Annotated in this window: 55 protein-coding genes and 1 tRNA gene (1 of these 56 running past the window's edge); 29 read left to right on the top strand and 27 right to left on the bottom strand. The window is 48.8% G+C overall.

What is annotated here, in order from left to right; translation table 11 throughout:
* On the top strand, positions 1–281 hold a 281-nt coding region (locus tag Q394_RS21975), incomplete at its 5' end, for a zinc ribbon domain-containing protein (protein ID WP_156946862.1).
* Positions 282–321: 40 nt separating this feature from the next.
* On the opposite strand, the gene Q394_RS0112275 is transcribed toward Q394_RS21975, so the two are convergent.
* Positions 322–1,155 carry an FAD/NAD(P)-binding protein gene (locus Q394_RS0112275; RefSeq protein WP_028489538.1) on the bottom strand — a complete coding sequence of 278 codons (834 nt, stop codon included), beginning with the start codon at positions 1,153–1,155 and terminating at the stop codon, positions 322–324.
* Positions 1,152–2,228, bottom strand: coding sequence for a 4Fe-4S dicluster domain-containing protein (locus tag Q394_RS0112280; RefSeq protein WP_028489539.1), 1,077 nt, complete (start codon positions 2,226–2,228; stop codon positions 1,152–1,154). Before Q394_RS0112280 ends, Q394_RS0112275 begins: the two co-directional genes overlap by 4 nt.
* Before the next feature lie 215 nt (positions 2,229–2,443).
* Here Q394_RS0112280 and Q394_RS21535 point away from each other — a divergent pair, with 215 nt between their 5' ends.
* The 3 genes from Q394_RS21535 to gorA all read left to right on the top strand — a co-directional run bounded on the left by Q394_RS21535 (position 2,444) and on the right by gorA (position 7,762).
* Entirely contained in the window at positions 2,444–5,455 is a 3,012-nt protein-coding gene (locus Q394_RS21535; RefSeq protein WP_051543382.1) for a PAS domain-containing hybrid sensor histidine kinase/response regulator, read from the top strand.
* Between the two features lie 129 nt (positions 5,456–5,584).
* Positions 5,585–6,319, top strand: a complete 735-nt coding sequence (locus Q394_RS0112290; protein WP_028489540.1) for a glutathione peroxidase — start codon at positions 5,585–5,587, stop codon at positions 6,317–6,319.
* Between the two features lie 78 nt (positions 6,320–6,397).
* A complete protein-coding gene (gene gorA, locus Q394_RS0112295; RefSeq protein WP_028489541.1) occupies positions 6,398–7,762 on the top strand; it encodes a glutathione-disulfide reductase in 1,365 nt (454 codons plus the stop codon).
* 88 nt (positions 7,763–7,850) lie between these two features.
* On the opposite strand, the gene Q394_RS0112300 is transcribed toward gorA, so the two are convergent.
* Together Q394_RS0112300 and Q394_RS0112305 are read right to left on the bottom strand one after the other, a co-directional pair.
* Positions 7,851–8,720, bottom strand: a complete 870-nt coding sequence (locus Q394_RS0112300) for a DMT family transporter (protein WP_051543384.1) — start codon at positions 8,718–8,720, stop codon at positions 7,851–7,853.
* A gap of 30 nt (positions 8,721–8,750) precedes the next feature.
* Positions 8,751–10,625, bottom strand: a complete 1,875-nt coding sequence (locus Q394_RS0112305) for a M48 family metallopeptidase (RefSeq protein ID WP_028489543.1) — start codon at positions 10,623–10,625, stop codon at positions 8,751–8,753.
* A 156-nt stretch (positions 10,626–10,781) separates the two neighbouring features.
* Here Q394_RS0112305 and Q394_RS0112310 point away from each other — a divergent pair, with 156 nt between their 5' ends.
* Entirely contained in the window at positions 10,782–11,630 is an 849-nt protein-coding gene (locus Q394_RS0112310) for a transglycosylase SLT domain-containing protein (RefSeq protein WP_051543386.1), read from the top strand.
* An 11-nt stretch (positions 11,631–11,641) separates the two neighbouring features.
* Here Q394_RS0112310 and Q394_RS0112315 read toward each other — a convergent pair whose 3' ends face one another.
* The 3 genes from Q394_RS0112315 to Q394_RS21540 are packed head-to-tail and all read right to left on the bottom strand — an operon-like array spanning position 11,642 to position 13,797.
* Positions 11,642–12,844 (bottom strand): exo-beta-N-acetylmuramidase NamZ family protein, encoded by a 1,203-nt coding sequence (locus Q394_RS0112315; RefSeq protein WP_211248809.1) that lies wholly within the window; start codon positions 12,842–12,844, stop codon positions 11,642–11,644.
* The gene (locus Q394_RS0112320; RefSeq protein ID WP_028489546.1) at positions 12,828–13,352 is read right to left on the bottom strand and encodes a DOMON-like domain-containing protein; all 525 of its coding nucleotides are present in this window, start codon (positions 13,350–13,352) and stop codon (positions 12,828–12,830) included. Before Q394_RS0112320 ends, Q394_RS0112315 begins: the two co-directional genes overlap by 17 nt.
* A 4-nt stretch (positions 13,353–13,356) precedes the next feature.
* Positions 13,357–13,797: a bacteriohemerythrin gene (locus tag Q394_RS21540; RefSeq protein ID WP_156946863.1), complete on the bottom strand. Its 441-nt coding sequence runs from the start codon at positions 13,795–13,797 to the stop codon at positions 13,357–13,359.
* A gap of 261 nt (positions 13,798–14,058) precedes the next feature.
* Here Q394_RS21540 and Q394_RS0112330 point away from each other — a divergent pair, with 261 nt between their 5' ends.
* From Q394_RS0112330 to Q394_RS0112360, 8 genes are all read left to right on the top strand, one after another.
* Entirely contained in the window at positions 14,059–15,399 is a 1,341-nt protein-coding gene (locus tag Q394_RS0112330; RefSeq protein ID WP_028489547.1) for a Na(+)-translocating NADH-quinone reductase subunit A, read from the top strand.
* A gap of 2 nt (positions 15,400–15,401) precedes the next feature.
* The gene (locus Q394_RS0112335; protein WP_028489548.1) at positions 15,402–16,628 is read left to right on the top strand and encodes an NADH:ubiquinone reductase (Na(+)-transporting) subunit B; all 1,227 of its coding nucleotides are present in this window, start codon (positions 15,402–15,404) and stop codon (positions 16,626–16,628) included.
* Complete coding sequence (locus Q394_RS0112340; protein WP_084260456.1) at positions 16,625–17,437, top strand: Na(+)-translocating NADH-quinone reductase subunit C; 813 nt, start codon at positions 16,625–16,627, stop codon at positions 17,435–17,437. The genes Q394_RS0112335 and Q394_RS0112340 overlap by 4 nt, the downstream gene beginning before the upstream one ends.
* Positions 17,434–18,096: an NADH:ubiquinone reductase (Na(+)-transporting) subunit D gene (locus Q394_RS0112345; RefSeq protein WP_028489550.1), complete on the top strand. Its 663-nt coding sequence runs from the start codon at positions 17,434–17,436 to the stop codon at positions 18,094–18,096. Before Q394_RS0112340 ends, Q394_RS0112345 begins: the two co-directional genes overlap by 4 nt.
* A gap of 1 nt (position 18,097) precedes the next feature.
* Positions 18,098–18,694, top strand: coding sequence for an NADH:ubiquinone reductase (Na(+)-transporting) subunit E (gene nqrE / locus Q394_RS0112350; protein ID WP_028489551.1), 597 nt, complete (start codon positions 18,098–18,100; stop codon positions 18,692–18,694).
* A gap of 10 nt (positions 18,695–18,704) precedes the next feature.
* Entirely contained in the window at positions 18,705–19,925 is a 1,221-nt protein-coding gene (nqrF, locus tag Q394_RS0112355) for an NADH:ubiquinone reductase (Na(+)-transporting) subunit F (RefSeq protein WP_028489552.1), read from the top strand.
* Between the two features lie 189 nt (positions 19,926–20,114).
* Positions 20,115–20,306 (top strand): (Na+)-NQR maturation NqrM, encoded by a 192-nt coding sequence (gene nqrM, locus Q394_RS21980; protein WP_084260462.1) that lies wholly within the window; start codon positions 20,115–20,117, stop codon positions 20,304–20,306.
* A 29-nt stretch (positions 20,307–20,335) separates the two neighbouring features.
* Positions 20,336–20,752 (top strand): CBS domain-containing protein, encoded by a 417-nt coding sequence (locus tag Q394_RS0112360; protein WP_028489553.1) that lies wholly within the window; start codon positions 20,336–20,338, stop codon positions 20,750–20,752.
* Here the strand turns inward: Q394_RS0112360 and Q394_RS0112365 are convergent.
* Together Q394_RS0112365 and Q394_RS0112370 are read right to left on the bottom strand one after the other, a co-directional pair.
* The gene (locus Q394_RS0112365; protein WP_028489554.1) at positions 20,724–21,293 is read right to left on the bottom strand and encodes a rhomboid family intramembrane serine protease; all 570 of its coding nucleotides are present in this window, start codon (positions 21,291–21,293) and stop codon (positions 20,724–20,726) included. The genes Q394_RS0112360 and Q394_RS0112365 overlap by 29 nt on opposite strands.
* Positions 21,290–21,862 carry a DUF1415 domain-containing protein gene (locus Q394_RS0112370; protein WP_028489555.1) on the bottom strand — a complete coding sequence of 191 codons (573 nt, stop codon included), beginning with the start codon at positions 21,860–21,862 and terminating at the stop codon, positions 21,290–21,292. Before Q394_RS0112370 ends, Q394_RS0112365 begins: the two co-directional genes overlap by 4 nt.
* 280 nt (positions 21,863–22,142) lie before the next feature.
* Here Q394_RS0112370 and Q394_RS20200 point away from each other — a divergent pair, with 280 nt between their 5' ends.
* Positions 22,143–23,552 (top strand): cellulose binding domain-containing protein, encoded by a 1,410-nt coding sequence (locus tag Q394_RS20200; RefSeq protein ID WP_051543392.1) that lies wholly within the window; start codon positions 22,143–22,145, stop codon positions 23,550–23,552.
* Between the two features lie 88 nt (positions 23,553–23,640).
* Here Q394_RS20200 and Q394_RS0112380 read toward each other — a convergent pair whose 3' ends face one another.
* The 4 genes from Q394_RS0112380 to Q394_RS0112395 all read right to left on the bottom strand — a co-directional run bounded on the left by Q394_RS0112380 (position 23,641) and on the right by Q394_RS0112395 (position 26,484).
* The gene (locus tag Q394_RS0112380) at positions 23,641–24,435 is read right to left on the bottom strand and encodes a metallophosphoesterase family protein (RefSeq protein ID WP_028489556.1); all 795 of its coding nucleotides are present in this window, start codon (positions 24,433–24,435) and stop codon (positions 23,641–23,643) included.
* Positions 24,436–24,538: 103 nt separating this feature from the next.
* Entirely contained in the window at positions 24,539–25,576 is a 1,038-nt protein-coding gene (gene pyrC / locus Q394_RS0112385; RefSeq protein WP_028489557.1) for a dihydroorotase, read from the bottom strand.
* A 96-nt stretch (positions 25,577–25,672) separates the two neighbouring features.
* The gene (locus Q394_RS0112390; RefSeq protein ID WP_038141436.1) at positions 25,673–26,104 is read right to left on the bottom strand and encodes an FKBP-type peptidyl-prolyl cis-trans isomerase; all 432 of its coding nucleotides are present in this window, start codon (positions 26,102–26,104) and stop codon (positions 25,673–25,675) included.
* A 44-nt stretch (positions 26,105–26,148) separates the two neighbouring features.
* A complete protein-coding gene (locus Q394_RS0112395) occupies positions 26,149–26,484 on the bottom strand; it encodes a hypothetical protein (protein WP_028489559.1) in 336 nt (111 codons plus the stop codon).
* Between the two features lie 138 nt (positions 26,485–26,622).
* Between Q394_RS0112395 and purD the strand changes: the two genes are divergently transcribed.
* Positions 26,623–27,909, top strand: a complete 1,287-nt coding sequence (gene purD, locus Q394_RS0112400) for a phosphoribosylamine--glycine ligase (RefSeq protein WP_028489560.1) — start codon at positions 26,623–26,625, stop codon at positions 27,907–27,909.
* 99 nt (positions 27,910–28,008) lie between these two features.
* Here the strand turns inward: purD and Q394_RS0112405 are convergent, their stop codons facing one another.
* Positions 28,009–28,818, bottom strand: coding sequence for a hypothetical protein (locus tag Q394_RS0112405; protein WP_028489561.1), 810 nt, complete (start codon positions 28,816–28,818; stop codon positions 28,009–28,011).
* Positions 28,819–28,978: 160 nt separating this feature from the next.
* Here Q394_RS0112405 and Q394_RS21545 point away from each other — a divergent pair, with 160 nt between their 5' ends.
* Entirely contained in the window at positions 28,979–29,587 is a 609-nt protein-coding gene (locus Q394_RS21545) for an NBR1-Ig-like domain-containing protein (protein WP_028489562.1), read from the top strand.
* A 100-nt stretch (positions 29,588–29,687) separates the two neighbouring features.
* Entirely contained in the window at positions 29,688–29,972 is a 285-nt protein-coding gene (locus Q394_RS22460; RefSeq protein ID WP_156946865.1) for a helix-turn-helix domain-containing protein, read from the top strand.
* A gap of 101 nt (positions 29,973–30,073) precedes the next feature.
* Here the strand turns inward: Q394_RS22460 and Q394_RS0112415 are convergent.
* The 12 genes from Q394_RS0112415 to ruvB form a co-directional block, all read right to left on the bottom strand.
* A tRNA-Lys gene (locus tag Q394_RS0112415) sits at positions 30,074–30,149 on the bottom strand.
* A 59-nt stretch (positions 30,150–30,208) separates the two neighbouring features.
* Entirely contained in the window at positions 30,209–31,474 is a 1,266-nt protein-coding gene (locus Q394_RS0112420; protein ID WP_028489563.1) for a YeeE/YedE family protein, read from the bottom strand.
* A 64-nt stretch (positions 31,475–31,538) separates the two neighbouring features.
* Positions 31,539–33,395 carry an ATP-binding protein gene (locus Q394_RS0112425; RefSeq protein ID WP_028489564.1) on the bottom strand — a complete coding sequence of 619 codons (1,857 nt, stop codon included), beginning with the start codon at positions 33,393–33,395 and terminating at the stop codon, positions 31,539–31,541.
* A gap of 5 nt (positions 33,396–33,400) precedes the next feature.
* Positions 33,401–33,619, bottom strand: a complete 219-nt coding sequence (locus Q394_RS0112430; RefSeq protein ID WP_028489565.1) for a hypothetical protein — start codon at positions 33,617–33,619, stop codon at positions 33,401–33,403.
* A gap of 102 nt (positions 33,620–33,721) precedes the next feature.
* Positions 33,722–34,669 (bottom strand): tol-pal system protein YbgF, encoded by a 948-nt coding sequence (gene ybgF / locus Q394_RS21550; protein ID WP_051543394.1) that lies wholly within the window; start codon positions 34,667–34,669, stop codon positions 33,722–33,724.
* 4 nt (positions 34,670–34,673) lie between these two features.
* Positions 34,674–35,273, bottom strand: a complete 600-nt coding sequence (gene pal, locus Q394_RS0112440; protein WP_028489566.1) for a peptidoglycan-associated lipoprotein Pal — start codon at positions 35,271–35,273, stop codon at positions 34,674–34,676.
* Between the two features lie 20 nt (positions 35,274–35,293).
* Entirely contained in the window at positions 35,294–36,523 is a 1,230-nt protein-coding gene (tolB, locus tag Q394_RS0112445; protein WP_028489567.1) for a Tol-Pal system beta propeller repeat protein TolB, read from the bottom strand.
* Positions 36,524–36,564: 41 nt separating this feature from the next.
* Positions 36,565–37,875: a cell envelope integrity protein TolA gene (gene tolA, locus Q394_RS20215; protein WP_051543397.1), complete on the bottom strand. Its 1,311-nt coding sequence runs from the start codon at positions 37,873–37,875 to the stop codon at positions 36,565–36,567.
* A 27-nt stretch (positions 37,876–37,902) separates the two neighbouring features.
* Positions 37,903–38,328 carry a protein TolR gene (gene tolR, locus Q394_RS0112455; RefSeq protein ID WP_028489568.1) on the bottom strand — a complete coding sequence of 142 codons (426 nt, stop codon included), beginning with the start codon at positions 38,326–38,328 and terminating at the stop codon, positions 37,903–37,905.
* Entirely contained in the window at positions 38,325–39,011 is a 687-nt protein-coding gene (tolQ, locus tag Q394_RS0112460) for a protein TolQ (RefSeq protein WP_028489569.1), read from the bottom strand. Before tolQ ends, tolR begins: the two co-directional genes overlap by 4 nt.
* A complete protein-coding gene (ybgC, locus tag Q394_RS0112465) occupies positions 39,008–39,436 on the bottom strand; it encodes a tol-pal system-associated acyl-CoA thioesterase (RefSeq protein WP_028489570.1) in 429 nt (142 codons plus the stop codon). Before ybgC ends, tolQ begins: the two co-directional genes overlap by 4 nt.
* Positions 39,420–40,487, bottom strand: coding sequence for a Holliday junction branch migration DNA helicase RuvB (gene ruvB / locus Q394_RS0112470; RefSeq protein ID WP_028489571.1), 1,068 nt, complete (start codon positions 40,485–40,487; stop codon positions 39,420–39,422). Before ruvB ends, ybgC begins: the two co-directional genes overlap by 17 nt.
* Before the next feature lie 1,059 nt (positions 40,488–41,546).
* Here ruvB and wecA point away from each other — a divergent pair.
* From wecA to Q394_RS0112530, 12 genes are all read left to right on the top strand, one after another.
* Positions 41,547–42,659, top strand: coding sequence for a UDP-N-acetylglucosamine--undecaprenyl-phosphate N-acetylglucosaminephosphotransferase (gene wecA, locus Q394_RS20220; protein WP_084260459.1), 1,113 nt, complete (start codon positions 41,547–41,549; stop codon positions 42,657–42,659).
* Between the two features lie 29 nt (positions 42,660–42,688).
* Positions 42,689–43,813, top strand: a complete 1,125-nt coding sequence (locus Q394_RS0112480) for a DegT/DnrJ/EryC1/StrS family aminotransferase (protein ID WP_028489572.1) — start codon at positions 42,689–42,691, stop codon at positions 43,811–43,813.
* A gap of 67 nt (positions 43,814–43,880) precedes the next feature.
* On the top strand, positions 43,881–45,350 hold the full coding sequence (locus Q394_RS0112485; protein ID WP_028489573.1) for an oligosaccharide flippase family protein: 1,470 nt from the start codon (positions 43,881–43,883) through the stop codon (positions 45,348–45,350).
* A gap of 36 nt (positions 45,351–45,386) precedes the next feature.
* Positions 45,387–46,535, top strand: a complete 1,149-nt coding sequence (locus Q394_RS0112490; RefSeq protein WP_028489574.1) for a glycosyltransferase family 4 protein — start codon at positions 45,387–45,389, stop codon at positions 46,533–46,535.
* Between the two features lie 15 nt (positions 46,536–46,550).
* Complete coding sequence (locus Q394_RS0112495; protein ID WP_028489575.1) at positions 46,551–47,828, top strand: hypothetical protein; 1,278 nt, start codon at positions 46,551–46,553, stop codon at positions 47,826–47,828.
* Positions 47,782–48,267: a PssD/Cps14F family polysaccharide biosynthesis glycosyltransferase gene (gene pssD, locus Q394_RS0112500; RefSeq protein WP_028489576.1), complete on the top strand. Its 486-nt coding sequence runs from the start codon at positions 47,782–47,784 to the stop codon at positions 48,265–48,267. Before Q394_RS0112495 ends, pssD begins: the two co-directional genes overlap by 47 nt.
* Complete coding sequence (pssE, locus tag Q394_RS20225; protein ID WP_051543400.1) at positions 48,239–48,730, top strand: PssE/Cps14G family polysaccharide biosynthesis glycosyltransferase; 492 nt, start codon at positions 48,239–48,241, stop codon at positions 48,728–48,730. Before pssD ends, pssE begins: the two co-directional genes overlap by 29 nt.
* Entirely contained in the window at positions 48,723–49,532 is an 810-nt protein-coding gene (locus Q394_RS20230; protein ID WP_051543401.1) for a glycosyltransferase family 2 protein, read from the top strand. The genes pssE and Q394_RS20230 overlap by 8 nt, the downstream gene beginning before the upstream one ends.
* A gap of 13 nt (positions 49,533–49,545) precedes the next feature.
* Entirely contained in the window at positions 49,546–50,694 is a 1,149-nt protein-coding gene (gmd, locus tag Q394_RS0112515) for a GDP-mannose 4,6-dehydratase (RefSeq protein ID WP_028489577.1), read from the top strand.
* A gap of 5 nt (positions 50,695–50,699) precedes the next feature.
* Positions 50,700–51,668: a GDP-L-fucose synthase gene (fcl, locus tag Q394_RS0112520; protein WP_028489578.1), complete on the top strand. Its 969-nt coding sequence runs from the start codon at positions 50,700–50,702 to the stop codon at positions 51,666–51,668.
* A 19-nt stretch (positions 51,669–51,687) separates the two neighbouring features.
* Positions 51,688–53,124, top strand: coding sequence for a mannose-1-phosphate guanylyltransferase/mannose-6-phosphate isomerase (locus Q394_RS0112525; protein WP_028489579.1), 1,437 nt, complete (start codon positions 51,688–51,690; stop codon positions 53,122–53,124).
* A 123-nt stretch (positions 53,125–53,247) separates the two neighbouring features.
* Positions 53,248–55,506: a GumC family protein gene (locus tag Q394_RS0112530; protein ID WP_028489580.1), complete on the top strand. Its 2,259-nt coding sequence runs from the start codon at positions 53,248–53,250 to the stop codon at positions 55,504–55,506.
* Between the two features lie 20 nt (positions 55,507–55,526).
* Here Q394_RS0112530 and hrpA read toward each other — a convergent pair whose 3' ends face one another.
* Positions 55,527–57,671: the 3' portion of an ATP-dependent RNA helicase HrpA gene (gene hrpA, locus Q394_RS20235; RefSeq protein WP_245606789.1), read on the bottom strand. 1,596 nt of this gene lie beyond the right edge of the window; only the last 2,145 of its 3,741 coding nucleotides appear in the window; the start codon falls outside the window, past its right edge — the gene reads right to left on this strand; it ends in the stop codon at positions 55,527–55,529.

Consider the following 57,671-nt stretch of genomic DNA (forward strand, 5'->3'; position numbering starts at 1 on the left):
AGTTCACTCGCCAGCTTGCGTACAAAGCTGGCTGGTACGGGAGGACATACGTTGAGATAGGGAGATTCTTCCCGTCCACTAAACGCTGTTCCTGCTGTGGGTTCGTGAAAGAAAACATGCCGCTGGACGTGCGATCGTGGGAGTGCCCCGAATGCGGCACAACCCACGACCGTGACGTGAATGCAGCACGTAACATTTTAGCCGCCGGGCTGGCGGTGTTAGCCTTTGGAGAGAATGTTAGTGGCGATGGCATTTCGGTGTCGTCGTCCTGTTCTCGGTGAATTAGGAATCCCCCGGCTTTAGCCGTGGGGAGTAGTCAAGTTAAAACCCCTTCACCCCTAACAGGTGGCTGATGGCGGGCAGTGGAAACACCGGGCCATCTTTACAGATGAATTGCCCGCCGAACTGGCAATGCCCGCAGTGCCCGACGGCGCAGTGCATATTGCGTTCCATGCTCAGCCAGATGTCGTCTGCCGCCACGTGCTTTTCCAACAGGCGTTGGCTGGCGACTTGCATCATGATTTCAGGGCCGCACAGCATGGCGCTGGCATTGTCGGCCTCGAAGTTGGCCTTATCCAGCAGGTCGGTGACGAAACCGCTGTCGAATGCCCAGTGCGGGGTGGTTTCATTCGCCGCCAGCAGGATTTGGGTGTCGGGCAATTTGCTCCACGCGGCGTATTGTTCGCGCCAGATCAGGTCGTTGGAATGTTTCACGCCTTGCATAATGACCAGTCGCCCAAAACGTTCACGGCGTTGCAACACATAATTGATCACCGACACCACCGGCGCACAGCCCAAGCCGCCCGTGATCAGCACCACGTCGCGGCCTTCGGCTTCCGCCATTGGCCAGCCTCGCCCGTAGGGGCCACGCACACCAATGTAATCACCCTGTTGCAGTGCCGCCATCGCCTTGGTAACGCGCCCGACCACGCGGATGGTGTGGTCGTACAGGTTGGCGTTTTCCGGGTCGGACACGATCGAGATCGGCACTTCACCCACGCCATGCAGGTAAAGCATATTGAATTGCCCCGGCTCGAAGCTGTAATTGGCTTGCAGCTCCGGGTTAGTAAATTGCAGGCGCAGGGTGAAAATGTCCGGCGCTTCCTGAATGCGTGCGACGATTTCAGCCTCGTGTGGCAAGTAAGCGTTATTCATGCGGTTAAACTCCCCACTTCTGCCGTCAAATCAATCCCGACCGGACACCAAGTCATGCAACGCCCGCAACCCGTGCAGCCGCTGCGCCCGAACTGTTCGTGCCAGCCTGCCAGTTTGTGCGTCAGCCATTGGCGGTAATAATCCTTGTGGGTACGCCGCACTGCGCCGCCGTGAATATGGCTGTGGCTGGGGTCAAAGCAGGAATTCCACAAGCGTTCGTGGGTGCTGCTATTGCCATCCAGCGCTGGGCGTTCCACTTCCTGATGGCAGAAACAGGTGGGGCAAACGCTGGTGCAGTTGCCGCAAGCGATACAGCGAGCGCCGACATCTTCCCAGTGCGGGTGCTGGAGCAGGTCGTACAGCGGTGGCTTTTCCGGCAGGGTGCGGGATTGTTGGGTGGCAGCTTGCATCCGTTGTTGGGCGGTGGCCTGCTGTGTGGCGCTGGCTGCGTGCAGGGGGAGTTGTTTGGCGAGGTGTTCGCCGCGTTCCGAGCCGATTTCCAGCACAAAGCCGTCGTCAATTTCACTGAGGAGCAAGTCGTAACCGCTGCGGATGACCGGGCCGTCGCCAGTGGATACGCAGAAACAGGTGGCGGCGGCATGGGTGCAATTCACCCCGATCAGCAGCAGGTTGTCACGGCGTTGCTGGTAATACGGGTCGGGGTATTCACCGTGCAGGAAATGCTGATCTTGCAAGGCCAGTGCCGCCAAGTCACAGGCACGCACGCCAAGGATGGCGATTTTCTGCGGCTTGGGCAGAATGGTTTTGAAATGCAGCCTGCCGGATTCGTCGCGCACCACTTTCCACAGGTTTTCCTGCGGTGCGAAAGTGTGCGGCTTGATGGCGGCAGCACCGTTCGCCCAGTCGAACCAATAGGGCGAGCCGGTCTGGTGCAGGCGGTAATGACCGGGTTGCTGGGTATCTTGCCAGCCTGTGGGAAGTTGTGAAACCTGTTCCAGTGTATCAAAGACGATGGCACCGTGACGCACTTGTGGCGCGATGCAGTGGTGGCCTTCTGCTTGTAGCGAGGTCAGCAGATGAGGGAAATCTGCTCGAGTGAGGAAGTGTTGCATGGTCGTCTCTGCTTTCTTGCTGCGACCTTTATAGTCTAGCGCCTTTGGCGGGGGATAGGGCTGCCGAAAGTCAAATAGTTGCTGGTTTGTATTGGGACGTGTTCCTTTGTGTGGTTGTTAATGGCATTGGTCGGAATCGTATGGAGGCAGCGCATTTTATAGGGTATGCTGTACTAACCCATTAAAAAAACAATAAAACAGAGTCGAATCAATTAATGAACAGCTCTTCAGAAATCCTGTGTGCCTCGGCAAAAAATGCTGGCGAATCTTCGATATGTCATGATCTGCTGGCATTGCGAGAGCAAACTCAACAAGCACTGCGTAAAAGTGAAGAGCGTTACCAAATATTGCTTTCCGCGATGAGTGACCTGGTCTTGGTGCTGGATGAGGATGATCGGGTGCTGGATGTGCATTGTCGTTCTGCTCATATGCTATTGCTGCCGCCTGCTGAGCTTCTAGGGAAGTCTATTAGTGTCGTGTTGCCACCCGATATTAGCGAACGTTATCAACTTTGTGCCGCGCAGGTCAGGCAAACCGGTGAGAACCTGCGGTACGAATATGTGTTGGTAATGGCAGGTGAACAGCGTTGTTTCATTGCTTCTCTGAATCGGCACGAAGATGGGTGTAAAATTGTTGTCGATGTCAGGGATATCACTGAACGTAAGCAGGCAGAAAAAGCATCGCAAGAGCAAACCCGGCTGTTCAATCTCATCACCGAAAACATGCACGATTATATTGGCATTCTCGATCTTGACCTTAAGCCGTTGTATGCGACGCCTTCGCTCGCTCGGCGGATTGGGTATAGTGCCGAAGAAATGGCTAGTTTGCCGTTGTCTCATTTCATGACCCCTGATTCTTATGCGCACCTGACGCAGGTGGTGGCGGAAAATCTTGCGCCAGAACGCTTGGCAGACCCACAACTGGCCATTGCTTTTGATGTGACGTTGGAGGTTATTCGCAAGGATGGTAGTCGGTATTGGTGCAGCAGCGAGCATCGGCTGATTCGTGATGCGCAGGGGCGACCTGAATATATTCTGGAAACCGGGCGTGATATTACCGAACGTAAACATACTGAGCAGATGGTGTTGCGTAAGGATGCCTTGCTTCAGGCGGTTGCGACGGCAGTACAGGCATTATTATCAGAACCTTGTATTGATAATGCTGTACAGCAAGCATTAGCGGCTATAGGAGTTGCAACTAGACAAGATCGCGTATATTTGTTTGAAAGCCATGTTGCGCCGGTGACAGGTAAGCGGTTGATGAGTCAGCGCTATGAGTGGCGTTTGGGTTCGGCGCATTTTCAGATAAATAATGCAGCATTACAAAATATTCCCTTTGATAGGCATTTCTCGCGTTGGTTTGAGTTGTTATCACAGGGGAAGGTTGTTGTTGGGGCTGTCGCTGATTTTCCAGAACATGAGCGCTTGAGGCTGTTGCCACGTAATATTGTGTCCCTTATGGTCGTGCCTGTCTGTGTGGCTGGGCAATTCTGGGGCTTTATCGGTTTTGATAATTGCCAAGTGGATTATGCTTGGGGGGCAGAGGAGCAGGCTATTCTGACATCCATGGCGGCTTCGGTAGGATCGGCTATTATGCGTCATCGTTCGGAAGCGATTTTGCGGGAAACGAATGTCAAGTTGGAGCAGGCGACCGCTCACTCGTTTGCAATGGCCGCCAAAGCTGAGGACGCGAGTAAGGCGAAAAGCCTGTTTTTGGCCAATATGAGCCATGAAATCCGTACACCAATGAATGCCATTATCGGGATGAGTTACCTTGCTCTCAGTACGCCATTGGATCAGCGTCAACACGATTACATTTCTCAGATACAAAATGCAGCCCAGTCGTTGTTGCGTATCATCAACGATATTCTAGATTTCTCCAAGATCGAGGCGGGCAAGCTGGTGTTGGAAAAGACCTCTTTCCGACTAGAGGATGTGGTGAGTAGCGTGTTGACGCTGCAACGGCAACGCGCATTGGAAAAAGGTATCGAGTTGTTATTGGATTTGCGTAGCACCTGTTTGATGGGCGAACAGGGGACATTTTGGGGTGACCCTTTACGTTTGGAGCAGATTCTGACGAATCTTTTGACTAATGGCGTGAAATTTACGCACGATGGCTATGTGCTGCTGTGTATCGATGAGCTGGAACGTAGTGATACGGCTAGCCACTTGCGTTTTTGCATTGAGGATAATGGCATTGGTATGAATGCCGATGTGGTGAATAGCCTGTTTCAGGAGTTCTCTCAGGCTGATGATTCGACAACACGTCGTTATGGGGGAACAGGGTTAGGGCTAAGTATTGTGAAGCGACTCCTTGATCTGATGGGGGGGGAGGTTAGTGTTAGTAGTGAAGTGGGTCGAGGCTCCCGTTTTTCCTTTAACCTGACGTTGGAACATGACGGTCAATCGATCAAAAGTTTGCCTACTCGTTCGGCACCTAGACGCAGGGCTTTAGTGGTTGATGACCATAAGCCTGCCCGTTCTGTGCTTTGCCATTTGCTAAAACAGGGGGGGATGGATTGTGAAGATACTGAGTCAGGTGCTGTCGCACTCACGATGCTTCAGCAAGTGGGGGTGTCGTATGATATGGTGTTTATCGATTGGATGATGCCTGGCGTTAGTGGTGCGGAATTGATTAATGTAATCAAAGGTTTACGCCTTGAGAAGCCACCGTTAATTGTGGTGGTATCGGCTTATGACATTGCACAAATTCACCAGTTGTACGGGCAACAGAATATTGACCATTTCCTTCCTAAGCCAGTGTTACCCAAGGATTTGTATAAACTGCTGAATCAGTCGACTTCAGAGGAAAGCTTGCTAAGCACCGTTGCCGTTGATACGTCTCTCTGTTTGCGGGGCAAGCGGATTCTGGTGGTGGAAGATAACCCCATTAATCAGTTGATTGCCTCGGAAATTCTTAGCCAATACGGTGCTGTTGTCGATTGCGCCGATAATGGGCAAGAGGGTGTTGAGAAGATTCTGACGGCCGGTGAACCGTTGTATGACGTGGTGTTAATGGATATTCAGATGCCCGTTATGGATGGTTATGAAGCGACCCGCTTGATCCGCAGCCATGCGCGTTTTGTTCGCCTCCCCATCATCGCGTTGACCGCAAATGCCATGCTCGAAGAAAAAGAGCGTTGTTTGGCGGCAGGTATGAATACTCACATCTCGAAACCTTTTGAACCGGAAGCCCTCTTGCAAACATTGCTAGGCTTGATCGAATAAACCGAACATAACGTTAGAAACAATCTGCTGTTAAATGCATTAACATCTCCTTATACTGCGCCCATTCCAATCAGTTTTATAGATTGTTACGTAATTGTTAAATTGTTTTTTCTCAAAAGGAGATCAACCATGTTTGAAAATAAAGAAGGTCAACGTATTCCTAACGTTACATTCCGTACTCGCCAAAACAATGCGTGGGTTGATGTGCAAAGTGCCGACCTGTTTGCGGGCAAGACCGTGATCGTTTTCTCGCTGCCGGGCGCATTTACCCCGACTTGTTCGTCTACGCACGTACCGCGTTACAACCAGATGGCGGATACCTTCAAGAAGCTGGGTGTCGATGAAATCATCTGCATGTCGGTCAACGATACTTTCGTTATGAACGAGTGGAAAGTTGACCAGAAAGCCGACAAAATCACCTTCATCCCGGACGGTAACGGTGACTTCACCGACGGCATGGGTCTGTTGGTCGACAAGAACGACATCGGTTTCGGCAAGCGTTCATGGCGTTATTCCATGCTGGTGAAAGACGGCGTGGTTGAGAAAATGTTCATCGAACCTAATAAGCCGGGCGACCCGTTTGAAGTATCCGATGCGGATACTATGCTGGCTTACATTGCACCGAATGAACAAGCACCGCTGGATGTTACCGTATTCACCCGTCAAGGTTGCCCATTCTGCGCCCGTGCCAAAGGCATGTTGCATGATGCTCAAATTGATTTTGACGAAATGGAACTGAACCGCGATTATACCAACCGTAGCCTGCGTGCCATTGCGGGCGTGGACATGGTTCCACAAGTGTTCATCAACGGTGAGTTGATTGGCGGATCGGACAAACTGGAAGCGTGGTTGAAAGCACGTTAGGCTTCGGCTGCGCTCAGCCCACGGTGTTTCGTTCCCTGAGCGTAGTCGAAGGGAACATTCAGAATTACGGAGAATAGCATGAGCCAACATTACGATTTAATCGCCATTGGCGGCGGTAGCGGTGGCCTGTCGGTTGTCGAAAAGGCCGCAAAGCACGGCGCGAAATGTGCCGTGGTGGAAGTCAACGACGACCTCGGCGGTACGTGCGTCAACCGTGGCTGTGTACCGAAAAAGGTCATGTGGTTCGCGGCGAATCTGGCTCATGCCCAACACGATGCGCAGGATTATGGTTTCGCCACGGTTCCCGGCAAGCTCGATTGGGGCAAGCTGGTGATGAAGCGCGAAAACATGATCGGCGGCATCAACGACTGGTATCTGGATAGCTTCCTCAGCGAAGCGGGCATTGACCTGATCGAAGGTCAGGCACGGTTTGTCGATGCAAAAACGCTGCAAGTAAACGGCGAAACCTACACTGCTGACCACATCGTGATTGCCACGGGTGGTCGCCCGGTGGTGCCAACGGATATTCCCGGTGCGGAACACGGCATCAGCTCCGACGGCTTTTTCGCGCTGGATGAACAGCCTGAAAAAGTGGCGGTAGTTGGTGGCGGTTACATCGCACTGGAACTGGCGGGCGTGTTGAATGCGCTAGGTTCAGAAACCCACATGCTGCACCAGGGTTTCCCGGTGTTGATCGGTTTTGACAGCCTGATGCAGAAAACCTTGCGTGCGCAAATGGAAGCCGATGGCGTGCATTTCAATGACCACGGCAAGATTGCTAGCGTCGACAAGCAGGCTGACGGCAAACTGAGCATTCAGTACGTCGATGGCAGCACGCTGGGCGATGTTGACCAGTTATTGTGGGCGATTGGCCGTAAGAACAACACCGATGACCTCGGTCTGGAAAACATTGGCTTGGCACTTGCGCCCGGTGGTTTCATCGACGTAAATGACTATCAGGAAACCAGCGTTCCCGGTGTTTACGCGATTGGTGACATCATCAATAAGCGCGGTGTGCAACTGACCCCGGTGGCAATTGCCGCAGGGCGTCGTCTCGGCGACCGTTTGTTTGGTGGCATGAAAGACCGTAAGCTCGATTACAGCCTGATCCCCACGGTGATGTTTACGCATCCACCGATTGGCACGATTGGTCTGTCGGAAGAAGCCGCGCGGGAAAAATACGGCGACGCGGTGAAGGTGTACAGCACCGAATTCACCCCCATGTATTATTCCTTCGTCAAACACAAAGCCAAGACGGCAATGAAGCTAGTGGTGGTGGGTGAAGACGAAAAAATCGTCGGCTGCCACGCCATTGGTTTGGGTGTGGATGAAATGATGCAAGGTTTCGCCGTTGCTATCCGTATGGGTGCAACCAAGCAAGACTTTGACGACACCATCGCCATTCACCCTGTCAGTGCCGAAGAACTGGTCACGATGAAATAACCTTTTGGAAGAGGGCGTATGCAATACGCCCCTACCGGGAACAATATTCGTAGGGGCGTATTGCATACGCCCTCTTCATTCTCCCCGATTATTTCCGCAATAAACTTACTCCGTACATCACCAATACCATCCCCGCCAAATGGAACCAGCCAAACGGTTCACCCAACAGCCACACCGCCAGTAAGATCGTAAACACGGGTCCCACTGTACCCACTATGCTGGTTTTCGCCGCACCAATCCGCGCAATGGCTTCACTGATCATAAAGCTCGGCAATACCGTGCTGAATACTGATAACAACACCGCATAACCCCATACCGGCAGGGGCACTGCCAAATCCGCGAGGGCGTGCGTCGCCAGAAAGTGCACAAAGATGAATAACGTCGACGCCAACATGGCAATGCTAGTGAATAACAGGCTACCCAGCTTGCCAATCAGGCGTTTGCTGAAGACCACGTAACACGCAAAGGTAAGCGCTGCCATTGTCACCAACATCACGCCTAGCCGCGCATTGCCGTCGTTCCATTGCGCTTCGTGTGCATACAGCAACACAATGCCGCTGTAAGTCAGTACCAGCGCCAATACAATCCGCCAAGTGATTTTTTCCTGCAAAAATACCCAGCCTAGCAAGGTAGTCATGATCGGGTAGGTATACAGCGTCAGGCGTTCGAGTTGCGCGGAAATGTGCTGCAAGCCTTCCATATCCAGCCACGAGGCGAGGTAATAGCCCATGAAACCCAGCCCCAACAAGGTGAGTAATTCCAGTGGCACGGGTTTCAGTGTTTGCGGTTTGCGCAGCAGCCAGCCGAGGATGACCGCGTAAAACGGTAGCGCCAGCAACATGCGCAGGGTTAGCAGGGTGGTGGTATCCACCCCGTGTGCGTAAGCCAGTTTGATGAAAATGGACTTCAGTGCAAACAAGGCCGTGCCGCCAATTGCTAGCCATAGGCCAAATTGCATGGTATTTCCCGGTGTGATCGAGGGCGTAATCTAATACAACTGTTTACCCACGGCCATGACTTTTTTTACCAGTTTTTTGTGAGTCACGCTGTTGACCACAAACACGTTATGCGAGGTTTTTTGCAAGGTTTCGAGCAGGGCTTGCTGCAAGCGCTCTTCATTCAGGATAAAGCCTTTGATTTTTACCGCTAGCACGAATACTGGCTCATGGGGGAAATTGCGCACCTGTTTTTGCGCTACCCAGACTTCGCTGACGTGTTGATGGCGGTTGAGTGTGCCGAGCAGTTCGCGCTCGAAGTCATAACCACCTTTTTCTACCACTTCTGGGGCAATCAAGATGTCTACATCGTCAAGTTGAGCGCGTTCCTGTTGGGCTTCGTGCATCATGTCGTTGGCGGCTTCCAGCTTCACCAGCCATGCGTTGGCTTGTTGAGGTTGTTGATGGAGGGTGTAATAACGTGAGCATTCATGAGCGGCGTAAACGCGCAAGGCCGGGTTTTTCATGGCTTTTTCAAGATAACGGATACCATCAGCATCATTTTGTGCCAGCAACAAACGCCCGATCGCAAGGTCAGCCGCATTGTCATCGGGTTGGTCGGCTGAGTATTGCAAATACAAAGAAAGCGCATCCTTATCCGGTTGGTATTGTTCGGTTAGGCTGGCGAGTTGCCAACGCTCCTCAGCTGTCAGGGTATGGTCATCACGTTGGGATAGGCTGGCAATGGTTTGTTGGGCAGCTTGAGCACGCTGGTAAAATTCCTCCCATTCGACACTGTTATCGTGGCTCCATTGCTGGTCAAAATGTTGGATGACACGTTTGGCTTCACTACCCAGCCATAGGAGGGCTTTGCGGTCATCGGCTTCTTCTTGTAGCCCGGTGGCTTTGAGTGCTTTGAGCCGCTCTATCAGGGCAGGGTGGGTATCTGACGGGTTGGTTTTATGCGTCAACACCGTGCGTAGGTGGTGCTTGAACGCCTCATGCTGTGGTTGTGGCTGCTGGTAAAATTGTTGTAATTGGCTATACGTCGCTTGATCGGCCTGCGCTTGTGTGTGAGCTTTACGGTAAAGTGGTTGCCAGAACTGTTCTTGAGTAAACGCCGCGTAGACATGGGTGGCGATCAAGGCGGAAGCCGTGGTGTGACAGGATGTTAGTTTGCCTGCTACTGCATCGGCTTCATATTCATTGTTGCGTGCCAATACATAGGAGTAGCCTGCAAAATAGGGGGTATACCACTCCGTAAAGTAGCGTATTGGCGCAGTTCCCCACGCATTGGTTTGCTGAATAGCATGGCTAATTTGAGCCCAGCTTTGCCGTACTCGATAGATCCAGCCCGCAAATTTGCTGTGATTGCCGGACAAGTGCGCAAGTTCATGTGCTAGAACGGCTCGCGCTTGTGAGGGGGAAAGTGCCATCAACAATTCTAACCCGACCAGCAGCGTATTGTGGTGGGGGCCAATGATGCCCAGTCGTGGGGTCTGAGCAATGGCGGCGTTCATGTCTGGCGTGAGAATGATGGTGTGGATTGGGGGTGTTGCCAATTGTTTGCTTAATGCATTGACTTCCGACCAAAGTTGCGGGAATTCTGTTGGTTTTAACGCATAGCCTGTCGGTGAGGGAATACGTACCAAGAGTGAGCGCCCGACCACCCAAAGTAGCCCTCCCAACACGATAATTAGTTTGTTTTTTAAGAGTAGCAATAAGACGGCGGAGCTGGTGAAGGCTAGCCAAACCGTTCCGCCTGTCAGTAGTAGCAATAGTGCTAACAGCCCGCCGATAACGCTATATCCAAGTAAAGCCAGCCCTTGCAGACGCCGCTTGTACGTGGTGGGGTGCTGTGCAATATCCTGTTCAGCGCGATGTACCAATTCTTCAAATTGTTGGCGGTATTCGGTTGAGGTTTTCATGCGTGTACGATTATGTTATTGGGGTTATTAATGGGAAAGTTTAGCAAAGACTAATTTACATTCGGCAGTTTTTCGGATTGAAGGCGCTAAATAGCACGAGCATCCCACGCAGATACAACTAGAATAACGCTATCCTGAAATACTGAAAGATACGTTATGTTGCACCAAGCCTTTATTTACTTTTCTTCTGTCGCTGTTTGGCGGCGTTTGCTGCTGATGTTATGGGCTGTTGTCATGGGGATGGGAGGGGCAAGTGCGGCTGAACCTGCTTGGCAGAAGGTTGCTTACCGGGTTCCCGTGGCAGAATCACCGTTGACGCATTTGGCGCAAAAACATGAGAAGTTATTTACGTTCTTTGTAGAAAATGCTTTGCACGGCAAGGGTAAAAAGGATTTTGACGTTGTTACCAAGCGCGTTAAAAATAAGATTATGTGGCGTAATGGTAGCGGTACAAATATTTACCATGATGCATTTGTGCGTTCTTACCCGTTCGTTTCCAAGTTAGATTTACAGGGAATGCCCGACAGCATCCTGTTGATCGCGTATCTTGAATCACAGTGGCATGGTAAAAAAGGTAAAAAATCCGCTGATTACGGCTACTGGCAATTCACGCCGGAAGTCTTAAAAGAAATCCAATCGTTGGATTATGTGCCTGATGGACTGAAAACCACCAATATCAACAAATTGCGTGCCGATGCCACTCTCAGCACGCAGGCCGCGCAAGTGCATTTACACCGCTACCATTTCTATTTTGCCAATGTCGCCAAGTTTTCGGAAAGTGATGCGTGGTTACTGACCTTTACAGCATTCAACTGGGGGGCAGGCAATGTGAAACGCATGATCGCTGATATGGAAAGCGAAGGTATTGAAGCCAATTTCGCCAATTTCTACCACCGTTTGTACGCTGCTCATAAAGCTAACCCTAGTGATATATCACTACGGGCAGCGACGGAGTACGTGCCGAGCTTGTGGAATCTCGCGCAGTTGATTGGGGCTGACAAATAGCAATAGTTTGCTCAGTACAGCAGGAAAGGCTGGCGGGTGACTTCCCATGCTTGTTCATCTGGCACGGTCAGCGCATCCAGGTCGGCGGGAACAGCTTGCGGATCATCCACCCATTCACGCAGTAGCGGCGAGCCGTTGATAACGTCGATGGGTAGCTTGCCGAAAGCGTATTCGTAAGGGAAATCGCGCCAAAGTGCGTAGTCGGGGTAGAGCTGGCGAATCGCTTTGAACGCCAGCGCTTGCACCCGCCACGGGCGGAAGGCGGCGTGGTTGTAATGCGGCGCTTCCACATGGATTTGCACCCCGGCACACAGTTTGCCCGCGTGCTTGTGGAAGGTCGGCTCGAACCAGCATTCGCGCAGGATACAGCCTTGCAACCAGTGTGGGGCGAGTGTTTGCATGGTGCTGATCACGGCGCGGGCATCAATGTCGGGTGCGCCGAACAGTTCCAGCGGTCGAGTAGTGCCGCGCCCTTCGGAGAGGGTTGCACCTTCCAGCATCACGGTTCCGGCGTAACAGCGTGCCATCGACAGGTTGGGGGCGTTGGGGCTGGGGTTGACCCATTCGCGCCTACCGAGCGGCCAGCCGTAGCCGGGGGCTTTGTCCGGCCGCCAACCTTCCATGCCAATCACACGGTATTCGAGATGGAGCTTGAGTTCCTGGATGAACCACAGGCCGAGTTCACCCATCGTCAAGCCGTGGCGCATGGGCATGGCTCCCGCGCCGACGAAACTTTCCCAGCCCGCCCGCAAGGTTAAACCTTCCACCGGGCGGCCTGCTGGGTTGGGGCGATCCAGCACCCACACTGCTTTGCCGTGTTGTGTGGCGGCTTCCAGCACGTAGCGCAGGGTGGTGATGAAGGTGTAAATGCGGCAGCCCAAATCCTGTAAGTCCACCAGCAGCACGTCAAAGGTGTCCATCATCGCATCGGTGGGTCGGCGCACTTCGCCATACAAGCTAAAAATCGGGATACCGTGCTGCGGGTCGATGAAGTCGGGCGATTCCATCATATTGTCCTGTTTGTCGCCTTTGATGCCGTGTTGAGGGCCAAAAGCAGCGCTCAGGGTGATGTCAGGCAAGGCTGCGATAGCATCCAGTGCGTGCGTCAGGTCGGGTGTGACCGAGGCAGGGTGTGCAAGCAGGGCAATACGCTTGCCCGCGAGTGGGGTACGTAAAGTGGCGTCTGTGAGAAAGCGGTCAAGGCCAAATTTCATGTATAAATCCATCACGGTGGTGAAAATCCGGGTGTTCAGTCGGATGATACAACGACCAGTAGGATTTTTCGCCTGTTGTGGTTTCGATGACAGCGCTCAAGGCTAGCTGTAACGGTTTACTTTGCGGGTTAGGGGGGAAAGCGGTGGCAGGGATAGTGGCTTGAAGATCAGTGTGTGGCGTAACGTGCACTGTGCATCCCGTCCACTCCAGCTTTTCCCGGTAGCCACTGAAGGCATACGCAGCCCATTGGCTCGACGGCGAAAAATTGAATTCGTGATAGCGGCTGTCACCCTGTACACCGATGAATGCTTCAAAGCAGGTGTGTTGCCATAAGTTATCGGTCGCGGTGGGGGTTTGCAGTGCGGGAATGCGGATGTGCGCAAGATCACCGCGTAAGCTGTATTGCAGGTGCAAACTGCCATCCACCCTGCGTTCTAGCGTTACGCACAAGTCTTGTACCACTGTACAAGGTGTCGCCGGGTGGCAATGTAGGGTAAGCAACGTCATTGATTTAGGCGAAGTCGAGTGCGCCGCCTTTGTCCTGATACATTTTCAGGAAGCGAGCGGTGATCATGTCCATCGTAGCAATGTGTTGTTTCAGCCAGACGGTCAGGTTTGTTTCGAGATATTGGCGCAATGCGGGCATATCGCGACTGGTTTTCCAGTGGTCGAATGCGGCCTTCATATCCGCCAGCGCAATATCGTGTTCATCCTTGTGTACCGGGTAAGGGCGGAAATCAATGATCAGCATATTGCGATTTTCTTGCTCAAAATGCGCGGTAGTGTGCTGGAGTAATGCATCCAGGCGAGTGTCGATCAGTGTGATGTCGGTTGGCGCTTGGGTTAGCAGTGTGTGGAGCTCGTTGAGCATAACGCGCTCTTCTTCGTGTAGTTGGGTGATAGCGGGGATTTCCATCGACAGGAAGGCGTTAGCATCGATTTGCGTAGGCATAGGTGACAGCACCGTGAATTTCAAAAATAAAGTATGCAAAGTGTGTAATAGGCTGAGGGTAATTGCAATTATCCTTGCAGCCCTGCTTTGTACAGCGTCTGTTGGTGTGAAGTGCTGACACTTACTGATACTTAAATGCTGAATGTGGCATTATTTCGCATGTTTGCTTGCAACATTGTCGACATTTCATGATAATTTGCAATCTTCAGCACCTGCCAACGACGGCAGGTGCATTTCTCCTCAAGAGCGTTGTTGCAGCACATGAAAATCAGTAAAGGTCTGGATTTGCCTATCACAGGTAAGCCGGAACAAGCGGTTTATGCACATCCTGCCCCCCAGACGGTTGCCGTATTGGGGCGAGACTTCCACGACTTGCGCCCCGCGTTGCAGGTTCAGGAAGGGGATCGGGTAAAACGTGGACAAGTCCTGTTCACTGACCGCAAGAGTCCGGGCGTGAATTTCACCTCACCGGGCGGCGGTGTGGTCAAGAAGATTAACAGGGGCGCGAAACGGGTGTTGAACTCGGTCGTCATCGAGCTGGATGATGATGAAGAAGACATTACCTTCCCTGCTTATACCCCTGCACAATTGTCGACTCTCGATGCCGCTACTATTCGACAGCAATTGCTGGATTCTGGGCAGTGGATTGCTTTCCGCACACGGCCTTACAGCAAAGTTCCCAAAGCTGATGCTACCCCTGCTTCGATCTTCGTGACCGCGATAGATACCTACGCGATGGCGGCTGATCCACTGCTTATTATCAATGCAGAAAGTGAAGCGTTTCAGCACGGTTTGCAGTTACTATCCAAGCTTGCGCCAAAAGTGTTCGTTAACCATAAAGATGGTGCAGAGCTTCCTCTGTTTGTGGCGAGTAATATCACTTACACCGGCTTTTCTGGGCCGCATCCAGCGGGTTTACCAGGCACGCATATTCACTTTCTTGACCCAGTAAGCGAACACAAAACTGTGTGGCATATCGGTTATCAGGACGTAATTGCCATTGGCAAGCTGTTTACCACCGGCAAGTTGTACGTGGATCGTGTTATTTCTTTGGCCGGACCAACAGTGTTGAAGCCGCGTTTGCTGCGTACCCGTTTGTGCGCGAGTACGGATGACATCGTGGATGGGCAATTGGATTGCCAAGCTTGTCGCGTCATTGCCGGTTCTTTGCTGTCGGGGTTCCGTGCAGCGGGCTGGAGTGCGTATCTGGGGCGTTACACCGTGCAAGTGGCAGTAGTGGCAGAAGGTCAGCCGCGTGTGTTTATGCACTGGTTGAACCCGATGCTGAAACAGTTTTCCTTCTTGAATGTGTTCCTGAGTCCTGGTGTGCGCGGGCAACAATTCGCGATGACAACCTCGCAAAATGGTAGCCATCGGGCAATGGTGCCGCTGGGCAATTACGAGGAAGTGATGCCGCTGGATATTTTGCCGACACAATTGCTGCGTTCCTTGCTGGTACGTGACACGGTGATGGCGCAACAGCTCGGTGCGTTGGAATTGGATGAGGACGACCTCGCGCTGTGTACTTTTGTGTGCCACAGCAAATACGAATACGGCCCCGCCTTGCGCGAATGCCTGCGAATGCTGGAAAAGGGGGAGTAACCATGTCAGATAAACTGCGCCGCTTACTGGATAAGGTCGAACCTAAGTTCACCCGTGGCGGTAAATATCATAAATACTACGGCCTGTTTGAGATGGTCGATACTCTGCTGTACAGCCCACCCAACCGTACTATCGGTGCGCCGCATGTACGCGACGCACTCGACCTGAAACGGGTGATGGGGTATGTGTGGCTGGCCACTTTTCCGGTGATGTTCATGGCTTGTTTCAATACAGGCTATCAAGCGAATCTGGCAATGCAAGGCATGGGGCTGGAACACGCGGAAGGCTGGCGTGGGGTGATCATGGACATGATCGGCTACGACCCGAAGAGCTTTTTCGATAACGTCTTCCATGGACTGCTGTATTTCCTGCCGGTGTACATGACCACCTTCATTGTGGGTGGGATCGCGGAAGTGGTGTTTGCGCTGGTGCGTGGGCATGAAGTTAACGAAGGTTTCTTTGTCACCTCCATCCTGTATTCCTTGATCCTGCCGCCGGACATTCCGTTGTGGATGGTGGGGATGGGTATCCTCTTCGGGGTTATTCTTGGTAAGGAAGTGTTCGGGGGTACGGGTAAAAACTTCATTAACCCGGCACTGGCAGGGCGTGCGTTCCTGTTCTTTGCTTACCCGGCCTTCATGTCCGGTGATTCGGTATGGGTCGCAGTGGATGGCTATTCCGGTGCCACCACCCTGGCAACCGCCGCGACCGGCGGTATGCAGGCCGTGGCAAACAGCGGGCTGAGCTGGTGGGATGCTTTCATCGGTATCGAACCCGGTTCTTTGGGTGAAACCTCGGCGCTGGCGATCTTTATTGGTGGTGCGTTCCTGTTGTTCACCAAAATTGCCAACTGGCGAATTGTGTCCGGGGTTATGTTCGGCATGATCATGACAGCGATTATGTTCAATACCATTGGCAGTGACACCAACCCGATGTTTGCGATGCCGTGGTACTGGCATTTGGTCACGGGTGGGTTTGCATTCGGCATGATGTTCATGGCGACTGACCCGGTAACAGCGGCGCATACCGATAGCGGGCGCTGGTGGTACGGGGTGCTGATCGGCGTGATGGTTGTCCTGATTCGTGTGGTCAACCCCGCGTTCCCGGAAGGCATGATGCTCGCCATCCTGTTTGCCAATATGTTCGCGCCGTTGATGGATTACACGGTGATGAAAGCCAATATCAAGCGCCGCCTCAAGCGTCAGGCTGCTGGGGAGGCTAAATCATGAATAAGGTTCAGCAATTTTTGGCATTGCCCAACGACAGCAAGGTGAAAACCATTGGGGTTGCCCTGGTGTTGTGTTTGGTGTGTTCCATTGCGGTATCTACGGCGGCAGTGGCTTTGAAGCCAGTACAGGATGTGAACAAGCTGCTGTACAAAAAACGCAATATCCTGCAAATCGCAGGCTTGGAGAAGCCCGGTCAATCGGTGGAAGAGGCTTTCAAACAAGTGGAAGCTAAAGTGGTTGATTTGCAAACCGGGCAATACGTGGAGGGTGTTGATCCCAATACCTTCGATGCGCGTGCTGCTTCGGTAGACCCCAAGCAAAACGTGGTGCTGACCAAGGAACAGGACATTGCCTCGATCAAGCGCCGCGCCAAATACGCCACGGTGTATCTGGTGAAAGACCCACAAGGCAAGGTAGAAAAAGTCATCCTGCCGATCCACGGTTACGGTTTGTGGTCAACCTTGTACGGTTTCCTCGCACTGCAAGCGGATGCGAATACCGTCGTGGGTATGGGGTTCTATGAACATGCTGAAACCCCCGGTCTGGGCGGTGAAGTCGATAATCCGGCATGGAAAGCCAAATGGCCGGGCAAGCAGGTTTTCAATGCTGACGGGCAAGTGGCCATTCGCGTCATGAAAGGTGCTGCTCCCGATGGCGACCCGAAAGCGTTACATGAAGTGGATGCGCTCTCCGGGGCGACCCTGACCAGTACTGGAGTGGATAACCTGATCCATTTCTGGTTGGGTGAAAACGGTTTTGGCCCTTACCTGCAACAATTCCGCACAAGTCTTCCGGGAGGTGCTTCATGAACAGTGCAGTCCGTAATGTGATTGCTAGCCCTTTGGTGGCGAATAATCCGATTACCTTGCAAATTCTGGGTATCTGTTCAGCACTGGCTGTCACCAGTTCCCTGAAAACCGCCTTGTTGATGGCGGCAGCATTGACCACGGTCACGGCATTCTCGAATGCTTCCATCAGTGCCATTCGCCACCACATTCCTGGCAGTATCCGCATTATTGTACAGATGACCATCATTGCCTCGCTGGTGATTGTGGTTGACCAGTTGATGAAAGCTTATGCCTTTGATACGGCGAAACAGTTGTCGGTTTTCGTCGGCCTGATCATCACCAACTGTATCGTCATGGGGCGGGCTGAAGCTTATGCCATGCAGAACCCGGTGGGGATGAGTTTCCTCGATGGTATTGGCAATGGCTTGGGTTATAGCCTGATCCTGATCGTGGTGGCGGTGATTCGTGAGTTATCTGGTTCTGGTTCTTTGCTGGGCTATGAAATCCTTACCCTGACCAAGAACGGTGGCTGGTATGTGCCGAATGGCCTGATGCTGTTACCACCCAGCGCTTTCTTTATCATCGGAATGTTGATTTGGATTATTCGTACCAAATACCCAGAACAGCGTGAAGTTCACGACTTTAAGATTCACGAGAAACATGGCTTGGGGAATCGTTGATATGGAAGCGTTATTAAGTCTATTCATCAAGTCCGTGTTCATTGAGAACATGGCACTGACCTTCTTTTTGGGGATGTGTACGTTCATCGCCATCTCCAAAAAGATCGAAACAGCGGTGGGTTTGGGTATTGCCGTGGTGATTGTGCAGGCGATTACTGTACCCGCCAATAACCTGATCCTGAACGTATTTTTGAAAGATAGCGTCTTGTTGCAAGGGGTGGATCTACGTTTCCTCGGCCTGATCAGTTACATCGCCATCATTGCGGCGATTGTACAGGTGCTGGAAATGGTGCTGGATAAATACGTGCCAGCCCTCTACCAAGCCTTGGGGGTATTTTTACCCTTGATTACAGTGAACTGCGCAATTCTGGGCGGTACGCTGTTTATGGTGGAACGTGATTACACCTTCGTCGAAAGTGTGGTCTACGGTTTCGGCAGCGGCTTTAGCTGGATGTTGGCTATCGTGGTGCTCGCAGGTGTGCGTGAACGCCTCAAATACAGCGATGTCCCAGTCGGTTTACAAGGCTTGGGCATTATTTTCATTACCGTAGGGCTGATGTCGTTGGGCTTCATGTCCTTCTCAGGCATCCAGTTGTAGGAGTGAGGCAATGACAACCGTTTTATTAGGGGTAATGTTGTTTACCCTGATGATCATTGGTTTGGTGTACGGCATTTTATTTGCACGTTCCAAGCTGGTGGCTACTGGTGATATTCACATTTTGGTGAATGGCGAAAAGGATCTGGTGGTGAAACCCGGTAGCAAATTGCTGGGGGCGCTGGCGGAGAAAGGGCTGTTCGTATCGTCGGCCTGTGGCGGCGGCGGTACGTGTGCGCAATGCCGCGTCAAGGTGCTGGAAGGGGGCGGTACGTTGCTGCCGACCGAAGAAGGCCACATTAACCGTCGTCAGGCAGCAGAAGGTGAGCGTTTGGCTTGTCAGGTGTCGGTCAAGCAGGACATGAAGATCGAAGTCCCTGAAGATGTGTTCGGCGTGAAAAAGTGGGAATGCACAGTGCGCTCCAACGATAACAAGGCGACCTTCATCAAGGAACTGGTGGTGGAACTGCCCAAGGGCGAGAAGATCGATTTCCGCGCGGGTGGTTATATCCAGATCGAATGCCCACCGTATGACCTGAAGTATTCCAGCTTTGATATTCCGCCAAAATTCCGCGATGACTGGGATAAGTACAAGCTGTGGGACATTGAGTCGCATGTGACAGAACCCGTGTTGCGTGCCTATTCGATGGCAAGTTACCCGGAAGAAGATGACATTGTGATGCTCAATGTGCGGATTGCGACGCCACCACCGGGCAAGAACGATGTACCAGCAGGCAAAATGTCGTCGTATATCTTCAACCTGAAGCCGGGTGACAAGGTGACGGTTTCTGGACCATTCGGGGAATTTTTCGCCCGTAAGACCGATAATGAAATGGTATTCATTGGTGGTGGTGCGGGAATGGCGCCCATGCGTTCACATATTTATGACCAATTACGCCGTTTGAAAAGTACCCGTAAAATGTCATTTTGGTACGGTGCACGGAGTTTGCGTGAAGCTTTCTATGTTGATGAGTTTGACCAGCTAGCGGCCGAGAATCCAAATTTTACATGGCATATGGGTTTATCTGAGCCACAGCCGGAAGATAACTGGGAGGGGTATGTCGGATTTATTCATGATGTACTTTATCGGCATTATTTAAAAGATCACCCTGCACCAGAAGAATGCGAGTATTATTTATGTGGCCCACCGATGATGAATGCTGCCGTAGTACGGACATTATTGGATTTAGGGGTAGAGCGCGAGAATATCTTGTTGGATGATTTTGGCGGGTAATGCACGTTAATAGTGCAATCTATTGATTATCCTAAAAAGAGCGGGGTGGATATCCACCCCGAACCGCTAGGAGGAAATGGGTCAAAGATTTGACCCAGCGCAATAGTATCTTAAAATTCACCGAGATGAAATATTTTTGCAGTGCAACATGAAAATATTAGAATTTACTAAGACTAACGGTAAATAATGATGGAAATTTTCCTTTTAACCTTTTTAATTTTTTTACTGGCAGTATTGGGATTAGCTATCGGTTGGTTATTTAACAGTAAGGTGTTAAAAGGCAGTTGTGGTGGACTTTCTAGTATTCCCGGGATAGCAAAGAGTGATTGTTCCTGTTCTAATCCTTGTGAGAAGCGTAGAAAACAAATGCTCAAGCAATAATGCCGCAATAACGTTGGAGGAAAGGATTTATGCCAAGTGTATCGTTGTCAGTGCGTGACTATATGTCAAACCGTCTTGCGACTTTGAATGAAAAACAGGATATGCGTGAGGCTGTGAAAATTTTCACTGAGCGCAATTTGTTTGGAGGAGCGGTGGTGGATAACCTCGGAAATTTAGTGGGAATCCTTTCCGTCACAGACTGTATTGATGTGGCTCTGCACTCAGGCTACAACTCTGGTTGGCGTGGTACTGTGGGTGAGCGTATGTCACGCGACATCCGCACCGTGGATGCTGATGACAATATCCTCGATGTGGCGAAAATGTTTATGGAAGACCATTATCGCCGTTATCCCGTTTTGGATGACAATCGGGTGATTGGGGTAATTACCCGGCTTGATGTGCTGAAAGCCTTGCGCACTATTGGTGAGTCTGGCGTGCCGGTTTAAACAGTAGCCAAGCGACTAAAGCACCGGCTATCCCCCCAAACAGATGGCCATCCCACGAGACACCTTGCTGCCAAGGCAGAACACCTGCCAGCAAGGTCGTGCCATAAGTAAAGGCCACGAAGATACTGACTAGCAACGGTACAGTGCGCTTTTCCAGAATCCCCGAGACGATCAGGAATACGGCTAGTCCGAAGACCAGCCCGCTGGCGCCAATGTGCAGCGAATCTCCCCGCCCAAATAGCCATAACAACAAACCACCTAATACCGCGACCAGTACCACAGCAGTGCGTGAATTGGCGCGTGAGCCTGCCAACAGTGTCAGCAATACCGCTAGCGGCACGGTATTATTCAGCAAATGGGCGAAATTGGCGTGCAAAAACGGCATGGTTACCACACCCATCAAACCACCCCAGTCACGTGGAATTAGCCCGAAACGTTCCAGTGGTAGGACGCGATCCAGCAGGAATACGCCCCAAATAGCCGCAAGAAACAGCAGGACGGCAGGTAATTCGTCACGAATACGGTGGATGTGGTCTTTCATTCAGTCGCTTTTCCAGTTTGCAAACAAGTTTCCAGCACCTTGCTGTGGTGTGCTGTCCCCAGCGTATTCATGGTGTCGATATTACGCTCGGGAATAGCATCCACATCAGGATAACTGGCAACAGCTTGCTCTAAACTGTCTTCACGGATCAGGTGCAGCATCGGCCAGGGTGAACGGTTGGTGTAGTTTTCCGCATCATTCGGGCGTGTGCCGTCAAACTGGTAGTCGGGGTGGAAACTTGCCACCTGAAATTCGCCTTCAAACCCACCCTCTACTAGCAGCGCATCCACCAGATCGAGGAAGTCATTGTAATCATGGAAATCTTCCAGCGTGCCGGGGTGGATGAGCAGGGTGGTTTCCACTTCTTCTACCGGGGTAGCACGGAGCTGTTCCAGCTCATGCTGCAAATCTTCCAGCAAGAATTCCGGGCGTGCAGAATCGGTGACTACGAAGCGGATTTGCCCGCCCTTGAACGGCTTGTGCGCAAACGGGCACAGGTTGTGCTTGAGGACGACGTTTTCCAGCCAGCAACGGGTCTGGGCGATGTAGGTGGCGTTGGTGTGTTTCATGGGGTTAGGGGATTACCGGGTCAGTGGGTCATAAATAATGCCAGCCTGTCAGGCTATGGGCATTTAGACGGGCTCTTTTCAGCAAGCCTACCATTTGCTTGAGTGGGATAAAAGCTGTGGAGTGACCTCACCAACAGCTGAGGCTTGATAGAGATTGAATCTTCTTTTATACGGTTCTGTGAGTCGCAATAACGTGTGTAATTTCTATGCAACACTGTCTGATTGATGTAATAATGCCCAAAAATTATTTATTGATCAATATCGAGTGAAGGGGGATAACATGAAAAGACTGTTTACAACGACAATAGTTGCCGGGCTGCTGCTCACGTCATCAATAGCCAGTGCGCAAACTTTATTGGGTGTTTACTATGGTAAAGAAGGTTGGGCGATGGATGATGTTACTCGTCTGGAAAGCTGGCAGGGCAAAAAGAATGCCGTGATCGGGCTGTATAGTAACTGGACAGAAACATCCGAGGGCTTATTGTTCACCTACCAGCTTCCTTATATCTGGGAGCATGGCAACGTACCACTGATAACTTGGGAACCCTATTTGGCAGGTACAACCCCGGATAACATAGAAACCCGTATTGCTCAGGGAGAATATGATAGCTATCTTGATAGCTGGGGTAAAAAGCTGCGGCAATTCCTTGCCGGTGGTGATGGTATTTATGGAACAGAAGATGACCGCCGGGTCTATATTCGCTTAGCCCATGAGCCAAACGGCAACTGGTATCCGTGGAGTGCCAAAAATGGCGTCAATACGCCCGCAGATTACATCGCGATGTGGCAAAAAATATGGGGTAGTCTCGACGCTCAAGGGTTGGATCGCTCACATTTACAATGGATTTGGTCGGTCAATAATGTTGACTCCGGGGCTTTTAGCATGGAGGACTATTATCCAGGTGATGCCTATGTCGACTGGGTTGGGGTGGATGGTTTCAATTGGGGAACAGCCTACAACTGGTCAAGCTGGCAGAGTCCTCATGAGATTTTTGATCCGGTTCGTGCAAGGATAGCGCAATTGGCTCCCACCAAGCCGGTGGCATTGACGGAAGTCGCCAGTACGGCAACCACCAGCAGTGGCGTTAGTTCCACACTCAAAGATAATTGGATTAGCCAATTATCAACCTATTTGCAAGAAGCAGATATTCGGCTAGTGTCTTGGTTCAACCAAGACAAAGAAACCAACTGGCAACTTTTTGCAGGCCAATACGGTACGACTCAGGCTGATGGCCTCAATGTTTATCCCGCTTACCGGACTTTTGTTCAAAATGCTTTGATGATACCTGCGGATGAAACTAACCCGCGTATCCTGACGGATCAACAGTTCCAAGGCGTGTTAACTGAATCAGTGCCATTGGTAGCAAACACCAAAAAATGTCGTGTAGCCTATAATATTAGTTCGCGCTGGACTGGTGGTTATGTATCCGGCGTACACGTTACGGCGAATTATACGATCCCACGCACTTGGAAGCTGGTCTGGGGCTTTACGAATCGTGAAAAAATCTCCTCAGGGTGGAATGCCCAGTTGCAACAGACAGCACAGCAAGTAACAGTAATACCGCCGTCATGGTGGCAATGGATGCCAGCGGGTGCAGAGCCAGATTTTGGCTTTGTGGGGAGCGGTATTCCCGCAACACCCACGCAGGCAAGCTTGAATGGTATTCCCTGTGAAATCACCATGCATTAATCTTGTTGCTTAATCCTGTCAATAATACCTGCGTGTAAGTCATTTACCGCAGGTTTGTGTCATGTATAAAGGCCGAGGAGGTGTTAGCCTAATGCTGCTGATGCCAGCCATCATCCCGCCGCCGGAACACTTGCTGGCTTGATAGCCGGAAGCGTTGATTCCCCCATTCCATCAATTCTAAGCTGAGACGTTCGCGATCACCCCGAATCACATTGAAACTGTTGGTGTGATGCAGTAACAAGCGGTTTGACAGTGTGGTTCCTGCGTGTGAGACAATCACCCCTTGTGTGACTTGTGCGTAGGCCAGATGCACATGCCCACTGAGAATAATATCGACTTGCGACTGAAAGGCTTGTAAAGCCGGTTGGCTGCGTTTAACCAGTTCGCGATGAGCAAACAGTGGCGGTAACCAGAACGGGTGGTGTGCGGTGAGTAAGCGTAGGCTAGTTTCCGGGGTGGTGCGCAGTTGTCGCTGGATGCGTGCCACTTGCAGACGGCTGATGCTGCCGCGCGACCAGTCAGGGTGCAAACTGACACGGCGGGCAGTATTGATACCGATCGCAACATAGTCTTCATCCTGCTTCACCGGTTCGAGTTCGCGGGAAATATAGTGCCGCCATTTTTTCCACGGAAACAGCAAGCGTTCCGGCAAGTTGTTTTCGGCAAGATCGTGGTTGCCAGGTACAATCAGATGGGGGTAGGGCAGTGCCGCGAGAAAGGCATGAGCAGCCTGAAACTCGCGGCGTTTGGCCTGTTGGGTTACATCGCCGCTAATAACCACCAAGTCCGGGTTGACTTGGTGTAACGCTTCCAGCAAGCCTTCGCGTACCATGGGTGCTTCACAGCCAAAATGCAGGTCGGAAATATGGGCAATGGTTGTCATAGTACCAATTTGGTTATTGATTTTGATGAAGCTTATCATCAACCAAATATTGGCAAACAGGAAATTTTTAGAATTGATACCTTAAAAATTAACTAGATAGGCATTAGGCTAATTGCCACGCCATGTTCTCACCTGCCCGTAACGGCACAATCGCACCTGTACCCTCGCCCAATAGGGAAGGCACTGTCCAGGGTTGTTTCACTAAGGTGATGCGCTCTTGATTGTGCGGAAGGCCGTAGAAGTCAGCACCGTGGAAACTGGCAAAGGCTTCCAGTTTGTCGAGTGCGGCGGCCTGTTCAAATACTTCGGCATATAGCTCAATAGCGGTGTGGGCGCTGTAGATACCGGCACAGCCACACGCTGCTTCCTTAGCATGACGAGGATGTGGGGCACTGTCTGTGCCAAGGAAAAAGCGCGGGTTGCCACTGGTGGCAGCGGCGATCAGTGCTTGACGGTGGGTTTCGCGTTTAAGTACCGGCAAGCAATAAGCATGAGGCCGTATGCCGCCCTGAAACATGGCGTTACGATTATACAGTAAGTGGTGGGCGGTCAGGGTGGCGGCAATATTGGCGGATGATTGCGCCACAAAAGCAGCCGATTGGCTGGTGGTGATGTGTTCAAGTACCACGCGTAGGCGCGGTAAGCGCTGTAGCAGTGGCTCAAGAATACGTTCGATGAATACCGCTTCACGGTCAAAAATATCAATATTGGCATCAGTGACTTCGCCGTGGAGTAGCAGTGGCAAGTTCACTTCTTGCATGGCCTCTAGCGCGGCTTCTACTCGGCGAATGTCCGTGACACCGGAGTTCGAGTTGGTGGTTGCCCCTGCTGGGTAGTATTTGACAGCATGGATAAAACCACTGTCTTTGGCTTTGATGATTTCTGTCGGGGGGGTGTTATCCGTCAGGTATAGCGTCATGAGTGGTTCAAACGTAACCCCTGTTGGCAGTGCGGCAAGGATACGTTCGCGGTAAGCGGCGGCATCCGCTACGGTGCGCACTGGCGGATTCAAATTGGGCATGACAATAGCGCGAGCAAAGCGTTTGGCGGTATCAGGCAGTACCGCCGCCAGCATTTCCCCATCACGTAAGTGTAAATGCCAGTCATCCGGGCGTGTTAGGGTCAAGGTTGAAAGGCTCATGGGTACTCCCGTCGTGTGGCAACAAATAGGTAGGTGCCACGATAGTGGTTTTAACGTCGATTTTCTACTCTATCTTGCACTTGAGCCGATGCGCTATTAGGCAATTTCCATAATTTCCAACTCGAAGGTGAGATTGTGACCTGCCAAGGGATGGTTAAAATCGACGCTGACGCTATCGGCTGTCAGTGCCAAAATTTTCCCAGGAATCTCTTGGCCAGAGGGTAGGCTGAAACTGATGATCTGCCCTTCGCTTAATGCTTGTTCGGTAGGAAATTGGGTGCGTGGTACGCTTTGAATGGCCTCGGGATCGGGAAACCCGAAGGCTTGATCAGCAAGGATGATCAGGCGAATTTTTTCACCTTCTGGTAAGCCGATCAAAGCCTTTTCCAAATTGGGATGAATCTGACCTTGGCCTAATTGTAGGACATCGCCTTCTGCATCTTCACTGGCTTCGACTAGATGCCCATCTGCAAGGAATAGTTGGTAATGCCAGCGGATGTGGCTATTCTTTTGTACAGTATTACTCATGGTGGTGCGTCTGCTTGTCTGGAAATAGTGAGAATATCAGAGCATTAGGAAACAGGCACCAGATTACGTATGTTGAGGTAACAGGCTGGGTCTTGATCGCTGGATGGATAGATGTGCAACCAATATTCGGTATCTTGTTGGATGAGTTGGTTTGATGAAGTGACCAGTTTAACCTGTTGCTGGTTGTGCATATGGGTAACGATGGGGGCATTACTGATGGGCAAACGGTAACAGGCAATATCACTAGTCTGGGTTTTTACTGCATAGACGGTTGCGACTAAACGCTTGGGGGGTAGATCTACTTCGGATCGGGATGTTTTTTGCCCACAACTGCTCAATAAGGCTGTGACGAGCAGTAATCCGCAATAAGCCATGTTCATTTTCAGGATTTCCTTATCTTCCCGGCCTCAACTTGAGTATTCCGGCCTCAACTTCATTGCATTAAACGCATGAACGCTTGAAACGGCCACCTAATCCCGCTTTAATGGTACATTTTTCAAGAGTTAACGGGAGCAGGCATGAAAGTTCTGGTGGTTGGTGGCGGCGGGCGCGAACACGCGCTGGCATGGAAGATTGCACAATCCGGGCAAGTAAACGAGGTGCTGGTTGCCCCCGGCAATGCGGGCACGGCGCTGGAGCCGAACATGCGCAACCTGCCGATCGCGGCGGAAGATGTGGATGCACTGGTGGCTTATGCCAAGGAACACGCTATCGGTCTGACCGTGGTGGGGCCGGAAGCGCCACTTTCCAAAGGCATTGTGGACAAGTTCCGTGCGGCAGGTTTGCGCTGTTTTGGCCCAACCCAGCAGGCGGCGCAATTGGAATCCTCCAAGGCGTTTGCCAAGGATTTTCTGGCACGGCATCACATTGCCACGGCGGATTACGCCAATTTTACCGAGATTGAACCGGCAGTGGCTTACATCCGCAAGATGGGTGCGCCGATTGTGGTGAAGGCTGACGGACTGGCGGCGGGTAAGGGCGTGATTCTGGCGCAGACCGAAGAGGAGGCGATTGCGGCCGTCAATGACATGCTGGCGGGTAATGCTTTCGGTGCAGCGGGTAGCCGCGTGGTGATCGAGGAATTCTTGCTAGGCGAAGAAGCCAGTTTCATCGTGATGGTGGATGGCGAGCATGTGCTGGCGATGGCAAGTTCGCAAGACCACAAGGCGCGTGATGACGGCGACAAGGGGCCGAATACGGGTGGCATGGGTGCTTATTCCCCAGCCCCCGTGGTGACGCCCGCGATGCACGAACGCATCATGAATGAAGTGATTTACCCCACCGTGCGCGGCATGGCGGCGGATGGCATTCCCTACACCGGCTTTTTGTACGCGGGTGTGATGATCAATGCGCAAGGCGTGCCGAAAGTGCTGGAATTCAACTGCCGTTTCGGCGACCCGGAAACCCAGCCGATCATGGTGCGCTTGCAATCCGATTTCGTCAGCTTGCTGGAAGCGGCGCTGGATGAGCGGCTTGATCAGGTAACGGCGCAATGGGATAGCCGTGCGTCACTCGGCGTGGTACTCGCCGCAGGCGGCTACCCGGATGCTTACCATAAAGGTGATGCAATCAGCGGGCTGGCGTCAGCCGCTGTGTTGGATGGCAAGGTGTTCCATGCAGGTACGGTTGAACAGGATGGTAAGGTCGTCACCAATGGCGGGCGAGTACTATGTGCCGTGGGCTTGGGCAATACGGTCACGGAGGCGCAGGCAGCAGCCTATGGTTTGGTGAGGGCGATTGATTGGGATGGGATGTATTATCGCCATGACATTGGGTATCGTGCAGTGGCTCGTGAACAGAGCTGATTCCTACTGAAGTTAATGTTCCCAGTACGCCACCTTATCGAACGTAGTCGAGTAAGGTGGCGTAGCTCGGGGTAGTGTTTTGATCGGTTGCAACGGCCATCACTTTCCCTTGCTGCACACTTCTTTGGCAAATGTTGGGTAGTCGACGATTTTTGCACTTTCACAGGCAATGTTGCAGCGTCGATCAAAGGATTCGCGTTCAAATCCTGGGTGTTCACTGACGGCTGCTACTCCTCGCGTAAGGTAGCCCTGGAAGCCGTTTTGAGGCGTGAGGCAGTTTGTATTGGCTGCTTGGAAATCTTTACACGCACCAAGGGCTTCATCATAGAGCCAGCGGCAATTTTCTTCACCAACGAAACTTTTGGGAACAGTTTCCAGTTCAATCCCTAGCTTGTGGCCTTGTAAAACGGCATTTTTGTGTTTACCTGCTTGAAAACCTAAATCTAGAATGAGGCGTTCGCTATCAACCGTTAGTTTTAAGTCATCTGGGTCAGCCACGAAGTCTTGAGAGGTAACAACTTCTGGTGCTTTATCGGGTTCGATTAGTAGAAAATAAAACTGGTTTTGTGGGCATATGCTACCACCACAGTTGGCACCAAATAGAATGACATCACGGGTATTCTGTTTGATGTACTGGTGTAATGAGAGGTAAAAGCCTTCATGTTGAAAGACAACGTTATTATCGAGTTTTAGGGTGTCAGGGGGCATATCAGGCTTGCTGTTGGCGATGCTCAGTTTACCAAAACGGGTTGTTACTACATTATCTTCTAAGGCTAAGGATTGGATATCAGTTTCTAATACGGTGACATGATTAGTGTTTGGGGTGGGTTTAGGGGATTCATCACAACCAGCTAAAGCTAATAGTAAACAGGAGAAGCTTATTAAGCCTATGTGTGCCAAGTATTTCATTCTCATCTCATTATGCTGAAGGAGCTTGCCTGAATACTAATGGATACCTGTCAACTCGGCAATTGCTTGCTTATGACTGTTTGCTATTGCGTCCCTCTATCGTCTGATGTCTCTTTCTGATAGATTGATTTTAGTCAGTTGAATTGAGAGGAGAATAATCATGTCTGCCCTAGATGTAGCAGAATACCTACGCTTGCGCCTGCGTGCCTTGCGTATGACCACCACTGAGGCTGCTAAGCGCTCAGGCATTTCACGCCAAACATGGCATAAGCTCTTACGTGCTGATATTGGTGAAGCACGTTTGTCTACTTTGGTTCAGGTTGCTGATACCTTGGAAACGCACCCACTCAGCATGTTGCGCATCTTTTTTAATGGTAGAGAGTTATCACAGGCCATGCGTTTGCATGAGGATACGCGGTTTGTTTCAAGTTTCGTCGGTGATATCACCTTCCCAGATAATAGCAAAGTGATGATTGGAGAAACCTTCGAGAAAATCTGGGAGGTGGAGAATGTGGGAACTGAAGCATGGGAAGGGTGGCATTTGGTGTGTCAGTATGATTTGGCATCATCGGGATTGCAGCCAGTGAACGATAATATTCCCATTCCCAGTACTCAGCCGGGCGAACGAGTGCGTTTGAGTGTGACATTGCGTGCGCTTGAGAAGGTAGGTATTGCGATGTCACACTGGAAATATGTCAATGCCGACGGTGAGCTGGTTTTTCCTCGGCAGGCGGGTTTGTATTGTATGGTTAATGTGACCTCATCCTGAAATAGCGGCAGACAACCAATAATGTGTCAATGGTAGGAATTTCTACCTTGAAGCCCTATGTCTAAACAATGACACTGATGTGTCATTGAGGGGGGTTATCATGTCTGCATTAGACTTAGCGAGTTATGTACAACATCGCATGAAAGTATTGAATTTAACAGTTAAAGAAGCAGCTGCCTGTTCGGGATTCTCTCGACAGACATGGCACAAGTTGATGGTGGCTGATATCAAAGAAGCTAAACTATCGACCTTGGTGGCTGTTGCAGCTACCTTGAGGGTTCATCCGGCTGAGTTATTGGATATTTATTTCCAGTCAAGTGAGCGTGCGTGTGGCACAGTTTGGACTGAGAGTCATCCGCCTTCTCTATCACCGTTGGTTTGGTAGTTTCCTGCCAGAGCCTTCGTCTCAAAAAATAACGTGAGATTAGTGGTACGCCAGAAACAAAAAAGGGTTGCATTCATATGAATGCAACCCTTTATTTTGTATGGTGGGACATGTGCGACTCGAACGCACGACCATCCAATTAAAAGTCGGGTGCTCTACCAACTGAGCTAATGTCCCTTGAGAGAGCGCCATTATACGGAAAGAATTGCTGTGTTCAAGTCTTTTTTCAGCTTCTGTTAAACTTTTTCAAGTTTTCGTAAAGATTCTGGCAATAATTTCAAATCGACCAGTGAAGTGATTAAAGTTTTGCCAAAACTAGCCTCTTCTTCATACATCATTTGGTAGAATTGTATTTTCATGGTCAATGCGCTACCTAAGACAATGCCAGCAAAAGCGATAAATGAGCCAATGGCTAGCGTTGATATGCCGGTAATAGCTTGTCCTACCGTGCAACCCATCGCCAATACACCACCAATACCCATTAAAATGGCACCAAGTACGTGATTGAGTACATCCGCTTTGGAGGCGAACCATTCGATACGGAAAGTTCGGCTCAGTAGTGCCCACGCCAATGAGCCTGCCATCACACCAAAAAATGCCATAACGCCAAAGGTTACTAGGCTGCTTTTAAAGCCACTCGCTGCGTATCCCACTGCTTGCGCCATCGGATTGATAAACGTGAAGGATTGCGCTCCTAAGGCAGCACCAATAGCAGGTTTGCCCACATCGGATTCTGCTAGCATGTCCCATTCACCGTAGTATTGGGTTAAAGGGTAGGGTTGGTCATCGATGTTGACCACAATGTTGCTGGTAACATACCACGCCGCCAATACGCATAAGCCGACCGCAATGCCACCGACCGCGAAGTCAGCACTACTGCGGAAGTCTTCCGATTTAAAGGCAAGCCACACCAGTCCAAGCCCCATGATTAGACCTATTACCAGTCGTATCATCATCGCATAGCTGTCACCTGCCAATACGCTGCCCAAGTCTTGCGAACTACCCATATTAATCGAGAGTGGATTGAGCCATGGGTAGAATAGGACGGAGTACAAGGTTTTGTCTGTGCCTGGGAAGGGATTGAGCATGAAGTATCCCACCGCACCGATGATCAGAAAGACAAAAATGGATTTCAAGTTGCCCGCACCAATGCGTACCAAGCATTTATTACCGCAGCCTCCTGCGATAGTCATGCCAATGCCGAATAGGATGCCGCCCAGCAAATTTTCTGCCCAGATCAATTGCCCGTTACGGTAAGGAGGGTAGGAGCTGTTCAAATTGACCAGCCCCAGCATTTCCAGAATGACCACACCTAGCAGGGCAACACCTATTGCTAAGCCCCAAGCGCGGAATCGTCCTGTGTGACCCATATTGATCCAGTCAGACACAGCGCCCATGGTGCAGAAATGTGTTTTGTTGACGATTGCTCCCATAATGAAAGCAATCACAAAACCTGCAATCAGTAGAAATGATTGCGCAGATGCAAAATTATCAAATGTCATAAACCTCTCCTCTAACAGTCGTGCAAGAAGATTATAGTTTGATAAATTGCAAGGAAGAAAGCCTCTATGCCTTTAGGGTAGTATTCCCCCGTTGGCAGTTGATCACTTGTGCAAGCTTGATACCTTCTGGTTTGGTTTGAGCTGTTAGCCAGATTTGGCTGACAATTCCCTTACTGGTTTCTGCCAAACTATGCAGGGTATTATTGGTGCGTTCTGGGTCAAAGAAAGCAAAAGGCTCATCTAAAAACAGCATTTGCTTGTCAGTTTTGGTGGCATCTGCCAAGGCATTGGCGAGTGCTATGCGCATCGCTAAAGCGACTTGCCGCTGAGTACCGGTGGAGATTTCATTGAAATCGAGGAAGTCACCTTTTTCTTCTGATAATAGCTTCAGGCTGAAGTCAGAGGAGATTTCTAGCGATTTGTAATGCTTCTGAGTAAAGCGTTGCAACAAGTCTGGGCAATGGGTTTTCACGAGTTGGTTGAAACGTTCAATCGAATGGCTAGCATCTTGTTTTAACAAATCAACCGCAATGGTCGTGACAACTTGTTGGCGGCGCTCCTGTTCCAGCGATGTTTCCTGTTGTGAAACCAATGCTTGTAGTTTGGCTTGATGATCCAATTGTTGCTGAATAGCATTAATGTCAGTCTTGATCACATCAAGGTGTTCATTTAGCTCATCACTGCGGTTGCTCAGGCCAGCATTTAGGATATCAGCAGCACTGTGTACATACAGGGCTTTAGCTTTGTATTGGCTGGCCGTTTTTATCCATTCTGGCACAACAGCCATGTCAGGATGTGTGGTACTGACTTCTGGTAAATCGATATGTTTTTCGACCAAATAATCGGTACTGTCCGTGGCTAACGAGCGGCTAACGGGTTGGGTGCAGGCTTGGTAACTTTCCTCTAGGGCATTGGTGAGGTTTCTAGCTTGCGTTTGTAGTGGACGTAAACGACGCACGTCCACATACCAACCGTATACCAACAAGATAGCACCAATCAGTGCAGTGATGGAGGCAAGGCGGATAGCACCCTGACCTAGGGATTCACGTAGGCTTATCGATAGGCTACTCAGCAGTTTGTTGCCCCACTCTGGCGTAAACATAAAGAATAAGCCAGTCAGTAAAGCCAGTAGGAAAATCAGCAGCGTGATGAACGTCCACTTTCCAATTTTCCGGCTACGTGAATCAATACCTTGGAATTTTTCTAGGTTAATGGGGTAAGCGCTGGATTCCTTATTCAGTCGTTGACCTAGTAACGTAAGCTGTTGCTGTCGACCTTCTACATCATTAACAATCTTGGTGAGGTGTGACATTTGATTCTCATCAATGTGCAATGTGTCGATAGATTGCGCAGTATGTTGGCGTCTAGCATCTAATTCTCTCAAGGTGTCTATACGTTCTTTTTGTTCACGCTCAAGTTGTTCGCTGATGTTAGCGTGTTCCTTTAGGCCTGCCATGGCGCGTAGATTGTCACTATCGCCATCCTTCATATTGCTATTTTGCTGCCCCCAGTAAAAGGCTTTGGAATATGCCCCGTAATAGTAGCCAAACAACGCTTTAATCTGCCGCTCTACCGTTTCAGGGGTATCAGCGAGCGTGATTTCTTCTTCCGTGGAAAACAAGGTAGCAGCGACATTGCCCTCACTATCGACTGAGCGTACCAGTCGGTATTCGTGTCCTCGGTGCTGCAAGCGTAGTGCCACGCTGGCGTGACTGGCTCCCCAGTGGATCAGTTTGGCAGCTTCTTCCGATTTTACCTGATCGGTACACCCGAATAGGCCAAATTGGATGGCATCACCAATACTACTTTTACCTGATTCATTACCACCGGTAAGCGCGATCAATCCACTATCAGGTAGGTTGTCGAGTTGCAGGTGGGCATATTTACGGAAATTATCAGCGATAATGGATGTAATAATCATCAGGCTTACTCCATGTGCCGTGTAGCTTCAAGGCGGCTAATAACCAGCTTGACTGCATCTTTATACACGTTGGGATCAAAGCCATCAGCTTTCTGGTAGGTGGGGAAATCTTGTTGGCAAAACGCCAGAAAGCGGCGAGCAGCTGCTGTCTTTAAGGATACAGGCGTAATGTCCTGCATAAAATCAGGAGTGGGGGCTGGTTTGGGGCTTCGTTTGCCGAACATGCGTGTCTCCGCTGTTATTTAATCGTCATCTATGCCAGATAACTATATGCAAAGAAGCGCAATTTTGCTGAAGAAGCTGTGAGCTTAATAAAAAAAAGGGGCTTAATGCCCCTCAGTTTTCATTTTTTCGAGGCGTTCTTGAGCCATTTTGGTGGTGTCCGCATTATCTGGGAAGAAGCTAATAACATCCTCCAGCGTTTTGCGGGCTTTATCCCATTCTTTCAGCTCATAGAAACTGTAGCCTAACTTAAGGGCTGCATCCGGTGCTTTGTCGCTGCCTTTGTGTTCTTTAAGGACGACTAAAAACTCTTCAATTGCTGCCTTGAAGTCTTTTTCCGCATACAGGGCTTCGCCTACCCAATATTGTGCACTGGGTGTCAGTGGGCTTTTGGGGTAGTCCTTGATAAAGCTCCGAAACACGGGTATGGATGCTTTGGGGTCTTTCAGCAGTGTTTGGAAAGCATCATCATAAACGGCACGCTCTTCTTTTTCTGGCAAGGCTTTGGTGGCATCACCCGTGTCAGTGTTAGTCGCTGTCGCTGTCGCTGTCGCTGTCGTTTCCGTCGGCTTATCTTCTGCTTTATCGTCTGGCTTATTGACAGGCGTACTGGGATTTTTGTCATCCGACTTACCCGTGCCATAACTGTAAAAACCATTAGGATCAGACGTGGTTGCTTTCTCAGTGGTGGTATCTGCCACTTTGTCAGTATCTGCATTCTGATCAGCGGCTGCTGTGTCCTTATCAGCCTCTTGATCAGTCTCAGATTCCGCAGGCTTGTCAGCATTTAATGCTGCGCTGTTGTCCCGCAATTTTTCTAGGCGTTCATCAACTTGTTGGAAATTGTCTTTCTGGCTTTTGCGGACTGTATCCAGTTCGTGTTGCAGTTTTTCATTGTCACCCCTGATGTTGCGCAAATCCTGTTCCAGTTCGTTGACCCTTTGTAATAACTGGATGGCGGCTTCATCAGGCATTGGCTCCGCCCAAGCGGGCGCAGCCAACATGGTCGCTACCAAAGCGCCTAAGGCGCTACGGCTTAGCTTGTTTTGCATTGCATTATTCTCCGGCGTATTTGATTTCAACGCGGCGGTTCTTCCCCCACGCACTTTCATTATGCCCGAAAACAGCAGGGACTTCTTCCCCATAACCGATGACTTCCATCTGATTAGTGCTTGCACCTTTCACTTGCATGTAGTCCAGTACGGCGTAACCACGTCGCTCTGACAGCGCCACGTTGTATTCCCGAGAACCACGCTCATCGGCATGGCCTTCTAGGCGAATGCGCAGATTTGGGTAGGCTCTTAGTAGGGTTGCATGGGCATTCAAGACATTCATGTATTCTGGTTTGATGTCGGCTTGGTCAAGGTCAAAGTAAATAACCCGTTGTGCCAGAATGCTGCTAGGATTTTGCAATTCAGCCGGGGTGTATTGTCCACCACTACCATTACTGTAACCGCCGTTATTGTAACCTGTGCCAGTACCGTTACTGTAACCAGTGCCGGTGCCGTAACCTGTTCCATTCGTTCCGTAGCCGTTACCCCCTACGCCGCCGACGCCGCCAACTCCACCTGCACCAGCAGTAGTGGGCACTTGTTGACAGCCGGTAATGCTAATGGCAATAACCAGTACGGATAATGCTAATACTTTCATCTTCATGACACTCATCTCGCTATTCGTTAATCAAGGTAGGGTGACCAAGCAGGGTCACGTACATCGCCCGCCTGTGAATACAGGCTCTGGTGGGCTTTGCCATTGTCACTGGCGACGGCCAATGAGTTACGCCCACCCGCATCGGTGGCGTATAGCACCATCATGCCATTTGGGGATATGGCCGGTGAATCGTCTTGTGTGCCGCGTGAAATGGTGCGCTCTTGTTTGCTGGCAGCATCCATGATGGTGATACTGGATGTGCCGCCATTTTGGCGCACCATTGCCACAGCATTGCCTGCAATGCTTGCTCCGGCGTTGTAACCACCGCTGAATGACATGCGGCTTTCCGCACCACCATTCGGGGTGGTTTTGTAAAGCTGCGGCTGCCCGCTGCGGTCAGAAGTGAATACCAATGTGCCGCTGTCAGCCCATTGCGGTTCGGCATTGATGCCACGTGTATTGGTGATCTGGCGTGCGCCACTGCCATTACTTCCTGCCACGACGATATTGTAGTTGCCCCGGTCAGCAACGCTGTATGCAATGGAGCGCCCATCGGGTGACCAAGAGGGGGAAATGCTGGAACGGTTTGGATCAGAAATCGTGCGTTTCCCACCAGAGGCTAGGTCTTGCACATACACGACTGGGCGTCCTGTTTCATAGGATACATAGGCAACTTGTTTGGCATCAGGTGACCAACTCGGTGACATGACCGGTTTGCGTGATGAGACGATGGTGCGTGGATTATAGCCATCTGCATCTGACACGATCAGTTGGTACGTTTGATTTTTTGCGGGGCCGCTGGCGGAAACATAGGCGATACGTGTATCGAAAGCACCTTTTACGCCTGTTAGTTTCTCAAAGACTAGATCAGCTGCTTTATGCGCCATGCGCCGTTGATTGGGGTGTGCTGGAATGCGGAATGAGCCAACCGTTTGCCCATTGTTGACGTTGATTAGTTGGAAGTCTAATCCACCTGTTTGGCTGCCGATGATTGCGTATTCTGCTCCTGCTGCTTTAAGTGCATCTGGTGTAAGGTTTCCCGCTGCCCGAGTTGGGTCAATCAGGGCAAAGCGTCCGCTGCGTTGCAGGTCGGATTCGATTACTTTTGCCAGTGGTCCAAACGGTGCAACGAGCAGGCGTGTACCGTCGGTGGATGCATCGCTGTCAATGTGGATGTGCAAGTCTTCTGCCTGTGTCATGACCGGGAGCAACACACTGGCTGATAACAGGAGAGAGGTGAGAAGTTTCGTTTTCATGGCTGTTACTCAGTTACTTAATCACTTATTTAATGACTTGTTCAGAAGGTAATGACAAGGGTATCGCCGTACAGTTCATTGTATTCTGGTTTGGGGAATGGATCTGAACCGTGAATAGCTGCCTTCAGGGAGTCACAAAATGCTGGGCTACCCTCACAATTTAATGAGAAACGCCCGATGCTGCCACCGTTGCGGACACTAACGCGTGCTGTTGCGGACATGCCAAAACTTTCAGATGGTTTGTTCCAGTTGCCTTTGACTTTGCGCTTAATGGCGTTTGACCAAGTGGCACGGGCATTGCTTAGGTCTCGACTACTAGGGCCAGCAGCAGCGGCCGCTGCTGCGGCCGCCCGACGGGCGTTGTCTTCTTCAGCAGCTTTGCGCTTGGCTTCCGCAGCCTTCCAGCGTTCGCGTTCAGCGGCGAGTTGAGAAGCTTCCTCTGCGGCTTTTGTGCGGGCAAGTGCTTCGGATTTTGCCTTAGCTTCTGCTTCGGCCTTGGCATTAGCAGCCGCTTTAGCTTCTGCCTTTGCAGCCGCTTCTGCCTTCGCTTGTGCTTTGGCGACCGCAGCGGCTTCAGCCACTCGTTCGGATTTTTCTCGGGCTTTTTTGTCAGCAATCGCTTTGGCGGCGGCTTCTGCCTTGGCTTGCGCTTTGGCGACCGCAGCGGCTTCCGCTGCTCGTTCGGATTTTTCTCGGGCTTTTTGGTCGGCAAGTGCTTTGGCGGCGGCTTCTGCTTTGGCTTGCGCTTTGGCTGCTTCTTTGCGTTCGGCAGCTTTGTTGGCTTCTAGCGCTTGACGACGTTCTTCAGCTCTGGCTTCTGCACGGCGACGGGCTTCTGCTTTTGCACGTTCTTCAGCGGCTGTCTCTTTGTATTCGGCGGCTTTTTCTGCGGCCGCTTTTTCTTGAGCGGCTTGCTGGGCTTTCTTTGCGGCCGCTTTTTCTTGAGCGGCTTGTTGGGCTTTTTCTGCTGCTGCTTTTTCTTGGGTAGCTTGTTGGGCTTTTTCTGCTGCTGCTTTTTCTTGGGCAGCTTGTTGGGCTTTTTCTGCTGACTTTTTATCAGCGAGTGCTTTGGCTTGGATGTCTGCTTTACGTTGTGCGTCGGCAGTTTCTTTTTCAGTAATCGGAGGAGAGGTGTCTTCCGTTGCTTTTAGCGCTGTTCGTGCTGGTTCATTATCCGTTGGTTTTTCAGCTTCGGTGGTATCGGGGGGAACCATGACTTCGATGGCTGTGTTTTCAGCGACATCCGGGCGGTCAGTCCATTTAAAACTGAGTAATAGTACTACCACAATGAGAATGTGTAGTAAGACTGCCCAAAACAGTGCTTGTGGTTTGTTGAGTATTTCTTTGAACATGATCTTGTTTAGCCCTTCATCAGATCATTACTGTTGGTCAGGTGGCGCTGGGTCAGCCATCAGACCGATTTTTTTGGCACCTGCTTTTTGTACCGCAACCATTGCGTTCATTAGGTGGCGGTACTCTACCGTGCTGTCGGCTTTGACATAGACCGGGCGTTCGGCTTTGGCATCCAGTTGGCTGGTTATGTAGGTGGTTACGCTGTCGGCTGGTACTTCTGAGCCGTCGTCCAAAAACAGTTTACCCGTAGCATCCACCGAAATGGTGAGTGGCTCTTGCTGGTTATTAGCATCCAGCGGTTCGGCTTGTGCATCGGGTGCGTCGACCTTTACCCCAGTTTGCATGATGGGGGCTGTGACCATGAAAATGACCAGCAATACCAGCATTACGTCTATATAAGGAACTACGTTCATTTCTGCCATGATTTTACGGCGGCGACGTGGGGCGCTCATGCAGGTTTCCTTTGGGTGCTGGCATGGCGTTCCAGTAATGCGGTGAATTCTTCGCGGAAGTTGTCGTAACTCACTACCAAACGGTCAATTTTGTCACTGAAACGGTTGTAGGCGATCACCGCCGGAATCGCGGCAAACAGGCCGATGGCTGTGGCAATCAGGGCTTCGGCAATGCCGGGCGCGACGACGCCGAGGGTGGCTTGTTGCATTTGTCCGAGTGAAATGAATGAGTTCATGATCCCCCACACGGTTCCAAACAAGCCAACATAGGGGCTGGTGGAGCCGACGGTCGCTAAAAATGCCAGATTTCTTTCCAGATCGTCTACCTCTTTAGAGGCTGCAACCCGCATCGAGCGTTGCACAGAATCGGTGACGGAAAGTCGCGAGTTTGGGTCTATGTTGAGCGCTCGTTTGTATTCGTGGAAGCCATCATAAAAAATACGCTCTAAGCCGCGCCGATTCACTTTCTGAGACAGGTCTTCGTACAGGGAGTTCAATGACACTCCACTCCAGAAGCGTTCTTCAAATTTGGTGACACTGCTTTGTGTGCTGCTGATGGTGCTGGACTTGACCATGATGAGTGTCCAGGAGAGTAAGGATGCGATAATAAGTAAAGCCATGACGATTTTTACGACGAGGCTGGCATCCATAATCAATTTTAGGATGGAAAGATCTGTTGTCACTGAAGGAGTTCCCTTATCTGTATTGGAATAGTTTTTGCCCGAAATGTGCCCATAGCTACACAGACTACTTTGACGCTAGCTGTTGTCAATAGTTCAGGTGAATTATTCACGCTGTCACGCCAGATACTTTGTTTGAAAACCATGCTCGCTCGCCCGATGTCGCTAATATTCGCGGTTATGGTTAGGGCATCATTGAAACGAGCGGGCTTGCGGTACTGAATATCGAGGCTACCGACCACAAATACGATGCCCAATTCTTGTGCTAATGTGTCTTGCTCAAAGCCAAGTGTGCGTAGCCATTCGGTGCGGGTGCGCTCCATAAATTTTAGGTAATTGGCGTGATATACCACTCCCCCTGCATCGGTGTCTTCGTAATACACCCGTATCGGTAGTGTAAAGGCGTGGGGTTCATTCAAATAGGTCAAGGCTTGTACCCTCCTGATTAGTGCTGTCATCTGGTGGGTTGAGGCGTGCCGGAATATTTAGCCCAAAGTGTTGCCAAGCGCGGCGGGTAGCAACCCTGCCGCGTGGGGTGCGCATCAGAAAGCCTTGCTGAATTAGGAAGGGTTCGAGTACATCTTCAATCGTACCTCGCTCTTCGCCAATGGCGGCAGCTAGGCTATCGACTCCAACAGGACCGCCGTCAAATTTTTCCATAACAGCCAGCAGTAAGCGCCTGTCCATGTGGTCGAAGCCTTGGTGGTCGACGTTGAGCATGTTGAGGGCTTTGTCAGCCATATCACGATCAATTAGGCCATTGCCTTTTACTTGCACGTAATCACGCACCCGTCGCAGTAAGCGGTTAGCAATACGTGGTGTGCCACGTGAACGCCGGGCGATTTCTCGTGCACCATCTGCATCAATGGTCGCACCAATAATGGTTGAAGCACGCTGTACGATGTAGGCAAGATCGTCGACATTGTAAAACTCTAGACGCTGAACAATACCGAAACGATCTCGCAATGGTGAAGTCAGTAATCCGGCACGAGTGGTTGCTCCAATAAGTGTGAAGGGTGGGAGATCAAGCTTGATGGAACGTGCCGCTGGGCCATCGCCTATCATGATGTCGAGTTGGAAATCTTCCATAGCAGGGTAGAGGATTTCTTCTACTACAGGGCTAAGTCGGTGGATTTCGTCTATAAAGAGTACATCGTGTGGTTCTAGATTGGTTAGTAGTGCTGCGAGGTCTCCCGCTTTTTCGAGTACTGGCCCTGATGTCTGGCGAAGATTAGCGCCCATTTCCTGAGCGATAATGTGTGAAAGCGTTGTTTTACCTAGCCCCGGAGGGCCAAAAATCAGGACGTGATCGAGTGCATCTCCTCGGTGTCGAGCAGCATGAATGAAAATCTCCATCTGCTCGCGTACGATAGGTTGGCCTATGTAATCTTGCAGGCGGCGAGGGCGTATATGCTCATCCGCATAAGTTTCTTCGTGTCGAGTATGCGGTGAAAGAAGGTGAGGTGTTTGCTTTTCCATGAGATCAGTATTTTATGTGTCCATTCAGTGAGTGCATTTTAACGACTTTAACTCAGGCCATGCTAGCGCTTGCTATAGATTTCCAGTCTTCCCAAACTATGCCTCATAGATATGACGGACTTATGAGCTTATGAGTCGATCATGGCATCTTAATAAGCTTTTGCAATGACTCGATGTGATTCTCATCATGATGGTTGATGTTGGAGATGCTGTCTTTTAGTGAAATTGGAGTCTCCGTCATAAATTTGATGAATTCGATGTTGTGAGTGGCGTTTCGGTGTCAACGGGGTATTTCAGATTGGTATCGTTCTCTGCTTTTGGAGGAAATTTCGCTCATAACTGTCATGCCTATGAGACTTTCTTGTGCCAGGTTTCTGTTAGGTGGCTGTTTTCTGCACACAATATATCTAATTTAATGATAAAAAGATCATTCTTTTATTTACGATCAAAAAAATGCATGAAAAACATGAAAAATAAACAAAAATCGTTGAAAAACGAACTATAGTTTGCCACTAAGGCATTAAGATTATTTATTTTTATATGATTTCCTTATGATAAAATACGTTTTTTTTTATGAATAAAATTTTGTATGAAAAATACCGCATACATTTATAAATAAATCTTAATACGATTTTTTGATGAAAAATGTTCTTTCAGTGATAGGTGGCGTTGCTATATTTCTATAAAACACTATACTATGTTTATACATCGATTAAATGATGTGTTTTTATGAAAGGGCAAAAGCTTCATAAATTATTTTTATTTGGCATGGTCGAAATCTTGGCGCGAACAAGTGAGTTTGGATAGAATTATTTAATGAGGCCTGTTGGCTTGCTGTGAACTTCATCTGTCTGATTTGCTTGTGATATTTTGGTGTTAGCATGTGCGAATACTTTCTCCCTTCTTTTGGTTGGGGTGTGGGGTTCATGCGCATATTCCGAAGCTGGTTTCACTGGTTCTCGCGTATTGGTAGATCATAGTAGGAATATTTTTCGTCTGATATTGCTGTGCTTGGGGTGACTCAAGGGGCGGTAGCGTCTTGGTGATTGATTTTCTCAGATGCCATCAGTAATGGTAAATTATGGACGCTTTTGTGAACAGGAGGTTCCGGTGAGTTTTGCGGGCATTTTTTTATTAGTATCTTTTATATCTGCTTTGTCGATTCTGCTCCTAACGCCGTTGGCGGAGAAGCTTGGTTTGGTCGACATTCCTAATGATCAGCGCAAGTTCCATCATGGGCGCATTCCGTTAATCGGTGGCGTGTCCATTTATGCTGGGCTGGTAATGGGCATTTCTCTGTTTATCGCACCCGATAACAGCTCGTTGACCTATTTGGCTTGTAGTAGCCTACTAGTTGCCTTGGGTATTGCAGATGATTCTAAGGATTTGTCTGCGGGGTTCCGGTTGTTGTTTCAGAGCCTTGTGGCAGGCTTAATGTGCTACGGAAGTGGGATGCATATCCAATTTCTAGGGGATATTTTAGGGTTTGGTAACGTTGATCTTGGTGCATATGGTTATGTTCTAACTGTTATGGCTGTCATTGCTGCTATCAATGCCTTTAACATGATCGATGGAATTGATGGTTTACTGGGGATTTCGTCTTTAGTCACCTTTGTGAGCATGGGCTTCCTATTCTATTTGAATCATGATGATACAGGTATGGTTTTGGCTCTGATCATCTCTGTCGCATTGATTCCTTACTTAGTAGCAAACTTAGGCTTATCAAGCGTTGTATTTAAGAAGATTTTCATGGGTGACACCGGGTCAATGTTGATTGGGTTTACTGTTGTCTGGTTGTTGATTCAGGGTACTCATGCTGAAGTTCTTCAGCCTGATGGATCGTATAAAACTGCATTTTCTCCATCAGCAGCATTGTGGCTCATCGCCTTCCCCTTGATGGATATGGTACGGGTTATTGTTGTGAGAGTGTTGCACGGTAAGTCGCCTCTTAAGGCTGATCGCACACACCTTCATCATCTATTCCAACAACAAGGTGATAGTAAGTTCATTGCACTTCTGAAAATCTGCACTTTGTCAGCATTTCTTGCGGTTGTTGGTATTGCAATGCATGTTAGCGGTGTAAGGGAAGCGATCATCTTCCTGCTTTTCCTGTTAGGCTTTGTTTTGTTCGCCTACAGGGTAAGCCGACTAAAAAAAGAAATTGTTCAGTAGTAGCTTATTCAGTATAGGGAATAATATAAATGACTCAATTACAACAGAATAATGGTTTTTTGCCGATTTCTAGGCCGACCATTACTAAAAAAGAAATCGAGTATGTGACGGCTGCCATTGCATCGGGATGGGTTTCCTCCCTTGGCGAGTACATCACCGCATTTGAAGAGAAGTTTGCCAAGTTTTGTGGCACAAAATACGCGCTAACGTGTAGCAATGGTACTACTTCATTGCACTTGGCATTAGTCACCATGGGTATTGAGGCCGGTGATGAAATCATCATGCCTGATTTGACCTTTATTGCGACGGCTAATGCTGCGAAATACATTGGAGCCGTTCCTGTCTTGGTGGATATTGACCCTGAGACATTGTGCATTGATCCTGCGGCTATCGAGGCTGCCATCACTGAAAAGACCAAGGCGATTATGCCTGTGCATCTTTATGGGCATCCGGCTAATATGCCCGCTATTATGGCTATTGCCGAAAAATACCAGTTACTGGTCATTGAGGATGCAGCAGAAGCTCATGGGGCTGAAATCAACGGCAAGAAAGTGGGCTCTTGGGGTCATTGTGGATCATTCAGTTTTTATGGTAATAAGGTCATCACTTCGGGTGAAGGTGGCATGATTACGACGGATGATGAAGCTTTATATACCCGTGCTAAGTACTTACGTGATCATGCGATGAGTCCTACTAAGCGTTATTGGCATACTGAGGTAGGTTTTAACTACCGTATGACCAATTTGCAAGCAGCATTGGGTTTGGCTCAGCTTGAACGTATTGAGGAAATTCTTGAGAAGAAGCAAAAAATCTTTTCTTGGTATCAAGCATCGTTAGATGGCTTATCAGGCATCTCATTGAATAGAACGGCACCTTGGGCGAAAAATGTTTACTGGATGGTGACCTTCGAAATTGCTGGTATTGATGAAGCTCAACGTGATGAATTCATAAAAAAATTGCGTGAATATGATATTGATAGTCGCCCTTATTTTTACCCCCTGTCTGAAATGGCTGACTATCCCAATACCAATACACCTGTGACCTATCAGATTTATAAAACGGGTATTAATTTACCATCTTACTTTGATATGGAGGAGCGTGACGTCGAAAGAGTATGCGCGGCTGTCAGAAAATGTATGGAAATGTTCCAATAAAAAGTTAGAATGTCTACATCAGGCTAAATAATTGGCCTGATGTCGCAAACCCCAGAGTTATTCAATAATGAAAAACATACAGAGGAACATTGCGTTCAGTGGTCTTGGCTATATTTTGCCACTTTTAGCATCACTGGCGACGATTCCATTAATGATCAAGTACATGGGTGAAGATACCTATGGTTTGTACATTATTTGCATCTCACTTATCGGTTTTATGACATTTGTTGATCTTGGTATTGGCCAATCTATTGTCAAATATGTTTCCCAATATGAGGCGACAGGTGAAAGTGTAAAAATTAAGCCGATTTTAGACATCGCGTTGATGATGTATGTTGTTTTGGGTGTTTCTATTGCAGCATTGGTTGCATTCTTTTCATTATCATTAGGTAAGTTGATTTATAATGATGATGCTTTAAAAACCGTCATGGCAGGCCACGCTTTATCTATTACTGCTTTGGCTTTTCTACTAAGTTATATTAATCAGTTTTTCTTGAATGTATTCAAAGCATATCACCGCTTCGATATTCCTGCGGTGATTCAGAATTCAGCTAATATTGCAGGAATAGTGTCAGCGACTATACTGTTATTGTTGGGTTATGATTTGCTCGTCATTTTGTGGGGATATGTCATTATTCAAGTGATTGCCTTGACGGCAGGTTATCATTTTTGCAAAAAAATATTACCACAAGGCGTCGGTCTGGGTTTGTCATTTAATAGTCACATCTTTGCAGAAATGTTGAGCTTTAGTATTTACACTTTTGTCAGTAATTTTCTCGGTGGTGTTGTTTCTAGACTTGATAAGTTCATCATCGGGGCAATCTTGGGTACAGAAGCGGTGACGTATTACCAGATCCCCTACACGATTGCGCAAATGGCCAATGGGATTATTCAAGTTCTTAGTCAAATTACATTTCCACGTTTCAGTGAGCTATCTAGCCTAAATGATACTGTTGGACGTCTTGCTTTATATAAATATTCAATGTTGCTGGTTTTCATTGCTAGTATGGGTATTAATGTGGCGTTGATTTCAGCAGGTGGGGCTTTCCTCGAATTATGGATTTCTCCTGAGTTTTCCCTCAAAAGTACCTTAACATTGCAGATCATTGCATTCTATTTCTTCTTCCAATCTAACACTGTAGTGGCTTATTGGGCTTTACAAGGTTCTGGCAATGCTAAGGTGACAGCTTTAAGTTCTTTCATGGGAACAGTCGCTTATCTGGTGGGGATTTATTTCCTGACGCAATATTATGGTTACAATGGCGCTGCGATGTCTTTGTTCTTACTATTGACGCCTATGCCGTATTTTTATCTATGGGTTGAGCGTAATGTTGGACACAAGTTTAGTGAATATTTGTTGCTGACTGGCTTGTTTGTTGTAAGCGGTCTACTTGTTATATTGACGTTATGGAAAATACACTCTTATCTCTCAAGTGATCTGTTAATTATTCTAGTGGATGGACTTGTCTTGACGGGTGTCGTTGGGGGGGCGTTGTTATACCTTTTTAGGGAAAAACTACGACTAAGATTTGGATAATCTGTTAACTATAAATAAAGATTTGGTTGTTTAGATATGAAGAAAAAGATAGGTATACTGACGTTTTATCCTATGCATGGTGGTGGGATTTTTCAATATATCCAGTCAATGGTTGATGCACTGGCTGCTGATAAAGGTAGTACTTACATCATATTTGCTGACGAAAATGATAATCGTTTTGATGGTTATGGCCTAGAGGTTAGGAAGTTAGTGCCGTCTAATCGATCTGGAATGAATCAAGTCATTATTTTTTCTCAACTTTTACTTGGGCTACGTCAGCCTTTCTTTCTTCGGAAGGATGAGTTAGATGCGTATGCTGATATTGATTTATTCATGTCACCCGCTACTTCAGTTTATCCTCATTTATTCCTGAAAAAACCGTTTGTTTTCACATTACATGATATGCAGGAAAAATATTACCCTCATGCATTTACGCGGACTGAACGATTTAAGCGAGAATTGCGTAATCGTGCACTCACAAAATCAGCTAAGGCTGTTATTTGTGAGTCAAACTATGTTAAACAAGATATTATGAATTTCGTAGGGGCTGATGGTAAAAAAATATCCATTATTCAGTCCCCACCACCTGATTTTTTACTTCGCTACGAAGCTAAACCTGAAAATTTTGCAGCGGTAAGGCTTAAGTATAACTTGCCAGAACGCTATGTTTTTTATCCTGCACAATGTTGGTTTCATAAAAATCACATTAAGTTGGTTGATGCTTTTAATACAATCGTCAATGAAACTGATGAGGATGTTTCCCTTATTTTATCGGGTTCACAGCAGGATAATTACCCGAAGTTGATGGCTAGAATAAAAGAGCTTGGACTTGAAAATCGTATTAAACATTTAGGCTATATTGATTATGAGGATATTCCTTATCTCTACAAAATGGCGCAGATGTTAGTGATGCCAACCTTGTTTGAAAGTGTGAGTATACCCATTTACGAGGCATTTGCTTTAGGTGTGCCAGTATGTTGCTCTAATGTTGTGGCTTTGCCGGAACAGGTGGGTGATGCTGCTTTGATTTTTAATCCAAATGATTCGGCGGATATGGCAGAAAAAATAGTGACCCTTTTACGCGATAAGCCATTGGCGACAGCGTTAGCAGCAAGAGGTAGGCAACGTGTCAGAAGCTTTGATCATAAAGAATATGCCACGAAAATTTTGAGTGTCATTAATTAGGTAAATGAACTGTTTATGCAGCACAACACTACATTACTGAAAATGCCGCAGACTAATGGCATAATCGCTTCGATGTATGATAAATGGCTAATGGTCATTTCATTAGCCATCGTTTCAGGTCTGTTTTTTCTGAGTGATGATCATCGCTTTGGTTTGGCATTCTTACGTGAAGCTATCATTGGGTTGTCATTGTTAGCAGTTGCCTATGTGTTGATGTTGAAAAAAGATCAACTGGACTCAGCGGATTGGTATTTTTTAGTGATGGTTGGGTTGCTGTTTATGCTACCACCCATCTTCGCATACTTGAATTTTCATCAGCCTTTACAGTATGGCTTCCTTGAGGAGCGGCGCACTTTACTTTATTTATTATACTTTCTGATCATGGCTACCATAGGTGGTCGGAAGGGATATGGAGATGGTGATCTAGAAGCAATATTGAAATATTTGTTCTATATTGCTTTGATTTGGTCTGTTGCGAATGCCTTTGCCTTGATTCCTCGTAATTCAGGTTTCTCGTTTTCAGTTCATGCAGAGCAGTTTACGGAAGGATTTGTAGCAACAGATGATCGTTTTGAAACCCGCTTTATGGAAGGAGGGTTTCTCATTACTTTGTATCCTTATTACTTGATAGCTCGTGGGTATTTTTTAAAAGCAGTAGTGCCAATTCTATTATTAGCTACGTATATGCTTTATATTAACCAAACACGTGGCTTTGGTTTGTTGATTGCTATAGTTTTTATTTGGATAACCATCCTTCGTCATCGAGTTAATAATTTTAATATTAGTGTATTGTTACTGATTCCAGTTGTTTTTGTATTAGGGTATTTTGCCTATTTTCTTTATGCACATGCTTTTGGTGATTCAGTCATTTTTTATGATTACCATAGAAATCGTGAGCTGCATGTTTTGTTAGGTGAAGCATTGCGTGATTTCTTTATGCCTCATGGTGCGTTATCACTTCAATTTAATGAAGGATTTCGCTCAGTATATGGCATCAATATCTATGTTTCTGATATAGGTCTGACAGGATTGATCTTTAAATATGGGATTCTATTTATCCCTTTGGCTTTTTTAATGATTATGACCGTATATCTTTTATTCTCTAAATATAAAAATGACTTTTCAATAATTTTAATGGCACTATTATTGGCTAATTTTATGGTAGCCCCTTTGGGGGATTTTTTGGGGCGCGGCACTGAGGGGTTTGCGTTGTTGATGGTATTAGTTAGATTACAAGGAGTAAACCATGAACATAAGTATATTGCTTGTGTACGGCGAGGGCGGGCATCATGATCAGGCAATGCGCCTAATGAAACAAATGCAGGCACTTGATCCTAAGATTGACTTCATCCATGTGACGGATACGGTCACTATGAAGGCCGATGGCATTGAAAAAATTTATACAGTGCCGCCCATTCGACATAAAAATGAGTCCTTCAATCCTCTTTCTTTTATGAATGCTTATTTCAAAGCAGTAATATTAACAGTAAAGTTGGTAAGGCAATATAAGCCTCGTGCTGTAATTGGTTTAGGCCCTGGTATTTGTATACCGGTTTTCATGACATGCAAAATTCTTAATGTGAAAAAGCGAATCTTTTTTGAAGATTGGTGCCGATTTACAAGTAAGAGCTTTTCAGGAAAAGCTTGTTTACCATTCAGTACTCGATTTTTTGTGCAGAATGAATCATTGAAGGAATTATACCGTGACGCTGAGTTTGCAGGACGCCTCTAAAAAACCTCGTATTCTGGTTATTACTGGAACTACTGGATTTGATTCTTTGGTGCGTAAAATTGATGAGAGTAGAGAGCTTGAAGCTACTTATGATATTACGTTGCAAACCGGTGAGGGATTTTATAAACCAAAAAATAAGCCCTCCTTCGATTTTGATAGAGGATTGAAGGATCATCTTGCTGAGTACGATTTTTTTATTACTCATGCAGGTGCTGGTACGATTTTTATGTTACTAGAGCAAAAAAAGCGTGTTTTGGTGGTTCCCAATACTGAACGTGCTGACAAACATCAGGCTGAACTTGCTCAGTACGTGAAGTCGCAGAATTTATGTGCAGTCTGTCAGAATGTACAAGGTATTGCTCAAGCGATTAATACTATTGATAGCAGTACAGAAAACTTACAACCTTATGAAAAAGTAGAATTTAATGCAGTGCAGGAAGTGCTGAGATATATTTATGAATAATAAGTTTTTCTTCGTAACAATTTGTTACAATAATTTATCAGGCTTGATGCGCACCGTTAATTCTTTATTAGCGCAGTCGTATCAGAACTGGGAGTGCATCATTGTTGATGGAAATTCACAAGATGGCACTCAGGCTTACCTTGAGCAGTTATCTCAAGAGCAGACAAAGATTCGTGTGATATCGGAGCGAGATAAGGGCATTTATGATGCCATGAACAAGGGGATTGCCCAAATCCCTGAGTGCGACTATTTCTGCTTTCTAAACTCAGGTGACTCCTTGTTTGCATCAGAAACACTGATGGAGCTAGATGCTAAAATTGAGACATTAACTGGTGATAAGCCTGCTATTATTTACGGCCATGCGTGTGAAGAATTTGCTGATAATCAGCAAATTATTAAACCAGCTAGCAGTACGATTAGTCTGGAAAAAGGTATGTTTTGTCACCATCAGTCCATGTTTTTTCATCATCGCTATACCCAGTTGCGTTATGATCTTGAATATAAACTCTCGGCAGATTATGACTATATCGTCAGGGCTGTCAAAATGCTGAACCAGCCATCTGATATGCAAATGTTAGATATGGTTCTTTCTCGCTTTGACATGACGGGTGTTTCCAATAGTCGGCGGATGTCGGGTATTAAGGAAGATTTCCATTTAAGGGTTAAGAATGAGCTTTGCTCGCCTGTGCCCTCGGCTTTATATGCTGCCCGTTCCATTGGTCTGATGAGTTTGAAACGTTTTTCATACCCGTTATATTTGCTGATGCGCAGCAAAACAACCTCTAACAATCAAGTTATCTAAATAAGGAATAATCATGAGCAAAACGGCTTTAATTACTGGTATCACTGGTCAAGACGGTGCTTACCTAGCTGAATTTTTGTTAAAAAAGGGCTATACGGTACACGGAATCAAGCGTCGGTCTTCATCGCTGAACACTGACCGTATCGACCATCTGTACCAAGATCCACATTCATCCGATGGTAAATTCGTGTTGCATTACGGCGACATGACCGACAGCATGAACCTGACCCGCATTATCGGCCAGGTGCAACCGGATGAGATCTACAACCTCGCAGCGATGAGCCACGTTCACGTCTCATTTGATATGCCTGAATACACCGCCAATGCGGATGGTATCGGCACGCTGCGTATTCTTGAAGCGGTACGTTTCCTGAATCTGACCAAAAAAACCCGTATTTATCAGGCATCCACGTCTGAATTGTATGGTTTGGTGCAAGAAGTACCACAAAAGGAAACCACCCCATTCTACCCGCGCTCACCTTACGCGGTTGCCAAGTTATACGCTTACTGGATCACCGTTAACTACCGCGAAGCCTATGGCATGTTTGCGTGTAACGGCATCCTGTTCAACCATGAGTCACCCTTACGTGGTGAAACTTTCGTAACCCGTAAAATTACCCGTGCGGCGTCCCGCATTGCGTTGGGTCTACAGAAAGATTTGCATTTGGGCAACCTGTCCGCGAAACGTGACTGGGGTCATGCACAAGACTACGTGGAAATGATGTGGTTGATTCTGCAAGCCGATGTACCGGAAGACTTTGCTATTGCAACTGGTGTCACCACAGAGGTGCGTGAATTTGTGCGCATGTCTTTTGCACGTGCAGGTATCAAAATTGACTTCCAGGGTGAAGGCGTTGATGAAAAAGGTGTCATTGCTGGTTTTGATCTGGCTGTTTATGACGCAGCCGTTGGCGGTACACCTGAGCAGCATGGATTAGAAGTAGGCCGTGAAGTGGTTTCTGTTGATCCACGTTATTTCCGTCCAACTGAAGTGGAATTGCTGATTGGCGATCCAACCAAGGCCAAGGAAAAATTGGGCTGGGTTCCTAAACATGATCTGAATTCACTGGTGAATGACATGATGGAATCTGACCTGAAGCTGATGCTGAAAGAAAAGCATCTGAAAGACCACGGTCACCGCATTATGTCTTATCACGAGTAATTCGCATGAAAAAAACCCGTATTTATGTCGCTGGCCATCGTGGGATGGTCGGCTCTGCCCTGATTCGTCAACTAGCACAACGTTCTGACGTTGAATTGGTCTTGCGTTCACGGGGGGAGTTGAACCTCAGCCGTCAACAGGAAGTTGAGCAATTTTTCCAGGCGGAAAATATTGATCAGGTGTATCTGGCTGCGGCAAAAGTCGGGGGGATTCATGCCAATAACACGTATCCGGCGGATTTCATTTATGAAAACTTGATGATTGAAAGCAATATCATTCATTCAGCTTGGCAAGCAGGTGTTCAACACCTGCTATTCCTTGGGTCATCCTGCATTTACCCCAAGTTTGCCAAGCAGCCAATGGCGGAGTCTGAATTGTTGCAAGGTGAGTTGGAAGCAACCAACGAACCTTATGCTATTGCCAAGATCGCCGGTATCAAATTATGTGAATCGTACAACCGTCAACATGGCACGCAATACCGCAGTGTCATGCCGACCAATTTGTACGGTTTCAATGATAATTTTCACCCAGAAAATTCTCATGTGATTCCTGCGTTGATGCGGCGTTTCCATGAGGCGAAACTGGCAAAAGACCCACAAGTGACAGTGTGGGGTTCTGGAACACCGCGTCGAGAGTTTTTGCATGTGGATGATATGGCCGCTGCCAGCATTCATGTGATGGAAATGGATAATGCAGCGTATGAAGCACTAGTGCCTCAGACATTGTCGCATATCAATGTAGGTACAGGGACGGATTGCAGCATTGCCCAGTTAGCCCAATTGATGGCTGAAGTGGTCGGTTTCCAAGGGAATATTGTCTTTGATGCCAGTAAACCAGATGGAACCCCACGCAAATTGCTGGATGTATCCCGTCTCAAAGGCTTGGGATGGCAACCCGAAGTTGCCTTACCCGCAGGGCTTAAGTCAACGTATGAATGGTTCGTAGATCACCAGAATGATTTCCGACAATCTTAATAGAAATGAAGGTGTAGTGATGGCAACTCCAATAACCCCCGTAATTTTGTCTGGTGGTTCTGGCTCACGTTTGTGGCCTGTTTCACGCAAATTGCGCCCTAAACAATTTTTGCCGCTGATTTCTGAAGACCGCACATTGTTTCAGTCGACACTGGAGCGTCTTGACGGCATTGTTAATAAACAGCCAGCGGTCATTGTGTGTAACGAAGAGCACCGTTTCATGGTGGCAGAACAGTTACAAGGCATTGATCAGGCTAATCAGGGCATCCTGCTGGAACCTGTCGGGCGCAATACCGCGCCAGCCGTTGCGGTAGCAGCACTGTCTTTGTTAGACAAAACCGGGCAAGATCCCGTGATGTTAGTGTTACCTGCTGACCATGTGATTACGGACGTGGCTGCGTTTCAGCAAGCTATTCAGCAAGCCTGTGCACTGGCAGAAGATGGCTATCTGGTGACTTTTGGTATTACACCGCTCACACCAGAAACTGGTTATGGCTATATTGAGCAAGGTGCCTCACTGGCTGGGTTTGAAAATGCCTGGCAGGTTGCGGCTTTTGCCGAAAAACCCAGTATTGAAACGGCTACTGCCTATTTGGCTGGTGGCAAGCATTTATGGAATTCTGGCATTTTCATGTTTAAGGCCAGTGCCTTTTTACGTGAACTTGAAACGTACAAGCCTGAAATACTGGCCGCCTGTAAGAAAACATTCACACAAGCACAGCATGACATGGACTTTATCCGATTGGACGCTGCGTCTTTCCAAGCATGTCCTTCTGATTCTATTGATTATGCGGTGATGGAACATACTCGCCATGCAGCCACCGTGCCGCTTAATGCGGGTTGGAATGACGTAGGTGCGTGGTCTGCGGTGTGGGAAGTCAGCGAGCGTGACGCGGCCAACAATGTGTTACGTGGCAATGTCATGACCCATGATGCCAGTAACAATTTGGTCTTTACTGAAGATCGCTTGGTGACATTGGTCGGGGTTGATGACCTGATTGTTATTGAAACCAAAGATGCCACCTTGGTTGCACACAAAAGCAAAGCTCAGGAAGTCAAACGTATCGTGACAGCTCTGGAAGCCGAGGGTCGTAGCGAAGCCATTATTCACCGTTTGGTCAATCGCCCATGGGGTTGTTATGACTCGGTGGACGCGGGTGAGCGTTTCCAAGTGAAGCGGATTACAGTCAAGCCCGGTGCAAAATTGTCCCTGCAAAAACACCATCACCGTGCTGAACACTGGATTGTGGTAAAGGGCACGGCCGAAGTGACATGTGATGACAAGACTTTCCTTTTAAGCGAAAACCAATCCACTTACATACCGTTGGGTAGCGTTCACCGATTGGCGAATCCGGGCAAGGTTCCGCTTGAATTGGTGGAAGTACAGTCAGGAAGTTATCTTGGGGAAGATGACATCGTTCGTTTGGAAGATCAGTATGGGCGGAATGAAGCTTAATAAAATTATCTTTCTGTTTTCAAGTACATAGTTTATTGCGTAATGTACTATTATTGATTGGGTTTTATAAGTTTATCTCAGCAACAAAAGATAGCCGGTAGCAGCGATGCTCAAGGAGCAGTGATGGAAAATTACTATACGAATCAGTCGAAAAACCTCGAAGTTAGAGCTCAGGGGAATACGCAGGTTGTTGAATATATTCCTGTGGAAGAAATAGCGTCTAAAGCACAGGTTGAGGAATTCGGCTTTGGTGAGTTGTGGCGTCGGCTCATGCAGCGTAAGTGGTTGTTACTAGGGGTTGCTTTCTCTACCTTTCTGGCGGCTATCATATTGACCATGACCTCTCCCAATGTTTATCGTGCGACCACAACGTTACAGGTTACGCCTGAAGATGGTCCTGCCTTGAATCTTGGGGATGGGGATGGTGCTGGTCGTGCGCCAATGAGTGAGCGAGAGTTTTATTTGACTCAAACAGAGTTGCTGCGTAGTGAGCGATTGACTAAAACGACCCTCGATAAGTTGGGCATTGCCTCCCGATTTGAGAGTGAAGATTCTGTCAAATCAAAAGCTTATGCTTGGCTTGAGTCTTTGAAGCGTAGCGTGACAGGTGATGCGCTTGTGGATGATAAGGCGCACATGGTTGAAGAGAACTTCACTCGTTTGCTTTCTATTTATCCAGTTGAAAATTCACAGATTTTCAAAATCAGCTATGACCATAGTGATCCAAAGCTTGCAGCGGATGTTGTGAATACATTAGCGGATAGCTATAAGCAGATGAGCTTCGATTTACGTAATGAACGAGTAGCTCATACCAAAGAAATTCTGACCGAAAAACTGGCAGCGGCAAAAAGTGAACTAGAGGTTTCAGAGAATAAGCTAGTCGCTTATGCTAAGAAGCAAGGCATTATTACCTTGGATGGAGATCGTTCTTCAGCCTCAGGTGTGATGGATGGCTTCAATGCGGCGTTGACGGAAGCAACCGGCGCAAGAATTGCTGCTGAGGCTGCTTTCAATCGCTCTAAGAATGTCGCCGGTGCTGACCGTGCTCTTGAGAACCCAGCGATTCAGGCATTGAAGGAAGAGTTGGCGCGTGCACAAGCGGAATACCGCGATAAGTCTCGCCTGTTCAAACCCGGCTTCCCAGAGATGCAGCAACTTCAGGGACGTATTAGCGAATTGGGTAGTGAAATTGCTAAAGAGTCCTCCAGCATTGATAGTACGGCTCGTGGTAAGTTGCAGGCTGAGTTTGAAGCTGCCAAGCAACGTGAAGCTGAGTTGAAAAGCGAGGTTAAAAGGCAGGAAGGTGTATTGATTGGACAGCGCGATAAGTCGCCCGAATATAATACTCTGCAACGTAAAGTAGAAGCTGAGCGCCGTAACTATGATGGATTGCTGACCCGTTTAGGTGAGGTTCGCCTTGCAGAAGATAGTGGTGCGAGCAATGTGGCCGTGGTGGATGTGGCTAGCGTACCTTCTAAGCCTTATGCTCCGAATATTCTATTGAACCTAGCAATGGGTGCTGCGATTGGTTTGTTGTTGGGACTGTTGGCCGCAATCATGGCAGAAATCATGGATGATCGTCTCAGAAGCATTGAAGATATGAAACGTGCATTAAGTTCTGTCCCTTTGTTAGGTGTGATTCCTTACATTTCTGGGCGGAATAACAAGAATGTACTCGCATTACGTGGTCAAGTTGGTAGCTCTTTTATGCTGGAGGCCTTCCGTTCCTTGCGCGAAAATATTCTTATGATGAAGTCATCACCTGATCATGGTTTAGCTTTGCTCATGAATGTGACTAGTCCTGCACCGAGTGAAGGTAAAACGACTACTGCTGTCAATTTGGCTACTGTTTTTGCTTATACAGGCAAAAGAGTATTGTTAATTGATTGCGATATGCGTCACCCTGAAGCTCATAATAAATTGGGATTGGAAAATCGTATTGGCGTTAGTGATTTCCTCTTAGGCCAACAGGAAGTCGGTGATTTAGTGCAGGAAACCACTGTACAAAATCTCTATGCTATTTCAGCCGGTTCTGCTGTACCTAACCCCACTGAATTACTGGCTGGTGAGCGTTTTACCGCCTTGTTGAGTGAATTAGGTGGTATGTTTGATCACATTATCATTGATGGCCCGCCAGTCATGGGCTTGGCAGATGCTTTGATCATTTCCAACCGTACTGGCAATACCGTCTTTGTCAGTGCTTATGGCCAAACCCGTAAACGTAGTATGAAAGATGCATTTGGGCGTTTGAGTCAAGCACAGTGCAATATCATTGGTACGGTATTGACCAAGATGAAGTCACCTGAGGTTTCCAACAAGTACTACGGTTATCCTAATCGCTACCCACGTAGTGGCCAGACGGCTATGGTGGCAACTCGGTAAGCAACATCGAATAATGCTGGTTACGGGCAAGCCTGTTTCCAGCATTCATCCAGCCGCTTGGCCGATACCGGCTTTGCGGTTCCCAGCTCCTGCGCAAATAGCGATACCCGGAATTCTTCCAGCATCCAGCGATACTCGCTCGAATTCCCTTCGACTACGCTCAGGGAACGCCGGTTGCTGAGCGCAGCCGAAGCAGCTTTCCACTGATCCCAGTACGGTTGCACTTGTACCCGTAATGCCCTGTCTTTGGTCGGATTCTCCGCCAATTTTTGCAATCGCCTTTGAATACCTTTGAGGTAACGCGGGAAATGCCGTAACTCCTCGGGTGATACTGCGTCCAGAAAACCCACATACACCAAATGATTCAATTGATCACTGATGTCATTCAGGGCTTCCAGCCAGCTTGGTTGCATTTTACCTTTCAGTTGCTTGCGCAGTTCGTGGTACAGCGCAAGGATGGGAGCGAGTAGCCGGGCTGTTTCCTGCGTTTGTGGGAAAATTTGGCGACGGCCTTCACCCAAGGCATGTTCAAAACTATCTTGTTTACGGATATTCAGGTAGTCCGCAAAGACTTGGCGGAAAACGTAACGGGTAATGCTTTCCTTCAATTCATCGCATTTGCCAGTGGCGGCGTAGTGCAGGCACAAGGTCTGCATGTGCGGCACGTATTTGGGTACATCTTTCACTTCACCCGGCAAAGTGAGCAGGAATAGGCGCAAGACGCCTTGCCAGTGTGCTTGAGTGGCGTCGGCCTCATTATCAAACAGGCGGATGGTGACGCTGTTGTTGGCATCGACCAAGGCAGGCCAAGTGCGTAATTTTGTTCCGCCTGCTTCCAGCCAATAAAGTTCGGGCAAATCGCCGAAATCCCACGCGGTGATGCCAACCCGTTCGATGGACTGCACGGGTTTGGATGCCAGTTCCTGACGGGTTTGCTGGCGAACCTTACCTCGCAGGGTTTCTAAATCACGCCCGCTGCGGATGACTTTGCCGGTTTCATCCGCCACTTCAAAGCGCATTTGTAAATGGTTGGGCAATGCCACGTCTACCCAAGCTTCGGGGGGAATCTGGCTGCCGGTCATGCGCAGCAAGTGTTTTTCGACAGCAGCTTGCAAGGGAACGGTGTCGCTGGGCTGGATAGATTCGAGGCAGGCTCGTGCATAATCGGGTGCGGGCACAAACTGTTTACGTATGGGCTTGGGAAGGGCGCGAATTAATGCAGTGATTTTTTCTTCGAGCATTCCCGGCACTAAATACTCGAAGCGTATCACGGCAAGTTGGTTCAAGCCGAGCAAGGGTACGCGCACGGTGACGCCATCATCTTCGGCCTTGGGGTCAAAGTGATAACGGAGCGGCAGAATCATGCCTTGTACGGACAGGGTATCGGGGTATTGCCCGCTCTTTTCATGCCCGGCTTCGCGCTGCATCAGGTAATCGCGGCTGAGGTGCAGTAACTGACTGTCTTTTTGCTCGGCTTTTTTGCGCCAGCGCTCGAAGGTAGGCCCGTTGACGACATGGGCGGGAATGCGTTGCTCATAAAATTCGTACAGCCGGTGCTCATCGGCGAGGATGTCGCGGCGGCGGCCTTTGGCTTCCAGCGTTTCGATGTCGGCGATCAGTTCGGCGTTGTACTGGAAGAAGGGGGCAGGGGTGCGGTATTCACCGTAGACCAGTGCGTGGCGGATGAAAATTTCACGGCAAACTTCCGGGTCAATGCGCCCATAGTTGACCTTGCGGCGCGGGGTAATGGTTATGCCGTACAGCGAGGTGCGTTCAAACGCGGCTACTTGCGCCTGCTTTTGTTCCCAGTGTGGCTCGGTGTAATGGTGGCGTAACAGGTGAGCGGCGAGTTTTTCGATCCATTCTGGCTGGATTTTGGCGATGGTGCGCCCGAATAGGCGTGAGGTTTCCACCAACTCGGCAGCCATGACCCATTGCGGGGGCTTTTTACGCAAGCTGGAGGCGGGGAATAAGTGGAATTTACGTCCGCCCGCGCCCATGTACTCGCGGTCTTCATCCTTCATGCCGATATTACCGAGTAAGCCGGTCAGCAGGCTGAGGTGGATGGCGTCGTAGCTGGCTTCGGTCTCGTTTTCCTTGCAACCCATTTCGGCGAGCATTTGATGGAGTTGTTGGTGAATGTCATGCCATTCGCGCAGGCGCAT

The sequence above is a fragment of the Thiothrix lacustris DSM 21227 genome (genome assembly GCF_000621325.1).
Classification (GTDB): Bacteria; Pseudomonadota; Gammaproteobacteria; order Thiotrichales; family Thiotrichaceae; genus Thiothrix; species Thiothrix lacustris.

Bases quoted from the DNA above. Each gene is read 5' to 3' on its own strand.
- ybgF (WP_051543394.1), bottom strand. From the start codon at position 34,669: ATGCAAAACAAGCTAAGCCGTAGCGCCTTAGGCGCTTTGGTAGCGACC.
- Q394_RS0112390 (WP_038141436.1), bottom strand. From the start codon at position 26,104: ATGAGTAATACTGTACAAAAGAATAGCCACATCCGCTGGCATTACCAA.
- Q394_RS0112305 (WP_028489543.1), bottom strand. From the start codon at position 10,625: ATGAAAACCTCAACCGAATACCGCCAACAATTTGAAGAATTGGTACAT.
- Q394_RS20200 (WP_051543392.1), top strand. From the start codon at position 22,143: ATGAAAAGACTGTTTACAACGACAATAGTTGCCGGGCTGCTGCTCACG.
- Q394_RS0112360 (WP_028489553.1), top strand. From the start codon at position 20,336: ATGCCAAGTGTATCGTTGTCAGTGCGTGACTATATGTCAAACCGTCTT.
- tolR (WP_028489568.1), bottom strand. From the start codon at position 38,328: ATGAGCGCCCCACGTCGCCGCCGTAAAATCATGGCAGAAATGAACGTA.
- pssD (WP_028489576.1), top strand. From the start codon at position 47,782: ATGAACATAAGTATATTGCTTGTGTACGGCGAGGGCGGGCATCATGAT.
- Q394_RS0112495 (WP_028489575.1), top strand. From the start codon at position 46,551: ATGCAGCACAACACTACATTACTGAAAATGCCGCAGACTAATGGCATA.
- Q394_RS0112425 (WP_028489564.1), bottom strand. From the start codon at position 33,395: ATGATTATTACATCCATTATCGCTGATAATTTCCGTAAATATGCCCAC.
- Q394_RS0112490 (WP_028489574.1), top strand. From the start codon at position 45,387: ATGAAGAAAAAGATAGGTATACTGACGTTTTATCCTATGCATGGTGGT.
- Q394_RS21545 (WP_028489562.1), top strand. From the start codon at position 28,979: ATGTCTGCCCTAGATGTAGCAGAATACCTACGCTTGCGCCTGCGTGCC.
- Q394_RS0112290 (WP_028489540.1), top strand. From the start codon at position 5,585: ATGTTTGAAAATAAAGAAGGTCAACGTATTCCTAACGTTACATTCCGT.
- fcl (WP_028489578.1), top strand. From the start codon at position 50,700: ATGAAAAAAACCCGTATTTATGTCGCTGGCCATCGTGGGATGGTCGGC.
- tolA (WP_051543397.1), bottom strand. From the start codon at position 37,875: ATGTTCAAAGAAATACTCAACAAACCACAAGCACTGTTTTGGGCAGTC.
- Q394_RS22460 (WP_156946865.1), top strand. From the start codon at position 29,688: ATGTCTGCATTAGACTTAGCGAGTTATGTACAACATCGCATGAAAGTA.
- Q394_RS21535 (WP_051543382.1), top strand. From the start codon at position 2,444: ATGAACAGCTCTTCAGAAATCCTGTGTGCCTCGGCAAAAAATGCTGGC.
- Q394_RS0112330 (WP_028489547.1), top strand. From the start codon at position 14,059: ATGAAAATCAGTAAAGGTCTGGATTTGCCTATCACAGGTAAGCCGGAA.
- gmd (WP_028489577.1), top strand. From the start codon at position 49,546: ATGAGCAAAACGGCTTTAATTACTGGTATCACTGGTCAAGACGGTGCT.
- pal (WP_028489566.1), bottom strand. From the start codon at position 35,273: ATGAAGATGAAAGTATTAGCATTATCCGTACTGGTTATTGCCATTAGC.
- Q394_RS0112405 (WP_028489561.1), bottom strand. From the start codon at position 28,818: ATGAAATACTTGGCACACATAGGCTTAATAAGCTTCTCCTGTTTACTA.
- Q394_RS0112320 (WP_028489546.1), bottom strand. From the start codon at position 13,352: ATGACGTTGCTTACCCTACATTGCCACCCGGCGACACCTTGTACAGTG.
- pyrC (WP_028489557.1), bottom strand. From the start codon at position 25,576: ATGAGCCTTTCAACCTTGACCCTAACACGCCCGGATGACTGGCATTTA.
- Q394_RS0112395 (WP_028489559.1), bottom strand. From the start codon at position 26,484: ATGAACATGGCTTATTGCGGATTACTGCTCGTCACAGCCTTATTGAGC.
- Q394_RS0112280 (WP_028489539.1), bottom strand. From the start codon at position 2,228: ATGCAACACTTCCTCACTCGAGCAGATTTCCCTCATCTGCTGACCTCG.
- Q394_RS0112530 (WP_028489580.1), top strand. From the start codon at position 53,248: ATGGAAAATTACTATACGAATCAGTCGAAAAACCTCGAAGTTAGAGCT.
- Q394_RS0112485 (WP_028489573.1), top strand. From the start codon at position 43,881: ATGAAAAACATACAGAGGAACATTGCGTTCAGTGGTCTTGGCTATATT.
- Q394_RS0112345 (WP_028489550.1), top strand. From the start codon at position 17,434: ATGAACAGTGCAGTCCGTAATGTGATTGCTAGCCCTTTGGTGGCGAAT.
- Q394_RS0112430 (WP_028489565.1), bottom strand. From the start codon at position 33,619: ATGTTCGGCAAACGAAGCCCCAAACCAGCCCCCACTCCTGATTTTATG.
- gorA (WP_028489541.1), top strand. From the start codon at position 6,398: ATGAGCCAACATTACGATTTAATCGCCATTGGCGGCGGTAGCGGTGGC.
- Q394_RS0112300 (WP_051543384.1), bottom strand. From the start codon at position 8,720: ATGCAATTTGGCCTATGGCTAGCAATTGGCGGCACGGCCTTGTTTGCA.
- nqrE (WP_028489551.1), top strand. From the start codon at position 18,098: ATGGAAGCGTTATTAAGTCTATTCATCAAGTCCGTGTTCATTGAGAAC.
- ruvB (WP_028489571.1), bottom strand. From the start codon at position 40,487: ATGGAAAAGCAAACACCTCACCTTCTTTCACCGCATACTCGACACGAA.
- Q394_RS0112420 (WP_028489563.1), bottom strand. From the start codon at position 31,474: ATGACATTTGATAATTTTGCATCTGCGCAATCATTTCTACTGATTGCA.
- Q394_RS0112315 (WP_211248809.1), bottom strand. From the start codon at position 12,844: ATGAAATTTGGCCTTGACCGCTTTCTCACAGACGCCACTTTACGTACC.
- purD (WP_028489560.1), top strand. From the start codon at position 26,623: ATGAAAGTTCTGGTGGTTGGTGGCGGCGGGCGCGAACACGCGCTGGCA.
- Q394_RS20230 (WP_051543401.1), top strand. From the start codon at position 48,723: ATGAATAATAAGTTTTTCTTCGTAACAATTTGTTACAATAATTTATCA.
- nqrM (WP_084260462.1), top strand. From the start codon at position 20,115: ATGGAAATTTTCCTTTTAACCTTTTTAATTTTTTTACTGGCAGTATTG.
- Q394_RS0112340 (WP_084260456.1), top strand. From the start codon at position 16,625: ATGAATAAGGTTCAGCAATTTTTGGCATTGCCCAACGACAGCAAGGTG.
- Q394_RS0112525 (WP_028489579.1), top strand. From the start codon at position 51,688: ATGGCAACTCCAATAACCCCCGTAATTTTGTCTGGTGGTTCTGGCTCA.
- Q394_RS21540 (WP_156946863.1), bottom strand. From the start codon at position 13,797: ATGCCTACGCAAATCGATGCTAACGCCTTCCTGTCGATGGAAATCCCC.
- nqrF (WP_028489552.1), top strand. From the start codon at position 18,705: ATGACAACCGTTTTATTAGGGGTAATGTTGTTTACCCTGATGATCATT.
- Q394_RS0112310 (WP_051543386.1), top strand. From the start codon at position 10,782: ATGTTGCACCAAGCCTTTATTTACTTTTCTTCTGTCGCTGTTTGGCGG.
- Q394_RS0112370 (WP_028489555.1), bottom strand. From the start codon at position 21,862: ATGAAACACACCAACGCCACCTACATCGCCCAGACCCGTTGCTGGCTG.
- Q394_RS0112275 (WP_028489538.1), bottom strand. From the start codon at position 1,155: ATGAATAACGCTTACTTGCCACACGAGGCTGAAATCGTCGCACGCATT.
- tolB (WP_028489567.1), bottom strand. From the start codon at position 36,523: ATGAAAACGAAACTTCTCACCTCTCTCCTGTTATCAGCCAGTGTGTTG.
- Q394_RS0112380 (WP_028489556.1), bottom strand. From the start codon at position 24,435: ATGACAACCATTGCCCATATTTCCGACCTGCATTTTGGCTGTGAAGCA.
- Q394_RS0112365 (WP_028489554.1), bottom strand. From the start codon at position 21,293: ATGAAAGACCACATCCACCGTATTCGTGACGAATTACCTGCCGTCCTG.
- Q394_RS0112480 (WP_028489572.1), top strand. From the start codon at position 42,689: ATGACTCAATTACAACAGAATAATGGTTTTTTGCCGATTTCTAGGCCG.
- Q394_RS0112335 (WP_028489548.1), top strand. From the start codon at position 15,402: ATGTCAGATAAACTGCGCCGCTTACTGGATAAGGTCGAACCTAAGTTC.
- wecA (WP_084260459.1), top strand. From the start codon at position 41,547: ATGCCATCAGTAATGGTAAATTATGGACGCTTTTGTGAACAGGAGGTT.